The sequence below is a fragment of the Nonomuraea sp. NPDC047897 genome (assembly GCF_043204415.1).
Lineage (GTDB): Bacteria > Actinomycetota > Actinomycetes > Streptosporangiales > Streptosporangiaceae > Nonomuraea.
Genome location: NZ_JBIDCC010000017.1, coordinates 1 through 56,892 on the forward strand (window position 1 = coordinate 1; position 56,892 = coordinate 56,892).

Annotated in this window: 50 protein-coding genes and 1 riboswitch (1 of these 51 only partly in view); of the genes, 25 read left to right on the plus strand and 25 right to left on the minus strand. The window is 71.5% G+C overall.

The annotated features are described in order from the left end of the window. The first annotated feature begins 484 nt into the window (after positions 1 to 484). From bioB to ACGF0J_RS31755, 3 genes are all read left to right on the plus strand, one after another. Positions 485 to 1,609 (plus strand): biotin synthase BioB, encoded by a 1,125-nt coding sequence (gene bioB, locus ACGF0J_RS31745; RefSeq protein WP_393151756.1) that lies wholly within the window; start codon positions 485 to 487, stop codon positions 1,607 to 1,609. Further along, positions 1,602 to 2,906, plus strand: a complete 1,305-nt coding sequence (locus ACGF0J_RS31750; protein ID WP_393151758.1) for an adenosylmethionine--8-amino-7-oxononanoate transaminase — start codon at positions 1,602 to 1,604, stop codon at positions 2,904 to 2,906. The genes bioB and ACGF0J_RS31750 overlap by 8 nt, the downstream gene beginning before the upstream one ends. A gap of 550 nt (positions 2,907 to 3,456) precedes the next feature. Further along, positions 3,457 to 3,762: a hypothetical protein gene (locus ACGF0J_RS31755; protein ID WP_393151760.1), complete on the plus strand. Its 306-nt coding sequence runs from the start codon at positions 3,457 to 3,459 to the stop codon at positions 3,760 to 3,762. 62 nt (positions 3,763 to 3,824) lie between these two features. Here the strand turns inward: ACGF0J_RS31755 and ACGF0J_RS31760 are convergent, their stop codons facing one another. Next, a complete protein-coding gene (locus ACGF0J_RS31760) occupies positions 3,825 to 4,595 on the minus strand; it encodes a PhzF family phenazine biosynthesis protein (protein ID WP_393151762.1) in 771 nt (256 codons plus the stop codon). 168 nt (positions 4,596 to 4,763) lie between these two features. Here ACGF0J_RS31760 and ACGF0J_RS31765 point away from each other — a divergent pair, with 168 nt between their 5' ends. After that, positions 4,764 to 5,144: a cell division protein SepF gene (locus ACGF0J_RS31765; protein WP_393151764.1), complete on the plus strand. Its 381-nt coding sequence runs from the start codon at positions 4,764 to 4,766 to the stop codon at positions 5,142 to 5,144. Positions 5,145 to 5,668: 524 nt separating this feature from the next. Here ACGF0J_RS31765 and ACGF0J_RS31770 read toward each other — a convergent pair. From ACGF0J_RS31770 to ACGF0J_RS31790, 5 genes are all read right to left on the minus strand, one after another. Then, positions 5,669 to 7,000, minus strand: a complete 1,332-nt coding sequence (locus ACGF0J_RS31770) for a hypothetical protein (RefSeq protein ID WP_393151766.1) — start codon at positions 6,998 to 7,000, stop codon at positions 5,669 to 5,671. 133 nt (positions 7,001 to 7,133) lie between these two features. Next, entirely contained in the window at positions 7,134 to 8,861 is a 1,728-nt protein-coding gene (argS, locus tag ACGF0J_RS31775; protein ID WP_393151767.1) for an arginine--tRNA ligase, read from the minus strand. After that, positions 8,858 to 11,200, minus strand: a complete 2,343-nt coding sequence (locus tag ACGF0J_RS31780; protein WP_393151769.1) for an HAD-IC family P-type ATPase — start codon at positions 11,198 to 11,200, stop codon at positions 8,858 to 8,860. The genes argS and ACGF0J_RS31780 overlap by 4 nt, the downstream gene beginning before the upstream one ends. A gap of 48 nt (positions 11,201 to 11,248) precedes the next feature. Continuing rightward, the gene (gene plsX, locus ACGF0J_RS31785) at positions 11,249 to 12,268 is read right to left on the minus strand and encodes a phosphate acyltransferase PlsX (protein WP_393151771.1); all 1,020 of its coding nucleotides are present in this window, start codon (positions 12,266 to 12,268) and stop codon (positions 11,249 to 11,251) included. A gap of 127 nt (positions 12,269 to 12,395) precedes the next feature. Then, entirely contained in the window at positions 12,396 to 12,953 is a 558-nt protein-coding gene (locus tag ACGF0J_RS31790) for a DUF1707 domain-containing protein (protein WP_393151773.1), read from the minus strand. A gap of 177 nt (positions 12,954 to 13,130) precedes the next feature. Here ACGF0J_RS31790 and ACGF0J_RS31795 point away from each other — a divergent pair, with 177 nt between their 5' ends. Beyond that, positions 13,131 to 14,447 (plus strand): KamA family radical SAM protein, encoded by a 1,317-nt coding sequence (locus ACGF0J_RS31795; RefSeq protein WP_393151775.1) that lies wholly within the window; start codon positions 13,131 to 13,133, stop codon positions 14,445 to 14,447. Positions 14,448 to 17,127: 2,680 nt separating this feature from the next. Here ACGF0J_RS31795 and ACGF0J_RS31800 read toward each other — a convergent pair. The 3 genes from ACGF0J_RS31800 to ACGF0J_RS31810 form a co-directional block, all read right to left on the minus strand. After that, positions 17,128 to 17,283 carry a hypothetical protein gene (locus ACGF0J_RS31800; protein WP_393151777.1) on the minus strand — a complete coding sequence of 52 codons (156 nt, stop codon included), beginning with the start codon at positions 17,281 to 17,283 and terminating at the stop codon, positions 17,128 to 17,130. Positions 17,284 to 17,405: 122 nt separating this feature from the next. Further along, positions 17,406 to 18,302: an ABC transporter ATP-binding protein gene (locus ACGF0J_RS31805; protein ID WP_393151779.1), complete on the minus strand. Its 897-nt coding sequence runs from the start codon at positions 18,300 to 18,302 to the stop codon at positions 17,406 to 17,408. After that, positions 18,295 to 19,221 (minus strand): ABC transporter permease, encoded by a 927-nt coding sequence (locus ACGF0J_RS31810; RefSeq protein WP_393151781.1) that lies wholly within the window; start codon positions 19,219 to 19,221, stop codon positions 18,295 to 18,297. Before ACGF0J_RS31810 ends, ACGF0J_RS31805 begins: the two co-directional genes overlap by 8 nt. Positions 19,222 to 19,691: 470 nt before the next feature. Between ACGF0J_RS31810 and ACGF0J_RS31815 the strand changes: the two genes are divergently transcribed. The 5 genes from ACGF0J_RS31815 to ACGF0J_RS31835 all read left to right on the plus strand — a co-directional run bounded on the left by ACGF0J_RS31815 (position 19,692) and on the right by ACGF0J_RS31835 (position 25,394). Then, positions 19,692 to 21,329 (plus strand): ABC transporter substrate-binding protein, encoded by a 1,638-nt coding sequence (locus ACGF0J_RS31815; protein ID WP_393151783.1) that lies wholly within the window; start codon positions 19,692 to 19,694, stop codon positions 21,327 to 21,329. A gap of 127 nt (positions 21,330 to 21,456) precedes the next feature. After that, entirely contained in the window at positions 21,457 to 22,401 is a 945-nt protein-coding gene (locus ACGF0J_RS31820) for an ABC transporter permease (protein ID WP_393151785.1), read from the plus strand. Beyond that, positions 22,394 to 23,344, plus strand: coding sequence for an ABC transporter permease (locus tag ACGF0J_RS31825; protein ID WP_393151787.1), 951 nt, complete (start codon positions 22,394 to 22,396; stop codon positions 23,342 to 23,344). The genes ACGF0J_RS31820 and ACGF0J_RS31825 overlap by 8 nt, the downstream gene beginning before the upstream one ends. A 12-nt stretch (positions 23,345 to 23,356) precedes the next feature. Beyond that, the gene (locus ACGF0J_RS31830) at positions 23,357 to 24,394 is read left to right on the plus strand and encodes an ABC transporter ATP-binding protein (RefSeq protein ID WP_393151789.1); all 1,038 of its coding nucleotides are present in this window, start codon (positions 23,357 to 23,359) and stop codon (positions 24,392 to 24,394) included. Beyond that, positions 24,378 to 25,394, plus strand: a complete 1,017-nt coding sequence (locus ACGF0J_RS31835) for an ABC transporter ATP-binding protein (RefSeq protein WP_393151791.1) — start codon at positions 24,378 to 24,380, stop codon at positions 25,392 to 25,394. Before ACGF0J_RS31830 ends, ACGF0J_RS31835 begins: the two co-directional genes overlap by 17 nt. Before the next feature lie 137 nt (positions 25,395 to 25,531). On the opposite strand, the gene ACGF0J_RS31840 is transcribed toward ACGF0J_RS31835, so the two are convergent. The 5 genes from ACGF0J_RS31840 to ACGF0J_RS31860 form a co-directional block, all read right to left on the minus strand. Beyond that, positions 25,532 to 26,716: a lipid-transfer protein gene (locus ACGF0J_RS31840; protein WP_393151793.1), complete on the minus strand. Its 1,185-nt coding sequence runs from the start codon at positions 26,714 to 26,716 to the stop codon at positions 25,532 to 25,534. Further along, complete coding sequence (locus tag ACGF0J_RS31845) at positions 26,713 to 27,117, minus strand: Zn-ribbon domain-containing OB-fold protein (protein WP_393151795.1); 405 nt, start codon at positions 27,115 to 27,117, stop codon at positions 26,713 to 26,715. Before ACGF0J_RS31845 ends, ACGF0J_RS31840 begins: the two co-directional genes overlap by 4 nt. 26 nt (positions 27,118 to 27,143) lie before the next feature. Further along, entirely contained in the window at positions 27,144 to 28,505 is a 1,362-nt protein-coding gene (locus ACGF0J_RS31850) for a S8 family serine peptidase (protein ID WP_393151797.1), read from the minus strand. Beyond that, positions 28,502 to 29,107 carry a hypothetical protein gene (locus ACGF0J_RS31855; protein WP_393151799.1) on the minus strand — a complete coding sequence of 202 codons (606 nt, stop codon included), beginning with the start codon at positions 29,105 to 29,107 and terminating at the stop codon, positions 28,502 to 28,504. Before ACGF0J_RS31855 ends, ACGF0J_RS31850 begins: the two co-directional genes overlap by 4 nt. Positions 29,108 to 29,241: 134 nt before the next feature. Continuing rightward, positions 29,242 to 30,048: an S-adenosyl-l-methionine hydroxide adenosyltransferase family protein gene (locus ACGF0J_RS31860; RefSeq protein ID WP_393151801.1), complete on the minus strand. Its 807-nt coding sequence runs from the start codon at positions 30,046 to 30,048 to the stop codon at positions 29,242 to 29,244. A 117-nt stretch (positions 30,049 to 30,165) separates the two neighbouring features. Between ACGF0J_RS31860 and ACGF0J_RS31865 the strand changes: the two genes are divergently transcribed. Both ACGF0J_RS31865 and otsB read left to right on the plus strand, forming a co-directional pair. Further along, a complete protein-coding gene (locus ACGF0J_RS31865) occupies positions 30,166 to 30,468 on the plus strand; it encodes a DUF3263 domain-containing protein (protein WP_393151803.1) in 303 nt (100 codons plus the stop codon). A gap of 39 nt (positions 30,469 to 30,507) precedes the next feature. Beyond that, complete coding sequence (gene otsB / locus ACGF0J_RS31870; protein WP_393151805.1) at positions 30,508 to 31,278, plus strand: trehalose-phosphatase; 771 nt, start codon at positions 30,508 to 30,510, stop codon at positions 31,276 to 31,278. A gap of 102 nt (positions 31,279 to 31,380) precedes the next feature. Here the strand turns inward: otsB and ACGF0J_RS31875 are convergent, their stop codons facing one another. Further along, positions 31,381 to 32,520, minus strand: a complete 1,140-nt coding sequence (locus ACGF0J_RS31875) for a hypothetical protein (protein ID WP_393151807.1) — start codon at positions 32,518 to 32,520, stop codon at positions 31,381 to 31,383. Between the two features lie 157 nt (positions 32,521 to 32,677). Next, positions 32,678 to 34,114: a trehalose-6-phosphate synthase gene (locus tag ACGF0J_RS31880; RefSeq protein WP_393151809.1), complete on the minus strand. Its 1,437-nt coding sequence runs from the start codon at positions 34,112 to 34,114 to the stop codon at positions 32,678 to 32,680. Positions 34,115 to 34,145: 31 nt separating this feature from the next. Between ACGF0J_RS31880 and ACGF0J_RS31885 the strand changes: the two genes are divergently transcribed. The 5 genes from ACGF0J_RS31885 (at position 34,146) to groL (ending at position 39,007) form a co-directional block, all read left to right on the plus strand. Continuing rightward, complete coding sequence (locus tag ACGF0J_RS31885) at positions 34,146 to 34,700, plus strand: RNA polymerase sigma factor (RefSeq protein WP_393151811.1); 555 nt, start codon at positions 34,146 to 34,148, stop codon at positions 34,698 to 34,700. A 90-nt stretch (positions 34,701 to 34,790) separates the two neighbouring features. After that, positions 34,791 to 34,932, plus strand: a riboswitch (SAM riboswitch). 13 nt (positions 34,933 to 34,945) lie between these two features. Further along, complete coding sequence (thrC, locus tag ACGF0J_RS31890; protein WP_393151813.1) at positions 34,946 to 36,178, plus strand: threonine synthase; 1,233 nt, start codon at positions 34,946 to 34,948, stop codon at positions 36,176 to 36,178. A gap of 23 nt (positions 36,179 to 36,201) precedes the next feature. Next, entirely contained in the window at positions 36,202 to 36,477 is a 276-nt protein-coding gene (locus ACGF0J_RS31895; RefSeq protein WP_393151815.1) for a MoaD/ThiS family protein, read from the plus strand. A 348-nt stretch (positions 36,478 to 36,825) separates the two neighbouring features. Beyond that, entirely contained in the window at positions 36,826 to 37,026 is a 201-nt protein-coding gene (locus ACGF0J_RS31900; protein WP_106250594.1) for a cold-shock protein, read from the plus strand. A gap of 355 nt (positions 37,027 to 37,381) precedes the next feature. Continuing rightward, the gene (gene groL / locus ACGF0J_RS31905) at positions 37,382 to 39,007 is read left to right on the plus strand and encodes a chaperonin GroEL (protein ID WP_393151817.1); all 1,626 of its coding nucleotides are present in this window, start codon (positions 37,382 to 37,384) and stop codon (positions 39,005 to 39,007) included. A 221-nt stretch (positions 39,008 to 39,228) separates the two neighbouring features. Here the strand turns inward: groL and ACGF0J_RS31910 are convergent, their stop codons facing one another. Continuing rightward, complete coding sequence (locus tag ACGF0J_RS31910; protein WP_393151819.1) at positions 39,229 to 39,759, minus strand: YbhB/YbcL family Raf kinase inhibitor-like protein; 531 nt, start codon at positions 39,757 to 39,759, stop codon at positions 39,229 to 39,231. 71 nt (positions 39,760 to 39,830) lie between these two features. Further along, complete coding sequence (locus ACGF0J_RS31915) at positions 39,831 to 41,039, minus strand: ROK family protein (protein WP_393151821.1); 1,209 nt, start codon at positions 41,037 to 41,039, stop codon at positions 39,831 to 39,833. A gap of 131 nt (positions 41,040 to 41,170) precedes the next feature. On the opposite strand from ACGF0J_RS31915, the gene ACGF0J_RS31920 reads away from it, so the two are divergent. From ACGF0J_RS31920 to ACGF0J_RS31940, 5 genes are read left to right on the plus strand one after another with little or no spacing between them, the layout of a single operon-like run. Continuing rightward, positions 41,171 to 42,232, plus strand: a complete 1,062-nt coding sequence (locus ACGF0J_RS31920; protein WP_393151823.1) for a substrate-binding domain-containing protein — start codon at positions 41,171 to 41,173, stop codon at positions 42,230 to 42,232. Positions 42,233 to 42,285: 53 nt separating this feature from the next. After that, positions 42,286 to 43,260 carry an ABC transporter permease gene (locus ACGF0J_RS31925; RefSeq protein WP_393151825.1) on the plus strand — a complete coding sequence of 325 codons (975 nt, stop codon included), beginning with the start codon at positions 42,286 to 42,288 and terminating at the stop codon, positions 43,258 to 43,260. Further along, entirely contained in the window at positions 43,257 to 44,018 is a 762-nt protein-coding gene (locus tag ACGF0J_RS31930) for an ATP-binding cassette domain-containing protein (RefSeq protein ID WP_393151827.1), read from the plus strand. The genes ACGF0J_RS31925 and ACGF0J_RS31930 overlap by 4 nt, the downstream gene beginning before the upstream one ends. A gap of 36 nt (positions 44,019 to 44,054) precedes the next feature. Then, positions 44,055 to 44,936 carry a sugar phosphate isomerase/epimerase family protein gene (locus ACGF0J_RS31935; protein WP_393151829.1) on the plus strand — a complete coding sequence of 294 codons (882 nt, stop codon included), beginning with the start codon at positions 44,055 to 44,057 and terminating at the stop codon, positions 44,934 to 44,936. Beyond that, positions 44,933 to 45,598, plus strand: coding sequence for a nucleoside/nucleotide kinase family protein (locus tag ACGF0J_RS31940; RefSeq protein ID WP_393151831.1), 666 nt, complete (start codon positions 44,933 to 44,935; stop codon positions 45,596 to 45,598). Before ACGF0J_RS31935 ends, ACGF0J_RS31940 begins: the two co-directional genes overlap by 4 nt. Before the next feature lie 2 nt (positions 45,599 to 45,600). Here ACGF0J_RS31940 and ACGF0J_RS31945 read toward each other — a convergent pair whose 3' ends face one another. Next, positions 45,601 to 47,598, minus strand: a complete 1,998-nt coding sequence (locus ACGF0J_RS31945; protein ID WP_393151833.1) for a HelD family protein — start codon at positions 47,596 to 47,598, stop codon at positions 45,601 to 45,603. 111 nt (positions 47,599 to 47,709) lie between these two features. Between ACGF0J_RS31945 and ACGF0J_RS31950 the strand changes: the two genes are divergently transcribed. Next, positions 47,710 to 48,045, plus strand: coding sequence for a hypothetical protein (locus ACGF0J_RS31950; RefSeq protein ID WP_393151835.1), 336 nt, complete (start codon positions 47,710 to 47,712; stop codon positions 48,043 to 48,045). Between the two features lie 259 nt (positions 48,046 to 48,304). On the opposite strand, the gene ACGF0J_RS31955 is transcribed toward ACGF0J_RS31950, so the two are convergent. The 5 genes from ACGF0J_RS31955 to ACGF0J_RS31975 form a co-directional block, all read right to left on the minus strand. Continuing rightward, entirely contained in the window at positions 48,305 to 49,951 is a 1,647-nt protein-coding gene (locus ACGF0J_RS31955; RefSeq protein ID WP_393151837.1) for a DNA repair helicase XPB, read from the minus strand. Between the two features lie 79 nt (positions 49,952 to 50,030). Further along, positions 50,031 to 50,414, minus strand: a complete 384-nt coding sequence (locus ACGF0J_RS31960; RefSeq protein ID WP_393151839.1) for a hypothetical protein — start codon at positions 50,412 to 50,414, stop codon at positions 50,031 to 50,033. A 47-nt stretch (positions 50,415 to 50,461) separates the two neighbouring features. Continuing rightward, entirely contained in the window at positions 50,462 to 51,940 is a 1,479-nt protein-coding gene (locus ACGF0J_RS31965) for an AMP-binding protein (RefSeq protein ID WP_393151841.1), read from the minus strand. A 31-nt stretch (positions 51,941 to 51,971) separates the two neighbouring features. Further along, positions 51,972 to 54,302, minus strand: a complete 2,331-nt coding sequence (locus ACGF0J_RS31970; protein ID WP_393151843.1) for a helicase-associated domain-containing protein — start codon at positions 54,300 to 54,302, stop codon at positions 51,972 to 51,974. Between the two features lie 75 nt (positions 54,303 to 54,377). Next, on the minus strand, positions 54,378 to 55,037 hold the full coding sequence (locus ACGF0J_RS31975; RefSeq protein ID WP_393151845.1) for a TetR/AcrR family transcriptional regulator: 660 nt from the start codon (positions 55,035 to 55,037) through the stop codon (positions 54,378 to 54,380). A gap of 84 nt (positions 55,038 to 55,121) precedes the next feature. Here ACGF0J_RS31975 and ACGF0J_RS31980 point away from each other — a divergent pair, with 84 nt between their 5' ends. Then, positions 55,122 to 55,754, plus strand: a complete 633-nt coding sequence (locus tag ACGF0J_RS31980; RefSeq protein ID WP_393151847.1) for an HAD family hydrolase — start codon at positions 55,122 to 55,124, stop codon at positions 55,752 to 55,754. 95 nt (positions 55,755 to 55,849) lie between these two features. Further along, on the plus strand, positions 55,850 to 56,245 hold the full coding sequence (locus tag ACGF0J_RS31985; RefSeq protein ID WP_393151849.1) for a cold-shock protein: 396 nt from the start codon (positions 55,850 to 55,852) through the stop codon (positions 56,243 to 56,245). Positions 56,246 to 56,275: 30 nt separating this feature from the next. Here ACGF0J_RS31985 and ACGF0J_RS31990 read toward each other — a convergent pair whose 3' ends face one another. Beyond that, positions 56,276 to 56,892 carry the 3' end of an MFS transporter gene (locus ACGF0J_RS31990; RefSeq protein ID WP_393151851.1) on the minus strand. Its footprint extends 934 nt past the window's final position, so only the last 617 of its 1,551 coding nucleotides appear in the window; the start codon falls outside the window, past its right edge — the gene reads right to left on this strand; the stop codon is at positions 56,276 to 56,278.

The following is a 56,892-nucleotide window of genomic DNA, read 5'->3' on the forward strand; positions in this document are numbered from 1 at the left end:
ATGGTACTGCACTCGGGAGGGTGTGGGAGAGTAGGTCACCGCCGGACAATTTTTGTTGAGGGAATTGGGGCTTCACCTTCGGGTGGGGCCCCTTTCTCGTATGCCCGGAGTTGGGTTCGACGTCGGAGCCCACCAGCGGCGCCGCGCCACTGCGACCCGCACACCGACCGCTCGCCGACCCGTAGCCGGCGGGCCACGACCGCGTCCTTCGTCCACGCGCGAACATCTCCCCGGCCTGAAGACGCGCCTGCTCGCGTCGCTGTTTCTCCTCGGCGGTGAGCGTCGTCCACGATTATGGCCGCTCCGACGTCACGTCCGTCCTCGGCCAGCGTTGGAGACAAGATCAATCGGCGGGTCGTGACGGCCAGGGAATCCAGCCCGGTTATGTGCGTGGCCGTGATGAGGCCGTTCTACAACGTTCCCTGGACGATCTTGTCAGGATCGCCCATCGGGTGTCGCCGATGGTCCGGCGGAGGATCGAGGCATGGAACTGTTGACTACGCTGGTGGACAAGGGGCTGCGCGGACAGGCGCCGACGCGCGAGGAGGCCCTGGCCGTGCTGGCTACTTCCGACGACGAACTGCTCGATGTGGTGGCTGCGGCCGGGAAGGTGCGGCGGAGGTGGTTCGGCCGTCGGGTCAAGCTCAACTACCTCGTCAACCTGAAGTCGGGCCTGTGTCCTGAGGACTGCTCGTACTGCTCGCAGCGGCTGGGCTCGAAAGCCGAGATCCTCACCTACAGCTGGCTCAAGCCGCACGAGGCCGCCGCCGCGGCAGAGGCTGGGACGAAGGGCGGCGCCAAGCGTGTGTGTCTGGTGGCCAGCGGGCGTGGCCCCACCGACGGGGACGTCGAGCGGGTCGTCGGCACCATCGAGGCGATCAAGGAGCACAGTCCCGACGTGGAGATCTGCGCCTGCCTGGGCCTGCTGTCGCAGCGGCAGGCCGCGCGGTTGCGCGAGGCGGGCGTCCACGCCTACAACCACAACCTCAACACCTCTGAGGACCAGTACGGCAAAATCTGCACCACGCACGGATTCGCCGATCGGGTGGACACCGTCCGGCGTTCGCGTGAGGCAGGCATGTCGGCCTGCTCCGGTCTGATCGCCGGGATGGGTGAGAGCGACGCAGACCTGGTGGACGTGGCCTTCGCGCTGCGAGAACTCGACGTGGACTCGGTGCCGGTGAACTTCCTCATCCCCTTCCAGGGGACCCCGCTGTCACAGACGTGGGAGCTCACCCCGCAGCGGTGCCTGCGGATTCTGGCGATGGTCCGCTTCGTCTGCCCGGACGTGGAGGTCCGCCTCGCCGGTGGCAGGGAGATCCACCTGCGCAGCCTGCAGCCTCTGGCCCTGCACATCGTCAACTCGATCTTCCTCGGCGACTACCTGACCAGCGAGGGACAGCCCGGCAAGGCCGACCATGAAATGATCAAGGACTTGGGCTTCGTGGTCGAGGAACCGGGGTCCGCCACGCTACCCGAGCGCCGCGGCGCGGCCGCGCCCGACCAGCAGAGGAAGCACGGCGACGCGCCGGCCGCCGAATCCCCACGCACCGACCTGGTGGCGTTGCGCCGCCGCGGCGCCGGTACCGACCTGGCGCCCAATGCGTGACCCCCGGCACGTCCCGGAGCTGCTGGAGCTGGACCGGGCCCACGTGTGGCATCCATACGCGCCGATGCCGGGCCGCGAAACCCCGCTGCTGGTGGAAGCGGCCTCCGGGGTACGGTTGCGGCTGGCCGAGCCGGTCGAGGGCCACATCGAGCTGGTCGACGCGATGTCCTCCTGGTGGGCCGCCATCCACGGCTACGGACACCCCGTCCTGGACGCCGCAGTACGCGACCAGCTGGGCCGGATGAGCCACGTCATGTTCGGCGGGCTCACCCACGAGCCCGCCATCCACCTCGCCACCCGCCTGGCGGAGATGACCCCAGATCCGCTGGAGCACGTCTTCCTGGTCGACTCAGGTTCGGTCGCGGTCGAGGTGGCGGTCAAGATGTGCCTGCAGTACTGGCGGTCGCTCGGCCATCCGGACAAACAACGCCTGCTGACCTGGCGCGGCGGGTACCACGGCGACACCTTCCAGCCGATGTCCGTGTGCGACCCCGAGGGCGGCATGCACGCCCTGTGGACCGGCGTGCTGCCGCGACAGGTCTTCGCCTCGGCCCCGCCCGCGGGCTTCGACGCCGAGCTCGACCCCGCCTACATCGCGCACCTGGCCGAGCTCATCGAACGGCACGCGCACGAGGTCGCGGCCGTCATCGTCGAACCGGTGGTGCAGAACGCGGGCGGCATGCGCTTCCTGTCGCCCGGCTACCTGCGGGTACTGCGCGAGTTGTGCGACACGCATGCGGTCCTTCTCGTGTTCGACGAGATCGCCACCGGCTTCGGCCGAACCGGTGCGCTCTTCGCCGCTGACCACGCGGGCGTCGCCCCGGACGTGATGTGCGTGGGCAAAGCCCTCACCGGCGGCTACCTCAGCATGGCGGCCACTGTGTGCACGCCCGAGGTGGCGCACGGCATCGGCCGTGGTGACTTCCCTGTGCTCGCCCACGGCCCCACGTTCATGGGCAATCCGCTCGCCGCCGCCGTCGCGGGGGCCTCGCTCGACCTCCTGACGGACTGCGCGTGGGAGGGCCAGGTCAAGCGGATCGAGACGGGACTGCGGTCCGGGCTCGCCCCCGCGCGCGGGCTGGGCGAGGTGCGCGACGTCCGCGTGCTCGGGGCCATCGGCGTCGTCCAGCTCGACCATGACGTGGACAGGGCCGCCGCCACCCGCGCCGCCGCGCGTCACGGTGTGTGGATACGTCCCTTCAGGGATCTTGTCTACACCATGCCGCCCTACGTCATCGACGACGCCGACCTCGGTCGCGTCACCACCGCGATGGTCGCGGCTGCCGAGGCAGGCTGACACCTTAGGAGGGGAACGTCCTCATACGTCTTCAGGTCATCACCGGGACCGGCCCGAGATCGGCACCGGGACCGGCCCGAGATCGGCACCGGGACCGGCACCGAGATCGGCGAGACCGTGATCATCGCGGCCAGTGCGGCGCGGGCGGTCGCGGCGGGCCGCCGCGATGCCGGGCCGAGACCGGCTCGGGCCGGTCCAGCCCGGCCCGGCGGCGGATGTGCGACGTGGACGAGGGCCCGTCTGGCCGGTCCCGCCACCCGCAGCGAGATTTGTCGCGGGCCGGGCATCGTGGGTGCGTGACGCAGGACCCGTGCACGAAGACGGGTGCGCTCGTGTCGCGGGCCGGGCATCCTGGGCGCGTGACGCAGCACCCGTGAGAAATGGCCGGTGACGCTCCCCGGTGGGTGCGGTGTTCGGGCTGTCTCTCGTGCCTCTGGTCGTAAACCCGCACGGGGTGCCCGACCATGTGGTCACTGATTCTCCGGTAGCGGGCCTGAGCGGGCGGTGTGAATGACATGCTGGGCGGACGGCGATCACAAGGAGATCCACGATGAGCCATCCCATAGGTACTGAGCCCGCGGCCCGGCGCACCCCGCTCAGCACAGAGGAGAGGGTCCGGGCCGAGGCGAACTTCGTCCCGTTCGTCGCCGAGCAGCTCCTCACGAACGGACGGTTCCGGGTGACCGCCGACACCTCTGAGATGGTGGAGCTGTTCCAGGGCGTCGCTCGCCGGGTGGGTGACAGGCTGCAGCGGCCCGTGGTCAGCTACGCCAACGGCAGGGACATCGTGATCACCTTCGGCCAGGCGGGGGCTGCCCATCTCAGCAGTCAAGGAGCCCATTCCACGCTGGAGTGACCGAGAGGCGTCGTCCGGGTGCCCGAGCCGGTGATCGGCTCGGGTCAGTCGCCGACGGGGCGTCAGATGTGCAGGTCGCCCGAGAGGACCGTGACCGCCTGGCCCGCCAGGAGGACCCGGTCGCCCGCCGTTGTGACGCGGACCAGCCCTCCACGGGCGGACAGTTGCGCGCCCACCAGGTCGGCGCGGCCGAGGCGCCCGGACCAGTAGGGGGCCAGGGCGCAGTGGGCGGAGCCGGTCACCGGGTCCTCCGGGACGCCGACGTTCGGGGCGAAGAAGCGGGAGACGAAATCGTAGCCCTCAGACGTCGCCGCGGCCGTCACGATGACGCCACGCGCGTCCACCGCGCGCAGCGCCTCGATGTCCGGGGCGAGCGAGCGTACCTCGTCCTCGGACCGGAGCTCGACCAGCAGGTCGAGGCTGCTTCGGCCCACGCTCACCGGGATGGCGCCGAGCGCTTTTTCCAGTCCCGGGGGAACTGTGGTGGGTGTCACTTCCTTGGCCGGAAAATCCATGGTGATCATGCCCTGGGCGGCTCGATTCACCCTGAGCGTTCCGCTCGCCGTCAGGAAATCGAGCTGACCGGTCGCGGCTCCGGTCGAATAGAGAACGTGGGCCGTGGCCAGCGTCGCGTGGCCGCAGAGGGAGACCTCGACCGTCGGAGTGAACCAGCGCAGCCTTTCGCCGAGCAGGAACGCGGTCTCCGACAGGCCCATCTCGGCGGCCACCGCCTGCATCCACGAGTCGGGTGCCGGAGCCTCCAGGAGGCAGACCCCGGCCGGATTACCCTTGAACGGACTGTCGGTGAAGGCGTCTACAGTGAACACGCGCATGACTCGATGCTATCTGGGGAGACAGTTATCCAGATGAAAGCAGACTGCAAGCCGTACAAAATGGAATTAGTCGTGGGCGTGTCGCATGGCGAACACGGAATCGTCGGTTACCGTCCAATGTGTAGGGACGTGCCGATTACGGTGAGTTCCTGAGGAAAGGACAAGCCGATGGGGGCAGTGCGCAAGGTGGCCGGCTACCTTGGCCTGGGCGCGATAGATCATTATGACGACCACTACGACGACGAGCAGTACGAAGAGGAGTACATGCCGGCGTCGGAGCGGGCCGCGAGGAGGTGGCGGGCAACCGTCGACTCGTCACGGATCGTGATGGTCCAGCCGCTCAAGTACAACGACGCGCCGATGATCGGGCAGCACTTCCGTGACGGTCAGACGGTGATCATGGATGTGACGGGCATGCCGATGCCGGAGGCGACCAGGATGGTCGACTTCGCGGCCGGTCTGGCGTATGGCTGCGAAGGGCGGATCGAGCGCATCGCCGACCGCGTCTTCCTGCTCGCGCCGGCGCACGTGGAGATCGAGACCACCTAGGCCGCACCGAGGGCCGAGCAGCCGGTCGGGGCCTCTGGTCCGTCGCATGGTCGCGACGGGCCGGTCGAGGCGAGCCGCATACGTCGCGGCCGACCGGTGCATTTCGGTCGGCCGGGCCTCGGCGGGCGCCAGGGGGTGCCGGCGGGCGCCGACGGGAGCCGAAGCGTGCTGGCGCGTGCCGGCGGGTGCCGGCGGGTGCCGAAGGGTGCCGGCGGGTGCCGGCGAGTCTCGGCGGTTGACCGGCGAGCGAGTCAGGGCTGTGCAGGTCGTGCCCTCCCAGGGGGAGAGGGTGCGGCCTTTCCGGCCGTGGAGCGCGGGGTGGGTGGGGCGGATTCGGCTCGCCGGGTGACGATCACCTCAGGGCCGGCCGCGGCGCCCGGCCCTCCAAGGCAGAGCCATCCGGGTGGCCGGTCCATCAAGGCACTTGAAGGTCGCTGCGCTGGTGGTGCTGGTCGTGCGAGGCAGATCTCCCGCTGCCTGGGATCACCGGTCGTGGGATGCGTACGGCTGCGGGGGCCGGTTGGTCAGGCCGCGCGGGGGCCGCGGCGGATGAGGCGGGTGAGTTCGGCCGCGTCGTCGGCGGCCTGCTTGGCGCGGCCGTCCGATTCGCGGGCGTAGGCGTGCAGGGCCCAGACGGCACCGTCAGCGAGTTCGCGGAGCTCGGCCACTCGCGCGGCCACGAACCGCGCGTCTGAGGCGATCGCCTCGCGGCGGCGCCAGAGCTGCCAGCCTGCGGCTCCGAGCAGGACCACCCCCACCGCGGCGAGCAGCCACCCGGCCACCGTTGCTCCGGCCAGGCAGCCGACGCCGGCCACGGCCAGGACGATGACGGCCCACGGGGTGCCGCGCGGCAGCGTGCCCTCGGCCACGATGGCGGCTTCGGCCTTGGCGAGCGAGGCGTCGTCGGGGCCTTCGGGGTGAAGCTGGACGGGGTGGCCGAGCAGCGACACGGTCAGCGTGGCGGGCGGCTCCAGGCGGCTGTCGGCCTCCAGCTCCTCTGCCACCCCGCGGAGGATCGGCGCGGCCACGTGCAACGCGATGGCCGCCAGGTGCGGGTCGGCGGCGGGGCGCAGGTCGTCGAGCAGGTACGAGGTGAGCGAGGCCATCGGGCCGGCGGGGCCGCCGAGGCCGGCCAGCGAACGCAGCACGGCGATCGGCTCGTCCTCCTGCCAGGCCGTGGCGGGGCTCGCGGTGCTGTTGGTGAGCGGGGCGGAGGAGGCCTGACCGGCCTGCCCGGCAGAGGTGATCTCCAGGCAGCGGGCGCGCAGCCGCGCCAGCCGCGCCGCGGCCTGGGCCGGCCTGGCCAGCTCGGGCAGCTCGGCCATCTCCGGGAAGTCGGCCAGCGACGTCGGAACGACCACGGCCGGCTCGCCGGGCGCGAGTGCCTGCACCCATTCCTCGTGGTCGGCGTGGTCGGGGATGGCGAGGGTGTCGAGCTTGCGCAGGACGAAGATCTTGCCGGCCGGGCCGTACGCGCCACGGGCGGCGGCCAGCCAGAGCGCGCGCTGGCCGTGGGTGACGGGCTGGTCGAGGGAGAGGTCGCCGAAGGCCGTGCCGAGCCAGGAGGCGTGGATGCGGCTGCCGTGGCCGGCGACGGCCAGGGACAGGCAGAGGAAGAGCGCGGTCCGCTGCTGGTCGCGGCCGGCGGCGCGGCTCAGGGGTTCGAGCGGATCGTCGCCGGCCAGGATCGCCACGAGCGCGTGCACGGCCGGAGGGAGCCAGTGGCCGGGGATGTCCTGGAAGCCGGGCGTGGACGGAGGGGCGGCGCCGTTGGCGGCCAGGTGCGCCAGCAGGGCCTCGGCATAGCGGTGCAGCTCTGCCGCTGCCTGGGGGTCCGCAGTCAGATCCGTGCTCAAGGCAGAGAACTCCCCCATTTTCGGCCTCGGTTCATGACCGCGTAAAGCCTAACCGGGGGGCGCGCCAACCAGGTGGAGGCGCGCCCACGACAAGAGGTACGGCGCGGCGACCGATCCGGATCACCGCAGAGGGTCACATGCGCTCGGGAACGGGCACCCCGAGCAGATCGAGGCCGGCCTCCAGCACGCGCAGGGTCAACGCGCACAGCGCCAGCCGCTGCCGCTTCGTCTCGGCGTCGACGCCGTCCTTGGCGACCGGGCACTCCTCGTAGAAGGTGCTGAACAGGCTCGCGGTCTCGAACAGGAAGGCGCACAGGGCGTGCGGCTCGGAGGCGGTCGCGACCTGCTCCACGAGCGCGCCGAAACGCAGCAGGTGCAGGGCCAGCGCCCGCTCGGCCGGCTCGGCCGGCACGATGGCGCCGTCGGCGTCGGCGGGCATGACCCCGGCCTTACGGAAGATCGACCGGATCCGGGCGGTGGCGTACTGCATGTACGGCCCGGTGTTGCCGGTGAACTTCAGCATGCGGTCGAAGTCGAAGACGTACTCGCTGTCGTGGCTGACCGACAGGTCGGCGTACTTGACCGCGCCCATGCCCACGGCCTGCGCGATCTCGGCCCGGGTCGCCTCGTCGTAGCCGCGCTCGGCGATGGCGGCCGAGGCCCGCTCGACGGCCTCCTGCAGCAGCTCCATCAGCTTGATCGACTCGCCGGACCGGGTCTTGAAGCGGCGGCCGTCCTTGCCGAGCATCATGCCGATCTGGACGTGCTCGGCCGAGACGGTGTCGGGCAGCCAGCCGGCCTGCTGGGCGGCGGCGAACACCATGCGGAAGTGGAGTGCCTGGTCGGCGCCGACGACGTAGAGGATGCGGTCGGCCTTGAGGTCGTGCACGCGGTAGCGGATGGCCGCCATGTCGGTGGAGGCGTAGCCGTAGCCGCCGTCGCTCTTGCGGATGATGAGCGGCAGCGGCTTGTCGTCGGAGCCGGTGAACCCGGGCGGGAAGAGGCACAGGGCCCCCTCGCTCAGCACCGCGACCCCGGCCGCCTCCAGGTCGTCGCAGGCCTTGGCGAGCATCGGGTTGTACATGCTCTCGCCGGCGATGTCGGCGTCGGTGAGGGTGACGCCGAGCATGCCGTAGACCTTGTTGAAGTAGCGGACCGTCGCGTCCATGAAGACGTGCCAGAGCCGCAGCGTGTCGGCGTCGCCCGACTGGAGCGTGGTCACCCGGGTGCGGGAGCGCGCCTTGAAACCGTCGTCGCCGTCGAACTTGGCCCGTGCGGCCTGGTAGAACTCGGTGCCCATGCCGGCCTCGAGCTGCGCGACCGCGGTCTCCTCGCCGATGTCGAGCAGGTGCTCGATGAGCATGCCGAAGGGCGTGCCCCAGTCGCCGAGGTGGTTCTGCCGGATGACGGTGTTGCCGACGTGCTCGTGGACGCGGGCCAGCGCGTCGCCGACGATCGTGGTGCGCAGGTGGCCGACGTGCATCTCCTTGGCCGCGTTGGGCGCGGAGTAGTCGATCACGACGGTCTGCGCCGGGGTGACCGTGCCGACGCCGGCGCGCGGGTCGCGCAGCATGCCGGTGGCCTCGCCGGCGATCCACGAGTCGTCGAGCGTGATGTTGAGGAAGCCGGGGCCGCTGACCTCGACCGTGCCGGGGAAGTCGGACAGCTCGGCGGCGAGCGCCTGGGCGACCTCCCGCGGCGACCGTCGCAGACGCTTGGCCAGGCTCATCGCGACGTTCGCCTGGAAGTCGGCGAACTGGGAGGGCCGGATCAGCGGGTCTGCGTCGGCGTGCTCGGCCCCGAACGCGGCGGCGAGAGCCTGCTGCACGCGCTGGGCGAGCACAATCTGCGGGTCGGTCATGCTCTAAGGGTACCGGCGAGCCTGACCGCGACGCTGATCGTCAGCGCGGCGACCGCGGAGATGCCGACGGCGGCCAGATCGGTGCCGGCGCCGCTGGGTTCCAGGGCGAACAGCTCTCGTACGGTCGGCAGCGCGAGCGCCGCCGCGAACAGCACGGCCATCGATCCGACCAGCACGACCCGCCACCAGGTGAGCGGTCTGGCGACGAGCACGAGGACCCACCACGTGGTGAGGAACAGCGCGATCACCGCGGCGGTCCGGTCCTCGTTCAGGGTGGAGGTGTCGCTGTGCGCGACCCAGAACGACAGCATCACCGCGGCCGCGCACACCACTCCGGCCGGTACGGCCAAGCGGAGCACCCGCGGCACGAACCCGGGCCGTGCTCGCTCCAGGGTCGGCGCGAGCGCCAGGAAGAACGCGGGCACCCCGATCGTCAGCGCGTTGACCAGCGTCGAGTGCCGCGGCGCGAACGGGAACATCATCCCGAGCACTCCGGTGAGCAGGGACAGCACGATCGCGTAGAACGTCTTGGTGAGGAAGAGGCCGGAGACCCGTTCGATGTTGGCCAGGACGCGGCGGCCCTCGCCCACCACGTGCGGCAGCGTCGCGAACCGGTTGTCGAGCAGCACCACCTGGGCCACGGCCTTGGTGGCGGGGCTGCCCGCGCCCATCGCGATGCCGAGGTCGGCGTCCTTGAGCGCGAGCACGTCGTTGACGCCGTCGCCGGTCATCGCCACGGTGTGGCCGCGGGACTGCAGGGCGGTGACGAACTGGCGCTTCTGGCGGGGGGTGACCCGGCCGAAGACGGCGTTGTTGTCGAGGATCTCGGCGAGCTTGTCCGGGTCGTCGTCCGGCAGGCTCCTGGCGTCGACGGCCCGGTGGCCGTCGGGGATGCCGAGGCCGGTGGCGATGGCGGCGACCGCCTCGGGGTTGTCGCCGGAGATGACCTTGACGGTGACGCCCTGCCGGGCGAAGTACGCCAGCGTCTCGTGGGCGTCGGGCCGGATGCGCTGTCTGAGCGTGACGAGCGCCACGCACTCCGTCTCCGAGGTCTCCGGGGTCTCCGGGGCCGCCGACGCGCCGGAACCACCGGGCGCGTCGGACGTGACCGTGGACAGGTCGCCGGTACGGCAGAGCGCGAGCACCCGCGCGCCGGTGGCCGCCAGCGTCGCGGCCTGCCGGTAACCGTCGTGGTCCTCGCCGAGCAGCACGTCGGGAGCGCCGAGCACCCAGGCTCCGTGCGGCCCGAAGTCGGCGCCGCTCCACTTGCGGGCCGAGGAGAACGGCACGGTCTCGGTGGCTCGCCACCCGTCGGGCGACGACGGGTGGCGCGCCTGGATGGCCTGGGCGGTGGCGTTGGGCCGGTGGTCGGCGTTGGCCAGTGCGGCGAGCGCCTCGTGCACCGGCCGGTCGGCCCGTAACGGCAGCACCCGGTCGAGGTCCATGCCGCCGGCCGTCAGCGTGCCCGTCTTGTCCAGGCAGAGGACGTCCACCCTGGCCAGGCCCTCGATCGCGGGCAGCTCCTGGACCAGGCACTTGCGCCGGCCCAGCCGTACGACGCCGACGGCGAAGGCGATCGAGGTCATCAGCACCAGGCCCTCGGGGATCATGGTGACGATGCCGGCGACCGCGCCGGTGATGGCGGTGCTGAAGTCGGCCGAGTTGCTGAGCTGGCTGTAGGTCAGCAGGGCGCCGATCGGCAGCACCAGCCAGGTGATGTACTTGATGAAGTTGCGCACGCCGTCGCGCAGCTCGGAGTGGGCGAGGTGGAACGCGCTGGCCTCTTCGGCGAGCCGGACGGCGTAGGCGTCGGTGCCGACCTTGGTGGCGACGAACGCGCCGGAGCCTGCCACGGCGAAGCTGCCCGAGAGCACCTGGTCGCCGGGTTGCTTGTGCACGGGGTCGGCCTCGCCGGTGAGCAGCGACTCGTCGATCTCCAGCCCGTCGCTGTGCACGACCTCGCCGTCCACCAGCAGCCGGTCGCCGGGGCCGAGCAGGACGAGGTCGCCGAGGACCACCTCGTGCGGCGGGAGCTCCCGGTCGCGGCCGTCACGGCGTACCGTGACCGGCGCCTCGTTGATCACGGCCAGCTGGTCGAGCGTGCGCTTGGCGCGCCACTCCTGGACGATGCCGATCAGCGCGTTGGCCACCATCACCAGGCCGAACATGCTGTCCTGCCAGTGCCCGAAGACCAGGATGAGCACCCACAGCGCGCCGATGACCAGGTTGAACAGTGTGAAGACGTTGGCCCTGATGATCGCGCCGAACGATCTGCTGGAGCGGCGCGGAACGATGTTCCGCTTCGCCTGGGCAACTTGTGCCGAGGTGAGCCCTTCCACCCATCCCCCCGTTTGTGTGGACCGCCCAAGACTGCCACACGGTGGGGGTTATCGCCGTTTGTTTGAGCGTTGGGTCGCGGCGACCCGTTCGCCGATCCTGGCCACGATGCCGCCGGCGGCCAGGTCGGCGGCGAGCCGGCAGGCGGCGCTGACGCCCTGGGCGCGAGAGGAGCCGTGGGCGATCACCACGGTGCCGTTGAGGCCGAGCAGCACCGCGCCGCCGTGGGCTTCGGCGTCGAGCCGGCGGTGCAGGTCGCGGATGCGCGAGCGCTGCAGGAACGCTCCCAGCCGGGCCGCCGGGTGGTCGTGGATCGTCTCCTTGAGCTGCTGGAAGGCGTAGCGGACGGCGCCTTCCATGGTCTTCAGGGCGACGTTGCCGGTGAAGCCGTCGGTGACGATCACGTCCACGACCCCGTTGAGCAGGTCGTAGCCCTCGATGTTGCCGGTGAAGTGGATGCCGGTGGAGGCGTGCAGCAGTTCGTGCGCCCGCTTGACGAGTTTGGTGCCCTTCTCGGGCTCGCTGCCGATCGTGAGCAGGCCGACCCTGGGTCTGGAGATGTCGAAGGCCAGCTCGGCGTAGGCGGAGCCCAGGTGCGCGAACTGCACCAGCATCTCCGGCTTGATCTCGGCGTTCGCGCCCGCGTCGAGCAGCAGCGTCGGCTGCGGCTGGGTGGGCAGGGCGACGGCGATGGCCGGGCGGAGCACGCCCTGCTGCGCCTTGAGCCGGAGCCGGCCGGTGGCCACGATCCCGGCCGTCGAGCCGGCCGACACCACGGCACAGGCGTCGCCCCGCCGGACGAGGTGGCTGGCGATCGCGATGCTGGAGCGGGGGCGGCGCAGGCTGGCCAGCGCGCCCTCGTCCATCGACAGGGCCTCCTCGGCCCGGACGATCGGGATCTCGCTGGTGGCGTCGTGGTCGGCGAGCGCCTCGTACAGCACGCGGGGCGAGCCGACGAGCACGACCGGCAGCCCGCGCTCGCGGACGGCGTGCACCGCGCCTGCCACGATCTCGTGGGGTGCGTGGTCGCCGCCCATGGCGTCGAGCGCGATCGGCTTGCTGTCGGACACTGGTCACCTCGTACGGCATGCGAGCCCGCTGCCACCCCGCCATCACTGGGTGGCCGGAACGCGGGCCCGGGTGTGTCCGCATCGCAGGCGGGATGCATGCCAAGGCTAACCGGTGCCCGGAGCGGCCCTACCTCAGGTTCCAGTCGGAGACGCCCCGGGAGACGATCACCTTGGCGAACATGGACCTGCCGACGATGCGGATGAGGGGCCCGTCGCCGTCGGAGCCGCCCGTCACGTCGCGCTTGCCGAACATGGAGCCGCCCTCGTCGATCACCCTGGCGTCGTCGGGGACGCGCACGATCAGCTTGGCGAACCGGGCGTCGGCCTCGATGGTGATCTCACGGCCGGGCAGCACGGCCTGCGACAGGTCGACGATCAGTGCGCCGAACCTGGCCGACAGCCTGGTGTGCCGGGAGGCGACCCAGCGGCCCTTCCTGATCACCTTGCTGAACGTCGAGTCGATCGTCTGCCGCTCGACGGCGGCGGGGGCGCGGGAGGCGGCCACGTCGGGAAGGTCGTGGGTGAGGGGGACGAGCTCACCGACCGTCCTGGCCGTGTAGGCGGCGTCGAGGCGGTCGGCGTGCTCGACGCTGGTGAGTCGTCCCGAGGCGAGGGCCTCGCCGAGCACGGCGGCCACGCGGTCACGGTCGGCGTCGGAGGCGCGCAGGCCGGTGTCGTCGGTCACGTTCGTCAGTGTACGCGCCAACGCGATATGTCGCGAGAGTCGAGAATCCTGAGCAAATTCTTCGACCTCGGCGGGAACCGTAGCCCCCGCGGGCCGCGTCCCGATATAAGAACCCTAGACGCGCGACACGGCCATGAGGTTTACCGGCGATCGAACAAAAAAGATAGGAAAGGCCTAGTGATCTTGAACCAGGCAGGCACGCGACGCTTCCGGGCATACACGTCCAAGCACCTCGACGAGCTCCTGCAGCGGGCGGGCCTGGGCGACGACGAGCGGCTGAGGGTCCGCGCCGTCGCCACAGTGCTGCCCTTTCGGACCAACGCCTACGTGGTCGACGAACTCATAGACTGGTCGGCGGCGCCCGACGACCCCATGTACCGCCTCGTCTTCCCCCAGGCGGACATGCTGCCCGAGGCCGACGTCGCTCGGCTGGCCGACCTGCTGAAGGCGGAGGCTCCCAACGCGGAGATCCAGGCCGAGGCCAACCGCGTGCGCGCGCAGCTCAACCCGCACCCCGCGGGCCAGATGGAGCTCAACGTGCCCCGCATCGGCAACGAGCCGGTGCCCGGCCTGCAGCATAAATATCCGGAGACGGTCCTCATCTTCCCCAAACAGGGGCAGACGTGCCACGCCTACTGCACCTACTGCTTCCGCTGGGCGCAGTTCGTCGGCGACGCCGACCTGAAGTTCGCCTCCGACGACATCGGCCAGATGGTCGACTACATCCAGCGGCACCCCGAGGTCACCAGCGTCCTGATCACCGGCGGCGACGCCATGATCATGGGTGAGCCGGTGATCAGGCGGTACATCGAACCGCTCCTGGCGCTGGAACAGCTCGAATCGATCCGCATCGGCACCAAGGCGCTCGCCTACTGGCCGCAGCGCTTCACCACCGACCCCGACGCCGACTCCACACTGGAGCTGTTCTCACAGGTCGTGGCGGCGGGCAAGAACCTCGCCTTCATGGCCCACTTCACCCACCCGCGCGAACTGGAGTCCCCGCTGGTGGAGTCGGCGGTCCGGCGGATCCTCGACAGCGGGGCCACGATCCGGACCCAGGCGCCGCTGATCAGATCCATCAACGACGACGCCGGCGTGTGGTCGGGCATGTGGCGCCGGCAGCACCACATGGGGATGATCCCCTACTACATGTTCGTCGAGCGCGACACCGGGCCGCAGGACTACTTCGCGGTCCCGCTCGCGCGGGCGTACGAGATCTTCAGGGACGCCTACGCCTCGGTGTCCGGGCTCTGCCGCACGGTCCGGGGGCCGTCCATGTCGGCCACGCCCGGCAAGGTCTGCGTCGACGGCGTCACCGAGATCGCCGGGGAGCGCGTGTTCATGCTCCACCTCATCCAGGCGCGTGACCCCTCGCTGGTGGGCCGCCCGTTCTTCGCCAAGTACGACCCGGCGGCGGTGTGGCTGACCGATCTGCGCCCGGCCTTCGCCGACCGTTTCCCCTTCGAGGCCGAGGAGTCGCTGCTGCTCGTCTGAGCGGTTCAAGCGCGTATCCCGCGACCGGAAAATCTGTGCCCCCGGCCCGTGGCATTCGCTTTTCCCGTCCGCTGTGCGCGGGCCGTCCGGGTGCCGGGCGGCCATGCGGGAACGCCACCGGAATATCCGAAATAGCCTCCGGCTATTTCCCGAATTGTCGTCCGGCCGCGACTTCTGCTCCGCCCCTCGCCGGGCCGTCAAACTCTCGTCACGCTGGATCGGCGTGGCCTGCGGGCGGCCCGGACGAGGTGATAGAACTTCGCCGGTAGCTCAGCCGGGCCGGCGCGTCACGTGTGGTGTCCATAACGCGTCCGGCTTGGTATTCGGGGGTCATCCGACGCGCTTTTCCCGCGTTTTCCGGGAGCGGTCGGATCACGAGCCGGGAAGGCAATCATGGATCGTGTAGTCAAGGCGGCCGTGGCCGCTGCGTCATTCGGGTTGGCGATGGCCCTCGCGGCCACGCCGGCCCAGGCGCTGGAGCAACGCTTCACCGCCGTTCCCGGTGACGAGCCGGGCGGCGGCGGGCTCCTCGGCCGTCCGTCCCCCGGGACGCCGCCGGCGGCCGTCCCCGGGGACCACCCGAACGGCCCGGCCTCAGGGGCGGCGGGGGGCACAGCGGGGGGCACAGCGGGGAACACCGCGGGGAACACCGCGGGAAACATGGGGGGCACGGCGGGTGGTGTCACGGGAGACGCCGCCGGCGCGGCCCTGCCCCCTGCGTCTCCGGTCGGCGCGCAGGCCTTGCCTGGCGCGCCCGCGCCCGGCCTGCCCGTCGCTCCCGTGCCCGCGCCCGGTCCGGGTAGCGCGCCCGTGCCCGCGCCCGGCCTGCCCGTCGCTCCCGTGCCCGCGCCCGGTCCGGGTAGCGCGCCCGTGCCCGCGCCCGGCCTGCCCGTCGCTCCCGCTCCTGTGCCCGGTCCGGGTGGTGCTCCCGTGTCCGCGCCCGGCCTGCCCGTCGCTCCCGCGCTCGCCGGGGCGGACGCGGCGGCTCGGCCCGGCGCAGATGGTGCCATCGCTCGCCCGGTTCGACGGCCTCGTCGCCCGGCTGTCGCGGACGGGGTCCGCGCCGCCGTGCCTCCCGTGGCCTCGGGCGCTGTGCGGGGCCGTACCGACCGCGCGCCCGTCCGCTCGGTCACCGGCACCCGGACCCTCGGCGCCCAGATCACCAAGGCCCGGAGCCCGATCATCAGGGAGCGGGATACCAAGCTCCGTACCTGGACCCCCGGTGTGCGGCCCGCCAAGGGGGGCAACCCGGCTACCAGGGCGACGACCGGCAAGGTGGCGAACCCGGCCGGCGGGGCGACGACCGCCAAGGTGGCGAACCCGGCCGCCGGGTCGAGGACCACCGAACCGGCGAGTCCTGTCCAGCCGGGAAGGGCCGCCGTCAGCGGGAAGGCCGCCACGTCGCAGGCCGCCAGGCCGCAGGGCGCGGCCGCGGTGAAGGGCGGCCAGGGGCTTCCCGTCACGGGAGAGTCGGGTCGTGCGGTACCTGCCGTGAGGGCCACTCGTGGCGTGCTGCCCGGTGCTTCACGGCCGCCGCAGGTGGCCGGCGTGCTGCACTCGGTCAATGCTCCGAGAGAGGACGGCCGGGCCGTCCTGCGCAGGACCGATGAGCTGCGCCGCGTCCACCGGCATCTCGCGTCGGGCGCGGACCGCCCTGGAGCCGGCGTCTCCCGGGTCGTCGTCCCGGGGACCGGCCTGCCCGGCACCGGGGTGCCGAGCGTCGGGGTCTCCCGCGCGGTCCTGCCGGGTAACGGTCTGCCGGGTGGGAGCGTGCCGGGTGCTAGCGCGCCGAGCGCGAGTCTGCCAGGCACGGGCCTGCCGGGCGGGCGCCTGCCCAACGTGGCTCTGCCGCGCCCGGGCCTGCCCAAGCCGAGCCTTCCGAGCGCAGGTCTCCCGAGTACAGGACTTCCGAACGCGGGCCTTGCGAACCCGGGTGTGCCCCGTGGGGGCCTGCAGAACGCCGGTCTTCCCGCCGCCGGCCTGCCCGGTGCCGGCCTGCCCGGCGGTCTGCCGGGTGCGAGGCTGCCCGCCGCCGGTCTGCCCGGTGCGGGGTCGGCGCTCGCCGGCCCGCGTGGTGCCGGCCTGCCCGGAGCCGGTCTCCAGACGTGACCGTGGCGCCCGGTGCGGGCCGCCGATCCGTGGTGACGGCAAAAGTGGGGCGTCAGAAGGTGCCGACGCTCCGGCTGCCCGTCGTACGGTCGGGAGGCGGCACGCGGCGGGCTCTGGGTCGCAGCCGGCGGTGCCGGCACCGCAGCCTGCGGAGCACCGCAGCCTGCGGAGCACCGCAGCCCGTGGAGCACCGCAGCCTGCGGTGCTCCGCGCCATCGCGGCACCGCTGAACGGACAGACGTGACCGGTTCGCCGGCGCCCATGGTGCCCGGGTGCCGGCGGGCGGGTCACGTGGGTGAGAGGCCCTCGCGGACGCGAGCGGTCTGGTGAGCGGTGCGGGTGGACGCGCCCGAACCGCTCACCGGCACCCGGGCCCGGGCCGCCACCCGGGTCGCGCTCGCGCGCCGCGCCGCCACTGCAGGGCGGCGGCGCGGCGCGGGGTGCAGCCTGCCGCCGGTCCCCATGGGGGATCGGCGGCATTCGCGTGTCAGCGGGACGGCCGCCCGCCACGCGCGTGGTCGGTGGCGGCAGGCGGCGGCGACGTGGTCGCGGGGGAGCGGCGACCGGTCGGTCAGGGGAGGCGGACGCCGGTGCGGCGGGCGATCTGGGCCTGCAGCCTGGCCATCTGCCAGTGGAGGTCGATGAGCTGAGCCGTCAGCTCGGTCCGGGGAATCTCTGACACGTCTTCGACGGCCAGGTGGTCGATCGCGGCCGAAAGCTCTCCCATCGCGCCTCCACTCCATCAGTCCCGTCGTATCGAAACAACGTTCGAATCATATCCGAACACGCGTCACCCTGTCAGGCGCTTGTCACTCGTGTCGCGCCGGGCTTGCGGGGAGAAGGGGGAGGTCAGCCCTTGTTGTAGGCGGCGAGGACCTCTTTGGGGTCGCCGTCCATCTTGATCTTGCCCTTGTGCAGCCAGATGACCCGGTTGCAGGTCTCCTCGATGACCCGGAGGTCGTGGGCGACGAGGAAGACCGTGCCGGCCTCCTCGCGGATCTGGCGAATGCGCTTCTCGCTCTTCTTGCGGAACTCGCGGTCGCCGGTGGCCAGGGCCTCGTCGATGAGCAGCACGTCGTGGGTCTTGGCGGAGGAGATGGCGAAGCGCAGCCGGGCGCCCATGCCGGAGGAGTAGGTGGACATCGGGAGCTGGACGAACTCGTCGATGCCGGAGAAGTCGACGATCTCCTGGAACTTCTCCCTGACCTCGGCGGGGCTCATGCCCATGGCGTAGCAGCCGAGCACGATGTTGCGCTCGCCGGTCAGGTCGCGCATGAGCGCGGCGTTGACGCCCAGCAGCGACGGCTGGCCGTCGGTGTAGACGGCGCCGGCGTGCGGCGGCAGCAGGCCGGCGATGGCGCGCAGCAGCGTGGACTTGCCCGAGCCGTTGCGGCCCACGATGCCGATGGCGTCGCCGTGGTAGGCCACGAAGGAGACGCCCTTGACGGCGTGGACCTCCTTCATCTGCGGCCGGCCCTGGCGCTTCAGGATGCGCGTGAGGGCGTTGACCGCGTTGCCCTTCTCGGTGTCGGTGGCCGCGCCGTAGACGCGGTAGACGATGTGGAGGTCGTCGACGATGACGGTCGGGGTGCCGGTGGGAACGTCGAGCGGGGACTTGCCGCCGGTCGCGGCCGGCTTGGGGTCTGCCTTGCCACCCGTACCGGCCTTGCCGTTAGTGCCGGCCTTGGCGGGGACGGCGGGCTCCTCGCCCTTCACCAGTGACAGCTCCTCGGTCAGTTCAGCCACGCCCGTACCTCTCCTCGGCACGCCAGAAGTACCAGAAGCCGAAGCCGAGTGTGAACACTGCCCAGAATACGCAAGATATCCACACGGACTGCGGCGGGACGTGATCGGTCTTGGTGATGAGGATGTCGCGCATGACCTCGATGTAGGAGGCCGCGGGGTTGGCGTAGTACATCACGTCGGCGACCCACTGGGGCAGCTCGGCGCTGCCCACGACCTTCTCCTGGATCGAGAAGAAGACGCCCGAGGCGTAGAGCCAGGTGCGGGTGATGAAGGGCAGGAGCTGGTTGAGGTCGCGCATGGAGGAGCCGAGGCGGGCGATGATGAGCCCGGCGCCGACGTTGAACATCGTCTGCAGCAGCAGCACGACCGGGATGAGCAACCACAGCCAGGTGGGGAACTCGCCGGTGGCGACCACGATCAGCAGCAGCACGCCCATGGAGATGGCGAGCTGCTGCAGCTCCTGGATCGTGTAGGCGAGCGGGAGGGAGGCGCGCGGGAAGTGCAGGGCGCGGATCAGCGACAGGTTGCCGGAGATCGACTTGGCCCCAGCGGTGACGGTCCGCTGCGTGTAGGTGAAGACGAACATCCCGGTGAGCAGGAACGCGGTGTAGTTCGCGATGTTGCCCCTGCCCCCGAGGATGAGGCCGAACATCACGTAGTAGATGGCGGCGTTGAGCAGGGGGGTGAGGACCTGCCAGAGCTGGCCGAGGGCGGAGTTGGAGTACTTCGAGACGTTCCGCGAGGTCGCGTAGGTCAGGATGAAGTGCCGTCGCTCCCAGAGCTGGCGCACGTAGACGGTGAACCTCGGCCGTGCCATGGCACGGCGAAGCCCGTATCTCGCGGCGAGCTTGGCCAGCGGCTCCTGCCCGCTCCGGCCGCCCGCCTGGGCGTCCGCCACAGCGGATTCCGGCTGACTCATGGCATGGACTCTATTGGATTCGGGTCGTCGGGGTGCCGGTCACGGGGTCGTGCGGCAGTCTGTTGGACGGTGTCCCGGAGCGCCTGGTTCCAAGGCGTCGCCAAGACTCGCACAACCGTAGCCCAGAGCCTCGGTGCGCGGCGGGCAAGGGCGCGAGCACGGTTCGGTAAGAGGTATTTTTGCTCGACTGTCCACGTCCACTGGTGTGCCGTCTGACGGTTATATGCGGTATTGGGCCTTCTTTGGCATATGTCGGTGAAGCTGGATAGTCGCTTGTGTGACCGAACTGCAACGCGCCAGAGACTCGCTGGTGGCACGTAGTGAGGGATAGTCGCGATCGACTGGCAGGGCGTCGGCTGGTTTGACCATGTCAGCCAAACCCGGGGGATTACCTAACCCCCCGTCAGGCTGCTCACGTTCATCGCAGCTCAGCGCTAACGCCCACTTGTAGAGGGAGGAACACTCTTACCATGCGTGTTACTAAGGGCGCACAGATCGTCGCCGGTACCGCGCTGCTGGCCGTCGCGGTTGCCGCGTGTGGCGGCGGCAGCGGCACTGAGACCGGCAACTCCGGAACAAGTGCCGACACGCCGGTCCGCATGGAGCTCGGTGAGCCCCAAAAGATGCTGGTCCCCTCCAGCACCACCGAATCCGAGGGTGCCGAGGCGCTGGCCGCCATCTTCGAGCCGCTGGTCAACTACAACGAGAACAAGGAGGCGGTCGAGGCCGCCGCCGAGTCGATCACCAGTGACGACAACAAGGTCTGGACGATCAAGCTCAAGTCGGGCTACACCTGGCACAACGGCGAGCCGCTGATCGCCCAGAACTACGTCGACGCCTGGAACTACGCCGCCAACCAGGAGAACGCCCAGGACGCCGGCTACTTCTTCGGCCGCGTCGACGGCTACGAGGACCTCAACCCGGGTGAGGGCAAGACGCCCTCCACCAAGGAGATGAAGGGCCTCAAGGCGGTCGACGACACGACCCTGCAGGTCACCCTGGCCGCGCCGTTCTCGCAGTTCAAGACGATGCTGGGCTACACCGCCTTCTACCCCCTGCCCAAGGCGGCCTTCGGCGCCGACGGCAAGGTGACGGCCGAGTTCGGCGAGAAGCCGATCGGGCAGGGTCTGTTCAAGCTGGACAAGCCCTACAAGAAGGGCACCGACCAGACCATCGACCTGTCGGTGTACGACAAGTACCCCGGCAAGAAGCCGAACGGCTGGACCAAGCTCCAGTTCAAGCTCTACAACAGCTCGGAGACCGCCTACAACGATCTCCAGGGCGACAACATCGACATCCACGACTCGCTGCCCGCGTCGGCGATCGCCAGCGCCAAGACCGCGCTCGGTGACCGCTACCAGGACCAGCCGGACGCCGGCATCGGCTACATCGGCTTCCCGCTGCAGTACAACGACGAGTACAAGGACGTCAAGATGCGGGAGGCCATCTCGATGGCCATCGACCGCAAGACGATCGCCGAGACCGTCTTCTCCGGCACCCGCGCCCCGGCCGACGACTTCATCAACCCGGCCATCGCGGGCTACCGCCAGGGCGCCTGCGCCGCCTGCTCCTACAACCCCGGCAAGGCCAAGGAGCAGTACGCCGCGGCCAACGGCCCCAAGAAGCTGGAGCTGGGCTACAACGCCGACGGTGGCCACAAGGAGTGGATCGAGGCCGTCGCCAACAACCTCCGCGCCAACCTCGGCGTCGAGGTGACGGTCAAGCCGTTCGAGAAGTTCGCCAGCATCCTGGACGACCTGGACGCCAAGAAGTACAAGGGCATGTTCCGGATGGGCTGGGCGATCGACTACCCGTCGGCCGAGAACTACCTGACGCCGATCTTCTCGACCGGCGCCATCAAGACGGGCTCCAACTACGCGGGTTACACCAACCCCGAGTTCGACGAGACCGTCGCCAAGGGTGACCAGGCGCCGACCGCCGAAGAGGGCCTGAAGCTCTACCAGCAGGCCGACGACATCCTGATCAAGGACCTCCCGTACGTCCCGGTGTACTTCTACCGGAACAACTCCGGATACTCCACCAAGGTCAAGAACGTCAAGATCAACCTGCTCAACCAGGTCGAGTGGGCTGACGTCGAGAAGGCCTGACGTTGTTCCCGGGGGCGGGCGTGCCCAGGCCCGCCCGCCCCTCGTGAGCCGCCAGGAAGGCAGTCGCGCAGGCCGCACAACCCCTTCGGTCCGCGTCACTGCCTTCTGGCATGTACGGGAGACTTGAATGGGCCGTTACATCATCCGGCGCCTGATCCAGGCGCTGCCAGTGCTGTTGGGCGCAACCTTCTTCATCTTCGCCATCGTCTTCGCGCTACCCGGCGACCCCGTCGCGGCGCTGGCCGGTGAGAAGAGACAGGATCCCAACATCGTCGCGATCATTCGCGAGCAATATCACCTGAACGACCCCTTGCTGATCCAGTACTGGCACTACATCAAGGGCATCGTTCTCGAAGGCAACTTCGGCAAGACCTTCGCCGGAGTCCCCGTCACCCAGTTGCTGGCCGGCAAGCTGCAGGTGACGCTCAACCTCGCCCTCGTCGCCCTCACCCTGGAGGCGATCATCGGGGTGCTGCTCGGCCTGTGGGCCGCGCTGCGCCGCGGACGGGCGACCGACACGGCGATCCTCGCCTCGACGCTGCTGCTCATCTCCATTCCCACGCTCGTCAGCGGCTTCGTGCTGCAGCTGTGGCTGGGTGTGTGGCTCAAGCAGGTCACCGGCACCGAGTTCTTCCCGATCTCGGGCGCCACGCAGGGGCTCAAATCGTACCTGCTGCCAGGGTTCGTGCTGGCGGGCGTGTCGATCGCGTACCTCACCCGGCTCACGCGGACGAGCCTGGTGGAGACGCTGAGATCCGACTACATCCGCACGGCGACCGCCAAGGGCCTGTCGCGGCGCCGGGTCATCGGCCGGCACGGGCTGCGCAACGCGCTGATCCCCATGGTCACCTATCTGGGCGCCGACCTCGGCAACCTGATGGGCGGCGCGGTGATCACCGAGACGATCTTCAACCTGCCGGGGATCGGCCTGCAGCTCTACAACGGCGTCTACCTGCGCGAGCAACCCATCGTCGTAGGCATCGTGACAGTCCTGGTGTTGGTGTACATCCTGGCCAACCTGGTCGTCGACCTGATGTACGCAGTGCTCGACCCGAGGATCCGCTATGAGTAGAGACACCCCACAGCAGACGGTCACCACCGACCAGGCGACGACGGCCCCCTCGCCCGGCAAGCGCCGCAGGCCGAAGGAGGGCAAGCCGGCGAGCCTGTGGAGCGACGCCTGGCACGACCTGCGGCGGCGGCCGATGTTCATCATGTCGCTGGTGCTCATCGCGATCTTGATGATCATGGCGTTCTGGCCGTCGCTGTTCACGTCCATCAACCCGCTGGACGCCCGGACCTGCGAACTCGCCACCGCCCGCCAGGGACCGAGCACGGGGCACATCTTCGGGCGTGACAACCAGGGCTGCGACGTGTACGCCCGGACCATCTACGGCGCGAAGAACTCGATCCTGATCGGCGTCACCACCACCGTCATCACGGCGATCGTGGGCGGCCTGCTCGGCCTCATCGCGGGCACCCGCGGCGGCGTGGTGGACACGGTGTCCTCCCGGGTCACCGAGGTGTTCTTCGCCATCCCCATGATCCTGGGCGCACTGCTCATCACGGCCACCTTCCGCGGCGAGGACATGGGCATCTGGATCGTCGTGATGGCGCTGGCGGTGCTGTCGTGGCCGATGACGTTCCGGATCATGAGAGCGGCGGTGATCACGGCGCGAAGTCAGGACTTCGTCGTCGCGGCGCGGGCGCTCGGCGCGGGACAGGGCCGGATCATGTTCCGGCACCTGCTGCCGAACGCGCTGGCTCCGGTCATCGTGGTCGCCACCATCAACCTGGGCGGGTTCATCGCGGCCGAGGCCGCGCTGTCCTTCCTGGGGGTCGGCGTGCAGCCCCCGGACATCTCGTGGGGTCTGATGATCGCCGACGCCCGGAGCAGGTTCCTGGAGGCTCCGCTGCCGCTGGTGTTCCCGGCGGTGTTCCTGAGCATCACCGTGCTGGCGTTCATCATGCTGGGCGACGCCGTGCGCGACGCGCTCGACCCGAAGCTCAGGTAGGAGGGGGGATCCATGAAGAAGACATCGCTGCACACGTTGCCCGCCGAGGGAGGGCTGGGCGACGAGCCGTTGCTGGCGGTGGACAACCTGCACGTCGAGTTCGCCACGCGGGCCGGCACCGTCCGGGCCGTCAACGGGGTGAGCTACTCGCTCGGCCCGGGGGAGACCCTCGCGGTGCTGGGCGAGTCGGGTTCCGGCAAGTCCGTGACCGCCCAGGCGATCATGGGCATTCTCGACATGCCGCCGGCGCGCATCCCCCAGGGGGAGATCCGCTTCCGCGGCACCGATCTGCTCAGGCTGTCGGACGAGGCCCGCACGCAGGTGCGCGGCCAGCGCATCGCCATGATCTTCCAGGACGCGCTGTCCGCCCTGAACCCGGTGTTCACTGTCGGCTGGCAGATCAGCGAGATGTTCCGGGTGCACCGGGGCATGTCGAAGCGCGACGCGATGGCCAAGGCCGTCGAGCTGATGGACCGGGTGCGCATCCCGGCCGCCAGGCAGCGCGTCAACGACTATCCGCACCAGTTCTCCGGGGGCATGCGGCAGCGCATCATGATCGCCATGTCGATCGCGCTGGACCCCGAGGTGCTGATCGCGGACGAGCCGACGACCGCGCTCGACGTGACGGTGCAGGCCCAGATCATGGAGCTGCTCGCGGAGCTGCAGCGCGAGAGCAACATGGGCATGATCCTGATCACGCACGACCTCGGCGTGGTCGCCGACGTCGCCGACAAGATCGCGGTCATGTACGCCGGGCGCATCGTCGAGAACGCGCCCGTGCACGACATCTACCGCAACCCGGCCCACCCGTACACGAAGGGCCTGCTGGAGTCGATCCCCCGGGTCGACCTCAAGGGCCAGGAGCTGTACGCCATCAAGGGCCTGCCGCCCAACCTGCTCGACATGCCGACCGGCTGCGCCTTCCACCCGCGCTGCCCGTACCGGCAGGACAACTGCGTGACCGACAACCCCCCGCTCTACGAGATCAACGGCAGGCGCAACAGCGCGTGTCACTACTGGAGGGAGGTCCTCGATGGCGACCAAGGGTGAGCGCATCCTCGAGGTCCGCGATCTGGTCAAGCACTTCCCCCTGACCCAGGGCATCCTGTTCAAGAAGCAGATCGGCGCCATCAAGGCCGTCGACGGAGTCTCGTTCACCCTCGACAAGGGCGAGACGCTGGGCATCGTGGGCGAGTCGGGGTGCGGCAAATCGACGCTGGCCAAGCTGCTCATGGCGCTGGAGCGGCCCACGTCCGGCTCGGTGATGATCAACGGCCGCGACATGGCCCGCGCCAGGGGCGGCGAGCTCAAGAGGATGCGCCGCAACATCCAGATGGTGATGCAGGACCCCTACACCTCGCTGAACCCCCGGATGACCGTCGGCGACATCGTGGGCGAGCCGTACGACATCCACACCGAGGTGGCGCCCAAGGGCGACCGCAGCCGGCGGGTGCAGGAGTTGCTGGAGGTCGTGGGCCTCAACCCCGACCACATCAACCGCTACCCGCACCAGTTCTCCGGCGGCCAGCGGCAGCGCATCGGCATCGCCCGCGGCCTGGCGCTCCAGCCGGAGATCATCGTCTGCGACGAGCCGGTGTCCGCGCTGGACGTGTCGATCCAGGCGCAGGTCATCAACCTGCTGGAGCGGCTGCAGAACGAGTTCAACCTGGCGTACATCTTCATCGCCCACGACCTGTCGGTGGTGCGCCACATCTCCGACCGGGTCGGCGTGATGTACCTGGGCAAGTTCGTCGAGCTCGGCAAGGACGTGGAGATCTACGACAAGCCGGCTCATCCGTACACGCAGGCGCTGCTGTCGGCCGTGCCGGTCCCCGACCCCGACGGCCGCGAGCAGCGCGAGCGGATCATCCTGCAGGGCGACCCGCCCTCGCCGGCCAACCCGCCGTCGGGCTGCCGCTTCCGCACCCGCTGCTGGAAGGCGCAGGAGATCTGCGCGGAGGAGGAGCCGCTGCTGCAGATCCGGCCCGGCACGCAGCACGAGAGCGCGTGCCACTTCGCCGAGACGCACGACGTCGTGCACGTCGGCTAGCAGGCAGGCAGGGGCCCCCGCGGGTGGACCGCGGGGGCCCCGCCGTGTCTGCGGGCGGCGATGACGGTCGAGCCGTGTCAGCGGGCGGCGATGACGGTCGAGCCGTGTCAGCGGGTGGCGATGACGGCCGAGCCGTGTCAGCGGGTGGCGATGACGGCCGAGCCGTGGCCGAACAGGCCCTGGTTGACGGCCAGGCCCACCCGGGCCCCCGCCACCTGGCGGGGGCCCGCCAGGTGGCGGAGCTGCCGGGTCAGCTCGCACACCTGGGCGATGGCCTGGGCGGGAATGGCCTCGCCGAACGAGGCGAGCCCGCCGGAGGGGTTGACCGGCACCCGCCCGCCCAGCGCCGTGTCGCCCGCGCGCAGCAGCTTGTCGGCCTCGCCCGCCGGGCAGAGCCCGACGTCCTCCACCCAGTCGAGCTCCAGGGCGGTGGACAGGTCGTAGACCTCGGCGAACGACACCTCCCGTGGCCCGAGCCCCGCCTCCTCGTAGGCGGCGTGCGCGAGGGACTGCCGGAAGGACCGCTCCGGCGGCGGTACGGCCGCGCACGAGTCGGTGGCGAACTCCGGCAGCTCCAGCACGGTGCTCGGGAACGCCGGGGTCACGGTGGACACGGCGGCCAGGCGTACCGCGCCGGTGACGCCGTGCCGGCGGGCGTAGGCGGAGGAGGCCAGCACGAGCGCGGCCCCGCCGTCGGAGGTGGCACAGATGTCCATGAGGCGCAGCGGGTCGGCCACCATGGGGGAGGCCAGCACCTCCTCGGCGGTGACGGTCCTGCGGTAGCGGGCCAGCGGGTTCAGCGAGCCGGCCAGGGCGTTCTTGACCTTGACGGCGGCGAAGTCCTCCGGTGTCGAGCCGTACCGGGCCATCCGGCGGCGCGCGTACAGGCCGAAGTAGGCCGGGTTGGTCGCGCCCAGCAGCCGGAAGCGCAGCCAGTCGGGATCGTCGGGCCGGTCGCCGCCGACCGGCTTGAAGAAGCCCTTGGGGGTGGCGTCGGCGCCGACCACCAACGCGACGTCGCACAGGCCGGCGAGGATCCGGGTGCGCGCGATGTCGATCGCCTGGGCGCCGGAGGCGCAGGCGGCGTAGCAGGACGCGATCCGCGCGCCCGACCAGCCCAGCGCCCGGGCGTAGGTGGCGCCGGCCACGAAGCCGGGATAGCCGTTCCTGATCGTGGCGGCGCCTACGGCGTACCCGACGTCGCGCCAGGCCACGCCGGCGTCGCGGAGCGCCTCGCGGGCCGCCGCCACGCCGTACTCGGCGAACGGCCTGCCCCACTTGCCCCACGGGTGCATGCCGGTGCCCAGCACCACGACGCTCACGAGGCCCGGCCCCACATCCACACCAGCGGGCCGTCGGCGAGCGGCCCGCAGGTGAGCTCGACCTCCATGCCGACCGCCAGCTCGTCGGGCGCGAGGTCCTTGACCTGGCCGAGAACCACGATGCCCTCGCGGGCCAGCTCCACGGCGGCCAGCGTGACCGGCGTGTACGGCTCGGCGGCCACGAACGGCTCGGGCGGCGGGTAGCGGGCGACCGTGTAGGACCAGATCCGGCCCCGTCTCGACAGGCGGGTCTCCGTCATGGACTCGCCCGGGCAGTCCGGGGCGGGGCAGCCGCCGGTCCGTGGCGGGAACGCGACCGTGCCGCAGGAGGCGCACCGGGTGCCGATCAGATGGGTGCCGTCCGGCTCGACGGTGAACCAGCCCTCGATCGCCAGTGTCATAGCCAGCAGTATTACACAAGCGCTTGCTAGGGTACATGCCCTCTGCGGAACACCCGGGCCGCCATCACGGCCGAGAGCACCAGCAGGGCCACGATCACCGGCAGCCGGGACAGCGGGCGCCCCGCCTGCCGCGGGTCGGAACGGGCGGATGGCGGGCCGGACGCGGGCGCCCGGCCCGCCATCCGCCGCGCCTCGTGCAGCGCCCGCACCGCGTCGGCGACCCCGTGCCCGTAGGCGCGGCTGTGGCCGGCGGGCCGCCCGCGGGCGCCCCGCTCGATCGCCGTGCGCACCTGGTACGGCGACAGGTCCGGCCGCAGCCCCTTGACCAGCGCGGCGATGCCCGCCACCAGGGCCGCGGCCGAACTGGTGCCGTCGCCCACCACGTAGGAGCCGCGGCCGTCGGCCGTGACGATCCCGGTGCCCGGCGCGACCACCGAGACGTAGTCCTGCCGGTTGGAGAACCCGGCCACCCGCAGCCGCCGGTCCACCGCCCCCACCGCGATCACACCGGGATAGGCGGCGGGGAAGTTGCGGCGGTTCGTCGTCTCCCCGTCGTTGCCCGAGGAGGCCACGAGCACGGCGCCACGGGAGATCGCGTACTGCACGGCCTCCTCCTCGGCCGCCGAGCCCTCCCAGGAGCCGTCGCCGCCGCCCAGCGACATGCTGATGACGTCCGCGCCGCGGTCGGCGGCGTAGCGGATGCCGGCTGCCAGCGCGCCGGGGTTGCCCGGCCGGCCCTTTGCGCGCAGCGGGTCGCCGTTCTCCAGCGTGACCCGTACCGACAGGATGCGCGCCGACGGGGCCGCGCCGACCACGCCCACCGGCCCGGCCACGGCGGCACGCGGATCGCCCGCGCTCGTGCGCTCGACCCGGCCGCGCTGCCAGGCGCGCTCGGGGGCGGGATGGCCGTGGCCGGCGATGAGGCTGGCCATCGCGGTGCCGTGGTGGCCCCACCGGCCGGGGGAGCGGGCCACGCCGGTCAGGTCGGGGCCGGGGACGACGGCGCCGGCGAGGTCCGGGTGGCGCCCGTTCACCCCGGTGTCGAGGACGGCGACCAGCACGCCCTCGCCGGTGCTCCACCGCCAGGCCTCGGGCAGCCGCAGCGCGGAGAGCTGCCACTGCGCGTCGGGCGTCCCTGGCCGCGCGGCGGGACCGTACAGCCGGGCGTCCGCCGCCCGGACCGTGGACGTGCCGGCGTGCGAGGCGGCGCGTGCGCCGACTTGCGCGGGCGCGGGCGTGCCGGGGTGCGGGGCGCCGCGTGCGCCCGCGGGCGGGGGCGCGGGCGTGTCGGCGTGCGGGGCGGTGCGTGCGCCGGCGGGCGGGGGTGCGGGCGCGAGCAGGGGGACGGTGAGGCAGAGGGCGAGCAGGCCCGCCCTGGGGCCGATCATCGCGTCAGGTTCCGGTGCAGGGCCTGGGCGAGCTGCCGCGCCCCGTCCACCAGGCGGGGCGCGACCTGCGCCCCCCGCCGGTACGGCCGGCCGTCGGCGTAGCCGGCCGCGCTCGCCACGACGCGCCCGTCACCGGAGGCCAGGGCGAAGCCGGTGAGGCACTGCCGCCTGCCGAATCGTTCGGCGGGGCCGCCGGCGACGGCCAGCGGCCGCACGAGCGACCGCAGCCGTTTCGCGCGCACCTCGACGGTCGCGCCGGGCGGTATGCCGGCGGTCGCCCGTGCCGAGCCGGGCCGGGCCAGCACCGTGATCCCGGCCGTGATGACGTAGGTCTGCGTGCTGTCGGTGTACGTGGCCCGCAGCGCGGTCACGCAGCCGCGCAGCATGCGCAGGGCGGCGGGCCGGAACACCCGCCGGCAGGACGCCTCGCGGGCGATCCCGGCCAGCAGGTAGGTGACCCGGGCGCCGGACGGGCTGGTGCCGGGCACGGACGCGGGGAAGTGCTTCGTCGGCGGCCAGGCGTGCCATCGCTCGGCGGAGGCGGGCACGGTCGGCACGGACGGTGCGATCGCGGACATGAGCGCGAGCAGCACGACGGACATCTGACACATGTCGACCTCTGGGGCAGGAGGGGACCACCCGATGCCGGAGATTGTGACAGTCGTCCACGCGCCCAGTCCGACGCTTCAGTAAACAGTCCGATACGAGCTGTAATTGGCTTATGCGGGATTTCGCCTCACCGTGACGGACAAATCCGGATATGTGCGCCGGGGGGCAGGCCCAGCCGCTGGGCCGCGTCCCCCGAGTTCACCGCGAACGCCACCAGCCCCACCGAGTCGGCGAACGCGACCAGCTCGCCCGGCGGCACCGCCGCGTACGTCTCCCGGTACGGCATCGACAGCTGCCGCCGGCCCAGCCACACGGCCAGCGTGTCGCCGACCCGCACCCCCAGCGACTCCAGGTCGCCCGCCGTGATGGAGGTCTGGGTGTTGCCGTGCCGGTCCACCGAGACGACCTCCCCCTCCACCGCGTCCTCCCGCATCAGGGAGGTGGGCTCCGGCAGCGAGATCAGCCGCGACGGCGGCCGCTCGGGACCCAGCTCGGCCGGGGTCAGCCCGACGCACAGCCGCCCGGCGACGGGAGCGTAGACGTCGCGCCCGTGGAAGGTGGGCGAGACGGGTCTCAGGAAATACTCCTCGTTGCTGATCTCGTACGCCGCCTCGGCGCCGCCGGCCGCGTGCACCGCCCACGAGAGCAGCCCGTTGTCGGGGCCGACGAACACCCGGCCGCCCGCCTCGATCGCGACCGCGCGCCTGGCCCCGCCCGTGCCGGGGTCCACCGCGCCCACGTGCACGCCCTTGGGCAGGTACGGGATGGTCTGCGCGAGGATCGCCGCGCCCCGCCGTACGTCGCCCGACGGGACGGCGTGGCACACGTCGATCACCCGGACGTCGGGCGCGATCCCGGCGATCACCCCGTGGCAGGCCGCCACGTAGCCGTCCTCAAGCCCGTAGTCGGTGAGAAGCGTGATGACTGAGGTCACACTTAGTGACTGTACGTCTCCCAATCCGCCGTGAACAGCCGCACTCCGCACATTACGATGGCGACGGGCCACACGCGCGTGTCGTGATCGTCGCGCGCAGCCTTCGAGGAGGACACCATGGACACTGCACCGGTCAGCGGTGACAGTGCTGCCGACGAACCATCGCACCAGCCCCTCACGGAACGCGACCTCGAACTCCTCGCCTTCGAACGCCACTGGTGGCGGCACGCGGGCGCCAAGGAGCACGCCATCAAGGAGACCTTCGGGTTCTCCGCCACCCGCTACTACCAGCTTCTCGGCGAACTCATCGACAGGCCCGAAGCCCTGGAGCAGGACCCCATGCTGGTCAAGCGGCTGCGCAGGCTGCGCGCAACCCGCCAGCGCGAACGGGCCGCGCGGCGGCTGGGCATGCGCCCCTGACCCTTGGGGTAGTGCAGCCGCGTGAGGAACATCCCTGGAATGGAAGCCATCCTGAAAGATCCCGGCGGCGCCGTGATCGGGCTCGACTTCGACGGCACGCTGGCGCCGATCGTGCCCGATCCCGCCTCAGCCAGGATCCATCCCGAAGCGGCCGGCGTGCTGGCCGAGCTGGGCGCGCACGTGGCGGCGGTGGCCATCGTGACCGGCCGGCCGGTCGCCACCGTGCTTGAGCTGGGCCCTGGCCTCGCCGACGTGCCCGGCCTGGTGGTGCTGGGCCACTACGGGTTCGAGCGGTGGGAGGACGGCCGGATCTCCGCCCCGCCGCCCCCGGCCGGCGTGCCGCGGGCCGAGGCGGAGCTGCCGCTGCTGCTCGCCTCGCTCGGGCATTCCGACGTCACGATCGAGGACAAGGGCCGGGCGGTCGCCGTGCACACCCGGCGGGTGGCCGATCCCGAAGCCGCCCTGGCCGCACTGCGCGAGCCGCTGGCCCGGCTCGCCGCCAAGCACGACCTGGTGCTGGAGCCGGGCCGGATGGTGCTGGAGCTGCGTCCGCCCGGCATGGACAAGGGGCACGCCCTCGGCCTGTTCCTGGCCGAACGCGCCGCCCGGTCCGTGATGTTCGTCGGCGACGACCTCGGCGACCTGGCGGCGTTCGACGCGGTCGCGAACTCCGGGCTGCCGGGTGTCACCGTGTGCAGCGGCTCGGCGGAGGTGACGCTGCTCGCCGAACGCGCCGACATCGTCGTGGACGGCCCGCAGGGCGTCGTCGCCCTGCTCTCGGAGCTGGCCTCGGCCGTCAGCCGTTCCTGAACGCCGCCAACCTGGCGCTCCAGCCCCCCGCCGATGGCCGCTCCCGCGCGGGCGGGGGCGGCCGTCGAGGCCCGGGCCCCGCCGCCGCGGAGCCGGGTGGGATCACGCCCCGGGGGAGTGCTGCGGCCGCCTGAACCCGGGCACCACGCGACCGTCGATCACCAGCGGGTCCGTGGCGCCCTCCCGCGCCCCCTCCATCAACTCCCGGGCGATGAGGATCGGGACCAGGTTGGCACAGACGGTCAGGGCCGCGGCGAGCTTGGTGCCCATGGCCTCGGCGACGAGCCGCGCCGCGGGATGGACGCGGGACAGCGCGCCCGCGGCGATGATGGCACCGCCGAGGAGCACCGACAGCGTCAGCGCGCTCTTGTGGACGACGTTGAGCCGTTGCGCCATCCTGTCCAGCGCGTCCGCCATGCGCCCGGCCCGGAAGCCGGCCTGCAGCCCGGCGGCCATGAAGTCGACGATCCGCGCGTCGGCCGCCCGCATCGTCTCGCCTGCCCATGCCCGCGTGATCGCCTCGCGGACCTGCGGGGTGTCGCGTCCGAAGGCCTTGCCGGCTTCGGTGCTGGCGCGGTCCAGCCACGCCACCGCCGAGTTCAGGTCCTCGTCGGTCGGGATGACCGTCACCCACCAGGTCGCCGCCGCGGCGACGAGCGCCAGCGAGAACGTCCTGCACCGCATCAGGTTGGCCATCACCGCCTTGCTGGCCTCGGCGGACCTGAGGCCGGTGCGCACCAGGTGCCGCTCGTGGCGGATCCCCCACTGCGCTGCCGGCGCGGTGACGGCCGCCACCGCGGCCGCGGAGCCGGCGACCATGTGGCCGGGGGAGGAGGCGGAGGCCGCCGAGAGCATGTTGTTGTCGCGCCACGCCTGCTCGTAGTAGGGGTTGCCGCCTGGCCTGTCGGCGCTCTCGGGCAGCGAGGAGCGCTCGACCGCCGCCAGCACGGCCTGCGCGGCACCGTCCTCGGCCTGGAGATACCTGCTGCCCGACTTGAAGACCTTCTCGCCGATCGCCTCGGCCTCGACCTCGCCGTTCTGCAGATCCTGGGTCAGCGCGCCCCGCCAGCGCTCGTAGTCGGGCAGGAAGGAGTTGCCGACGATGCCGAGCGATGCTTCGCCCAGCTTCGCGGACCAGACACCGCTGTAGACGCTCTTGATCTTCCAGAGGATGTCGTTGAAGTCGATGCCACGGCCGGCGAGCTCGGCCGCCTTCACCTGGTACTGGGGGGAGTCTTCCACTGCCGATCTTCTCCGTCGGGTCGGGTCGTACGCGCCGGGTACACGAGTCTGGTGAGCAACCGATCATGTGTCGCCGAGAATAGCCCTGCAAGCCGTTGTTACGGATCAATAGGCAGTAACGCGGACAACCTGCGTGCTCAGGCGCGCGGCCTGGCCGTCACCCCGGGTCGTGGTCGAGCGCGTCGAGCTGGTCGGCGAGCCAGCGCCGCGGCGGCAGGGCCGTGGCCGCGGCGACCAGCAGCTCCCGGCGGCGCGCCCGCTCGTCCTCCGGCATCACCAGCGCCCGGTGCAGCGCGTCGGCGGTGCCGCGGACGTCGTAGGGGTTGACCAGCAGCGCGTGCTCGCCCAGCTCGGCCGCCGCCCCCGCCTCGCGGGAGAGCACCAGCGCGGCCCGGGGCGACAGGATCGGCCCCTCCTTGGCCACGAGGTTCATGCCGTCGCGGATCGGGTTGACCAGCAGCACGTCGGCCAGCCGGTAGGCGGCCAGCGAGCGCGGGTAGTCGTCGTCGACGTTGAGGATCAGCGGGTCCCAGTCCTCGGTCGCGTACTCGTGCTCGATCTCCTGGGCGCAGCGCTGCACCGACGCGGTGTACTCGCGGTATTCGGGCAGGTCGTGCCGGCTCGGGTAGGCGAAGGCCAGGTGCACCACCCGCCCGTGCCACTCGGGATGCGCCGCCAGGAACTCCCGGTAGGCGAGCAGGCCGCGCACGATGTTCTTGGACAGCTCGGTCCGGTCGATGCGGACGATCAGCCGCCGGTCGCCGACCTGCTCGCGCAGCGCCGCCATGTGCGACTCGACGTCGGGCTCGCCGGCCCGCCGGCGCAGCGCCGCGCCGTCCACGCCCAGGGCGTGCACGCCGACGCGGGTGGTGCGGCCCTCGTGCGTGACCGTGCCGGCGGCGGGGTCGACGTCGGCGCCGAGCAACGACCGGCAGCAGTCCATGAACGCCCGCGCCCAGCGCGCGGTGAGGAAACCGGCGTGGTCGGCGCCCAGGATGCCCTCCAGCACCTCGTGGGCCACCTCGTCGGGCAGCAGCGAGAAGTATTCGGGCGGCGCCCAGGGCGTGTGGCTGAAGTGGGCGATGCGCAGGTCGGGCCGCTCGGCCCGGAGCATCGCCGGGGTCAGCGTCAGGTGGTAGTCCTGCACCATCACCCGCGCCTCGTGGGCGGCCTCCTCGGCCAGCGCCAGGGCGAACGCGCCGTTGTAGTCGCGGTAGGACTCCCACTCGCGGTGGAAGCGCGAGCCGAAGCTCGGCGTGTTGGGGATGTCGTAGAGCAGGTGGTTGACGAACCACAGGGTCGAGTTGGCGACGGCGTTGTAGGCGCGGTGGAACGTGGCCGCGGGGATGTCGAGCATCCGCAGCGCGCCGGTGTCGTAGCCGGCGTGGTCGAGCCGGCCGCCGGGAGCCTGCCGGACCGCGCTGCGGTCGCCGTCGGACAGCGCCGCGCACACCCACAGCACGCCGAGGTCCTTGCTCACCCCGGACAGCCCGGAGACCAGCCCGCCGCCGCCACGCCGCATGGTGAGAACACCGTCGTCGGAGACGGTGAACGAGACGGGGCCTCTGTTCGACGCAACCAGGACGCTGTTCATTTACGCTCCCTCCAACCATAGGATCCCAGCTATGGCGCTTGATGAGCTAACCGAGGAACTCGCCCGTTCCGCCGCAGCCGGAGATCATCGCGCGCTCGGCGAGCTGTTGCGGCGGATCGAGCCCGACGTCATGCGGCACTGCGCCCGGATCCTGCCCTACCGGCAGGACGCCGAGGAGGCATCCCAGGACACCCTGCTCGCCGTGGCCCGCAACATCGGCCGCTTCGAGGGGCGCGCCAGGTTCAGCACGTGGCTGCACATCGTGACCGCCAACTGCGCGCGCACCACCTACCGGTCGCTGAAGCGCCGGGCGGCCGAGCAGAGCTCCGACGAGCTGCCCATGCAGAAGCCCGACGTACGCCGGGTCAGCGTCATCGCCGGCTCGCGGCTCGACCTGCTCGACGCCATGGAGGCGCTGGAGGCCGACAAGCCCGACCTGGCCCAGGCGCTGGTGCTGCGCGACATCGTGCAGCTCGACTACAACGAGGTGGCCGAGCAGCTCGGCATCCCTCTCGGCACCGCCAAGTCGCGCATCCACCAGGCGCGCAAGTACGTCCAGGCGGCGCTCGGGGACGACTACAGGTGAGACCGTCCGTCTCGGATGGTGAGACGGTTGGTCAGGCGGGCGGCCTGGCCGGGTAGAGTTCGATCCGACAACCGCATGACAACTGAATATTGCTCATCCAGAGGGGTGGAGGGACCGGCCCTGCGAAGCCCCGGCAACCCTCCCGGCTTGTGACTCGCGACCTGGCGAGGCCGACCGGGACAAGGTGCCAATTCCGGTCTGCGGTCAAGGTGGCCGCAGGCGAAGATGAGGGAAGGCCTCGCTTCATGTCGCTTGACTTCGGTCCTGCCACCGCCCTGTCCTGCCGCGAGTGCGGCGCCCGCTACGACCTCGGGCCCAGCTTCGCGTGCCTGGAGTGTTTCGGGCCGCTGGAGGCGGCCTACTCCTTCGGCGACGTCACCCGCGCGGACATCGAGTCGGGCCCGGCCAACATCTGGCGCTACCGCTCCCTGCTCCCCGTCCCCGCCGACGTCGCGACCAAGCCGAACATGAACCCCGGCTGGACCAAGCTCGTCAAGGCGGGCAACCTCGGCAAGGCGCTGGGCATCAGGTCCCTGTACGTCAAGGACGACTCGGGCAACCCCACCCACTCCTTCAAGGACCGGGTCGTCGCCATCGCCGTCGAGGCGGCGCGCAACTTCGGCTTCCACACGCTCTCCTGCTCCTCCACCGGCAACCTCGCCGGCGCGGTGACGGCCGCCGCGGCGCGGGCCGGGCTGGACGCCTGTGTGTTCATCCCCGCCGACCTGGAGCAGGCCAAGATCGCGATGGCGCGGGTGTTCGGCGGCAAGCTGATCGGGATCGAGGGCACCTACGACGAGGTCAACCGCTTCTGCTCCGAGCTGATCGGCGACCCGCTGGGCGACAAGTGGGGCTTCGTCAACGTCAACCTGCGGCCCTACTACGCCGAGGGCTCCAAGACCCTCGCCTACGAGATCGCCGAACAGCTCGGCTGGCGGCTGCCCGAGCAGATCGTCATCCCGATCGCCTCCGGCTCCCAGCTCACCAAGATCGACAAGGGTTTCAAGGAGCTCATCGCGCTGGGCCTGGTCGAGGACCGGCCGTACAAGGTCTTCGGCGCGCAGGCACAGGGCTGCTCGCCGGTCTCCACCGCCTTCAAGGCGGGCCACGAGGTGGTCCAGCCGGTCAAGCCCGACACCATCGCCAAGTCCCTGGCCATCGGCAACCCCGCCGACGGGCCGTACGTGCTCGACATCGCCCGCCGCACCGGCGGCGCGGTGGAGGACGTCACCGACGCCGAGATCGTCGCCGCGATCAGGCTGCTCGCCTCGACCGAGGGCATCTTCGCCGAGACGGCCGGCGGGGTCACCGTCGGCGTGCTGAAGAAGCTCGTCGAGACCGGGCGGCTCGACCCCGAGGCGGAGACCGTGGTGCTCAACACCGGCGACGGGCTCAAGACGCTCGACGCGGTCTCCGACGGCGCGGCGCCCACGGCCGTGATCCGGCCCTCTCTCGACGCGTTCCGCGCGGCTGTCTGACAACCAGGAAAGGCGAGATAAAGATGAGTGTTTCGGTACGGATTCCGACCATCCTGCGCACCTACACCGGCGGAAACGCGGAAGTGAGTGGCGAGGGCGCGACTCTTCGTGACGTTCTCGCGAAGCTCGACTCGGACTACCCGGGGATCGGTGCGCGCATTCTGGATGAATCGGGCAAGATTCGCCGTTTTGTCAACGTTTACGTGGGCGAAGAGGATGTCCGTTTCGTCGAGGGCCTGGACACGCCGACGCCCGACGGCGTCCAGATCTCCATCATCCCGGCCGTCGCCGGCGGCTGACGGCCATCCCGCGCGATCCGGGCCGGCGGGCCGGCGGCGGCCCTGGCGGGCGGCCGGCCTGGGAGGCGCGGCCCCGGTCGCGGGAGGGCCCGGCCGTCCCTCGGACCCGTTGTCGCAGCGCAGCACCTCGAAGGCGCCCCTTGTGGGCGCCTTCCGCTTTTTGTGGAATTTCAAACTTGAACGAGCCCACTGGGATGAATTGCGCAGTTCGTTCTTTGACACTGTTGCCAAACGGCGTCCCACAGGTATGGTCGAGGCGATCGTCTGCCTGATTTCAGCATTAGTCAGACGATTGCGGGTCTCGCGGACGAATGGGCGGACCCGCGAGACCAGTAAGAGGAGTCGGAAGTGGCGCAGGGCACCGTCAAATGGTTCAACGCGGACAAGGGCTACGGCTTCATCGCGGTAGACGGTGGTAAGGATGTGTTCGTTCATTACTCGGCCATCATGATGGACGGCTATCGCTCTCTGGAGCAGGGCCAGCGCGTCGAGTTCGAGATCACACAGGGCCAGAAGGGACCGCAGGCGGAATCCGTCCGCACGGTCTGATCCACGTCACTGGCGCGCATCGGCAGGCCGTACGGCAGCGCAGTCCGGCGCGGCCTGCCGTTCCCCCCTTCCCCGGAGATACGGCGGGCCTCTCGTAGGCCCGCCGTACGGGACCATCCGGGTAATCCACTCGTTCTTCCCGGGGCAACCCTTGTCCTGAGCTGGGCCGGGGTGGCGTCGGCTTGCACTCGGCGGGGTAGAGTGCTAAACAGTTCGTTGGCACTCTCTGTTCGTGAGTGCCAGCAACGGGGATCGAGACGATGGGGCCCGCCAACGGAGACGCGGGCCCACATGCCGTCGCGGGCGTCGGCTCGGTCCACTACCAAGCCACCCTGCATCTGGGAGGTCCAGCCTTATGGCAGCCAAGATGATCGCGTTTGACGAGGACGCCCGGCGCGGTCTCGAGCGCGGTATGAACCAGCTCGCCGACGCCGTCAAGGTGACCCTCGGCCCCAAGGGCCGCAACGTCGTGCTGGAGAAGAAGTGGGGCGCCCCCACGATCACCAACGACGGTGTGTCCATCGCCAAGGAGATCGAGCTCGAGGACCCGTGGGAGAAGATCGGGGCCGAGCTGGTCAAGGAAGTCGCCAAGAAGACGGACGACGTCGCGGGTGACGGCACCACCACCGCCACCGTGCTCGCCCAGGCGCTGGTGCGCGAGGGTCTGCGCAACGTTGCCGCCGGCGCCAACCCGATGGCGCTGAAGAAGGGCATCGAGTCCGCGGTCGAGCGGGTCAGCGAGGAGCTGTCCAAGCTGGCCAAGGACGTCGAGACCAAGGAGCAGATCGCCTCCACGGCCTCCATCTCCGCCGCCGACCCCGAGATCGGCTCGCTCATCGCCGAGGCGATGGACAAGGTCGGCAAGGAAGGCGTCATCACCGTCGAGGAGAGCAACACCTTCGGTCTGGAGCTTGAGCTCACCGAGGGCATGCGCTTCGACAAGGGCATGACCTCGATGTACTTCGTCACCGACTCGGACCGCATGGAGGCCGTGCTCGAGGACCCGTACATCCTGGTCGTCAACTCCAAGGTCTCGGCCAACAAGGACCTGCTGCCGCTGCTCGACAAGGTCGTGCAGTCCGGCAAGCCGCTGCTGATCATCGCCGAGGACGTCGAGGGCGAGGCCCTGGCGACCCTGGTGGTCAACAAGATCCGCGGCCTGTTCCGCTCCGTGGCCGTCAAGGCCCCGGGCTTCGGTGACCGCCGCAAGGCCATGCTCGGCGACATCGCCATCCTCACCGGTGGCCAGGTCATCGCCGAGGAGGTCGGCCTCAAGCTGGAGAGCACCACGCTCGACCAGCTCGGCCGCGCCCGCAAGGTCGTCGTCACCAAGGACGAGACCACGATCGTCGACGGCGCGGGCGACCCCGACGCCATCGCCGGCCGGGTCAACGAGATCCGCGCCGAGATCGAGCGCACCGACTCCGACTACGACCGCGAGAAGCTCCAGGAGCGCCTGGCCAAGCTCGCCGGTGGTGTCGCCGTCATCAAGGCCGGCGCCGCGACCGAGGTCGAGCTCAAGGAGCGCAAGCACCGCATCGAGGACGCCGTGCGCAACGCGAAGGCGGCCGTCGAGGAGGGCATCGTCCCCGGCGGTGGCGTGGCGCTGCTGCAGGCCGGCGCCAAGGCGTTCGACAAGCTGGAGCTGTCGGGCGACGAGGCCACCGGTGCCGCGATCGTGCGCAAGGCTCTGGAGGAGCCGCTGAAGCAGATCGCCGTCAACGCCGGCCTTGAGGGCGGCGTCGTGGTGGAGAAGGTCCGCAACCTCACTCCGGGCGAGGGCCTCAACGCCGCCACGGGCGAGTACGTCGACATGTTCGCCTCGGGCATCATCGACCCGGCCAAGGTGACGCGCTCCGCGCTGCAGAACGCCGCCTCCATCGCGGCGCTCTTCCTCACCACCGAGGCCGTCATCGCCGAGAAGCCGGAGAAGAACCCTGCCGCTCCCGCCATGCCCGGCGGCGGCGACATGGACTTCTGACGCCTTCCAGGCACCCAGCAGCACCCCGATCGGGCGATCCGGCACCAGCCGGGTCGCCCGATTTCCTTGTGCCTTCCCCGAGATGCCGCCGCGGGTGGAGTACTTGCTGACTCCGCTCGGCACGCCCGCCTGCGGCCCCTCGCCCCCTGCGCTCCTCGCCCGCCTGCGCTCCTGGCGGGCCCGGGCGGGGGGAGGGGCCGGAGCGGGCCTCCTGGTGGCGGTCAGACGCCGAAGTGCGGGGTGAGGTGGCCCCGGGCCAGGGTGTTGGCGGTGATGTTGAAGCCGACCACCGCCGGGCTCGCGTCGGAGTCGACGCCCAGCTTGTCGACGCTCAGGGCGTGCACCGTGAACACGTAGCGGTGCGCGTCGCCGGGCGGGGGAGCGGCGCCGCCGTAGGCCTTGACGCCGTAGTCGTTGCGGGCGTGCGTCGCACCCTCCGGCAGCCCCTTGAACTCCGGCGCGGTGCCGGCGCCCGTGGGCAGCTCGGTGACCGAGGCCGGGATGTCGAACAGCACCCAGTGCCAGAATCCGCTGCCCGTGGGCGCGTCGGGGTCGAAGCAGGTGACGGCGTAGCCGCGGGTGCCCTCCGGGGCGCCGGACCAGCGCAGGGCGGGCGAGAGGTTCTGGCCGGTCATGCCCCAGTCGTTGAAGACGTGCAGGTCTCCGAGCCTGTCCCCGTCCATGACGTCGCCGCTCTCGACGGAGAGGGCGGGGACCGGCGGCAGGTGTTCGTGCGGAAGCGGTGCGGGCACGACGTCCTCCTTCGTTGGCGGCCTTGCGTGGTCTTCTCCGCCATCCTAGAAGCGCCTCCGCCGGCCGGTGGCTAGGCCGTGGCGCGGTCGACGAGTTCCTGGACCCGGGCGGGCGAGTAGATGTCGTCCACCAGGAGCTGGGCGAGGCCGAGGACGCCCGCGTGCGGGTCGAGGTCGCTGCGCACGATCTGGAGGTTGCGGGTGGCCAGGGGCAGGGAGCGCCGGTAGACGATCTCGCGGATGCCGGCGAAGAGCTGTTCGTCGGTGTGGGCGAGCTGGCCGCAGATCGCGATGACGCGCGGGTTGAACAGGTTGACCGTGTCGGCGAGGGCGCCGCCGAGGATGCGGGCGGCGCGCCGGGCGAGCCGGACGCCGGCGGGGTCGCCGGCGCGGATGAGGCGGACGGCGTCGTCGACGGTGGTGACGTCGCGTCCTTCGGCCCGCAGGTCGCGCACCAGGGCCCAGCCGCCCGCGTAGGCCTCGACGCAGCCGGAGTTGCCGCACCGGCAGAGCGGCGGCTCGGCCACGCCGTCTACGGTGACCTGGGTGTGGCCGACGTCGCCGGCCGCGCCGTCGGCGCCCCGGTGCACCTGGCCGCCGGCGATCAGGCCGGTGCCCACCCCGGTGCCGATCTTGACCATGAGCAGGTGGGGCACGTCCGGGTGGCGCAGGCGCTGCTCGCCGTACGCCATGGCGTTGACGTCCTTGTCGACCAGCACCGGGCAGTCGTACTGGGCGCTGAACCAGCCGGGGATGTCGAAGCGGTCCCAGCCGGTCATGATCGGCGGGCTGACCACCCGGCCCGTCGCGAAGTCGACCGGGCCGGGGACGTCGAGGCCGACCCCGAGGACCCGGCCGGGGGCGTTGCCGGAGTCGTGCAGGATCTCCGCGAACAGCTTCTCGACGATGGTGAGGATCGTCTCCGGACCCGTGGTGACGTCGGCCCTGACCTCCCGCTCGATCCGCACCCTGCCGCCCAGGTCGCACAGCGCGGCGCGCAGGGCGGTGGCGCCGATGTCGGCGACGAGCAGGACCCCGCGGTCGCGGTTGACGACGAACTGGCCGGCGGGGCGGCCCCGCGTGCGGGCCTCCTCCGGGCCGGGGACGAGCAGCCCCGCGGCCAGGAGCCCGTCGAGCCGCTGGTTGACCGTGGTCCGCGACAGGCCGGTGCGGCGGGCCACATCGGCCTTGGTCAGGCCGTCGGCGACCGCGCGGAACAGGCCGAGGATCTCACCGCTGCTCACTCCCATCCGCGGCGTGACCGGGGTCATGGTGCTCATACGACCACTGTAGCTATGTCGCTTGGTATGCGTAAGTCAAGGATGTTTCGACGTAATAAGTCGAAAGAAGGGTTGTCAGGCGCTAGAAGACGGGTTTACGGTTCGGACATCTACGCCGAAAGGGGCATCCGATGTACGCCAACGCCAGAGGCCGTCGCGCAGCGGCATTCGGAGCGGTCGCAGCGGCCGGCGCGCTCGTCCTGGGCGCGTGCGGTGCCGGCGAGCCCGCGGGCTCGGCCACCGGCACGACCGTGCGGCAGGCCGCCGCCGCCCAGCCCAAGATAGCCGCGGTGATCAAGGGCCTGGACAACCCGTTCTTCCAGACGATGAAGCAGGGCATCGACGAGCAGGCGAAGACCTCCGGCGCGACCGTCACGGTCCAGGCCGCGAACGCGATCACCGACACCACCGGTCAGGCCGACAAGCTGAACGGCCTCGCCGGCCAGGACTTCTCCTGCTACGTGGTCAATCCGATCTCCGGCACCAACCTCGTCCAGGGGCTCGCCCGGCTCTCGGCGATGAACAAGACCATCGTCAACATCGACAGCCCGGTCGACCCGCAGGCGGCCAGGAGCGCCAACGTGAAGCTGGCCACCTACATCGGCACCGACAACACCGAGGCCGGCAAGATGGCCGGGCAGCGGATGGTCGAGCTGGTGCCGGAGGGCGGCAAGGTCGCGGCCATCGGCGGCATCGCCGGCGACGTCACCAGCGGCGCCCGCGTGGAGGGCTTCGGGCAGGGCATCGGCGGCTCCAAGCTCACCCTGGCGCAGACCGTCGCCGCCAACTGGGAGCGCCAGACCGCGCTCACGGCCGCGACGGACGTGATGCGGGCGAACCCCGACCTGAAAGGCTTCTTCGTCGCCAACGACGACATGGGGCTCGGCGTGGCCCGCGCCATCGCCAACGCCGGTCAGACCGGCAAGGTGAAGGTCATCAGCGTCGACGGCATCAAGGACGCCCTGGAGGCGGTCAAGGCCGGCACGCTCGACGGCACCGTCGCCCAGTACCCCTACGCCATCGGCCTGATGGGCGTCGAGGCGTGCCAGGCGGCGGCGAGCGGCAAGACGTTGCCCGCCAACGTCGAGGCCCCGGTCGAGCTGGTCACCAAGGACAACGCCGAGCAGGCCCTCGCGGCCACGCCCAAGCCGTTCCAGGCGTACGACGACCCGTTCAAGTCCCTCATCCAGTAGCGGCGAGCGCGTCCGGCGGGCCATCGGCGCCCGGCAGGACGAGGAGTGACACCATGGCAAACACCACGCTCACGGCCGGCGAGGGGCCGGCCTGGCCCGCCCGGCTGAAGGACGCCGGCTTCTGGGCGGAATGGGCGGCCCTGGTCGGCCTGATCGTGCTGGTGATCGTCTTCCAGGCGTTGAACCCCACGTTCCTCAGCATGGGCAACATCGCCTCGATGCTCGTCGCCGCGGCGATCCTCATCATCCTGGCGGTGGGGCAGACGTTCGTGATCGCCACCGCCGGCATCGACCTGTCGATCGCCTCGGTGATGACGCTCGGCGCGGTCGTGTTCGGCCAGGCGTACGCGGCCGGGCTGAGCCTGGCGCCGGCCTGCCTGCTGGCGCTGGCCGCCTCGGCCGCCGCCGGCGCCGTCAACGGGCTGGTCGTCGCCTGGGGGAGGATCGCCGACTTCATCGTGACCCTCGGCATGCTGTCCGCCGCCTCGGGCCTCGCCCTGATCCTGGCCGACGGCAAACCGGTGACGATCATCGACCCGGCCCTGCTGAGCCTGTCCACGGGCGGCATCGGCATCTTCGGCTGGTCGTTCGTCATCGCGGTGGCGGTGGCCGCGGTGGCGCACGTCGTGCTGTTCCACACCCGTTTCGGCACCCACACGCTGGCCACCGGCGGCGCCCCGGAGTCGGCCACGGCGATGGGCATCAGCACCAGGCGCATCAAGGTCGCCGTCTACCTGATCAGCGGCGCGCTCGCCGGGCTCGGCGCGATCCTGCTGGTCGCCCGGATCGGCGCGGCCGAGCCCGCCGCCAACACCTCGTTCCTGCTCAACTCGGTGGCCGCGGTCGTGCTCGGCGGCGTCAGCCTCTTCGGCGGGCGGGGCACCATCGTCGGACCGTTCATCGGCGCGCTCCTGCTGGTCGCGCTGGTCAACGGGCTCACCCTGCTCGGCGTCTCGCAGTTCTACCAGCCCCTGGCCGTCGGCATCGTCGTGGTGCTGGCCGCCCTCCTGATGAGGTTCCAGAAATGACCAGTCAGCAGCAGGCCGGCGTGCTGCTCGAATGCCGGGACGTGTCCCTGGCCTTCGGCAGCGTCCAGGCCCTCATCGACGTGTCGATCACGCTGCGCCCCGGCGAGATCACCGCGCTCGTCGGCGACAACGGGGCGGGCAAGTCCACCCTCGTGCGCTGCGTCTCCGGCATCCACCGGCCCGACCGGGGGCAGATCTTCTTCGACGGCGCCGAGCGGGCGTTCCACTCGCCCGAGGACGCCCGCGAGGCCGGAATCGAGACCGTCCACCAGAACCTCGCGCTCGTCGAGGACCTCACCGTGTGGCAGAACCTCTTCCTCAACCGCGAGCTCGTCCGCAGGCTCGGCCCCGTCGCCCTCCTCGACCGGCGCGCCATGCGGGCCCGCGCCCGCGAGATGGTCTCCACGCTCGCCGTCAACGTGCCCGCCGTGGGCTCGCGCGTCCGGCGGCTGTCCGGCGGCCAGCGCCAGGCGGTCGCCATCTGCCGGGCCGCCGGCTTTAGCTCCAAGCTCGTCATCATGGACGAGCCCACCGCCGCGCTCGGCGTGCAGGAGACCGCCCGCGTCGAGGAGCTCATCTTCAGACTGCGCGACGAGGGACACGCCGTGCTGCTCATCAGCCACAACTTCGCGCAGGTCATGCGGCTCAGCCACCAGGTGTGGGTGATGCGCGCCGGTCGCTGCGTGGGCGGGCGCCGCACCGCCGAGACCTCCGGCGAGGAGATCGTCGGACTCGTCACCGGCGCGCTCGCCGCCTGACACACCCGTACGGACACGAAAGAAGGCACCTCACCGATGGCCACCGACACTCCGGCCAACCCCATCGGCGTCCACGCCCTGGTGTGGGTCGGCGACACAAGCCCCGACTCGATGGCGCTGGCCGTCGAGAAGACGAAGGCGGCGGGCTTCGACCTGCTGGAGATCTCCCTGCACGACTCGGGGAACCTCGACGTGGCCGCCGCCCGCGACGCCCTCCGGTCGGCCGGCCTCGGCGTGGCCTGCTCGCGCGGGCTGGCGTTCGACGCCGACGTCTCCAGCGACGACCTCGCCGTGGTCGAACGCGGCGAGAAGCTGCTGCACGACTCGCTGGCCGTCACCCGCGCGCTCGGCGGCACCCACTTCACCGGCGCGCTCTACAGCGCTCTCGGCAAGTACGACCGGCCGCTCACCGAGGCCGGGCGGCGCAACGTCGTGACGGTGCTGCGCCGGCTGGCCCAGGAGGCCGGCGGCCAGGGCATGACGCTCGGTCTGGAGATCTGCAACCGCTACGAGACCAACGTCATCAACACCGCGCGCGACGCCCTCCGCCTCGCCGACGACATCGGCGAGGACAACGTGCTCATCCACCTCGACACGTACCACATGAACATCGAGGAGGACGATCTCGTCCGGCCGGTGCACGAGGTCGGCGACCGGCTAGGGTACGTCCATGTCGGCGAGAACCACCGCGGCTACCTGGGATCGGGTCACCTCGACTTCACCGCGTTCTTCCACGCCCTGGGCGACGTCGGCTACCGGGGGCCGATCACGTTCGAGTCGTTCTCCTCGGCGGTCGTGATGCGCGGTCTGTCCAACGATCTGGCCATCTGGCGCAACCTGTGGTCCGACGGGGAGGACCTGGCCCGCCACGCCCGCGCCTTCATCGACGGCCACCTGCGGGCGGGTCGCGCCCGATGACCCTGGACGACCTGGCGGCCCGTGCCCGCGACCTGGTCACCGGCCGCGAGCGGGCGCTGCTCGGCATCACCGGCGGCCCGGGCGCCGGCAAGTCGACGCTGGCCGAGCACCTGGTAGCGGCGCTGCGGCAGGCGCCGCCGCCCGGCCACGCGGCCGACTGGGTGGCGTACGTGCCGATGGACGGTTTCCACCTCGCCGACGTCGAGCTCGACCGGCTCGGCCGGCGGGGCAGCAAGGGGGCGCCCGACACGTTCGACGCGGCGGGGTACGCGGCCCTGCTGCGCCGGCTGCGCGACGACGAGGACGAGGTGGTCTACGCGCCCGCGTTCGAGCGGGACCTGGAGCAGCCGATCGCGGGCAGCATCCCGGTGTTCCGGGCCGCCCGGCTCGTCGTCACCGAGGGCAACTACCTGCTGCTGGACGACGGCGACTGGAAGCGGGTGCGCGACTGCCTGGACGAGGTCTGGTACTGCGCCCTCGACGCGGGCGAGCGGCTGCGCCGGCTCATCACCCGGCACGAGAGGTTCGGCAAGGACCACGACGCGGCCGTGGCCTGGGTGATGGGGACCGACCAGCGCAACGCCGATCTGGTCGCCACCACCCGGGACCGGGCGGACCTCGTGGTGCCCGACGAGGTCCTCCGCTCGATCGGCGGCCCCTGAGGTCAGGAAGCGAGCTGGGGCGGCAGGGGCTTGGCGTGCAGCACCGTGAGGGTGCTGACGGCCCGGGTCAGCACCACGTAGAGGCGGGCCGGCCCGCGCGGCTCGGCCTCGACGATGTCGGCCGGCTCCACCACGATGACGTGGTCGTACTCCAGGCCCTTGACCAGGGTCGCGGGGACGACGAGCAGCCGGTGGTCCTCGGTCGAGTCGGGGCCGAGGACGGCGTGGGCGATGCCGTCGAGCGAGCGTGACACCTCGGCGACCATGGCGTCCGGCACGATCAGGCCGATCGACCCCTCGCGGGCCAGCGCCTCGCGCACGGCCGCGGTCACCTCGCCGCCCGGCCGTACGGACAGGGAGCCGGCGCCGGGACGCAGCGAGCGGGGCGCGGCCAGGTCGGGGGCGATCGACGGCAACAGCCGGGCGGCGTAGTCGAGCACCTCGCGCGGCACCCGGAAGCCCAGCGTCAGCTCGGTGACCTCGCCGTCCTGGCCCAGGTGCGTCAGCACGGCCCGCCACGAGCGGGCCGACCAGGGCGTGGTGCCCTGGGCGAGGTCGCCGAGGACGGTGGCCGAGCCGTTGCGGCAGCGCCGGCCGAGCGCGCGGAGCTGCATCTCCGACAGGTCCTGCGCCTCGTCCACGACGAGGTGGCCGAGCGACGGCGTGCGCTCGATGAGGTCGGCCAGCTCGTCGAGGAGCGCCGCGTCGGCCGCCGACCACTTCGCCGACTTCCACCCCCGGTACGGTTTGGGCCACAGCAGGAGCCGCTGCTCGTCGGGCGTCAGGTCGGTGCGGGCCGCGCGGGCGAGGAAGCCGGCGTCGGACAGCAGCCGGAAGAGCACCTGCTCGGGCACGAGTTTCGGCCAGACCGCGTCGACGAGCTGCTTGACCGGCTTGGACCGGGCCACGGCGTCCTGCACCCGGTCGTCGGGCGAGTCGCCGCGCTGCTCCATCCGGACCAGGACCTGGTGCGCCAGCCGCTGCGCCAGGGCCGCCCGGCCGGGGCCGTAGCGGGTGGTGCCGCGCAGGGAGGCGACGATCTCGCGCACCTCGTGGTCGGCGACCCGGAAGCGGTGGGCGCCCTTGGAGTAGACCAGTCCCTCCTCGGGCTTGACGATGTGCAGCCACAGCGCCCGCTCCAGGACCTTGGCCATCCGGGCGTCGCCCTTGACCGCCGACACCGCCAGGTCCTCGGGCGCGGCGTGCTCGCCGAGCAGGCCGGCGACCGTGGTCTGGTCGACCTTCACCTCGCCGAGCGCGGGGAGCACGGAGGAGATGTACGACAGGAACGCCCGGTTGGGGCCGACGATCATCACGCCGGAGCGGGCCAGCCGCTCGCGGTGCGTGAACAGCAGGTAGGCGGCCCGGTGCAGGCCGACGGCGGTCTTGCCGGTGCCGGGCGCCCCCTGGACGCAGACGGTCTGGCCGAGCGCCGAGCGGACGATCTCGTCCTGGTCGGGCTGGATCGTGGCCACGATGTCGCGCATCGGGCCGGTGCGGGGGCGTTCGATCTCCTCGGTGAGGATGCGGGACGGCCCCAGCTCACCGCCCTCGGCGAGCGGCTCGTCCTCGAACGCGGTCAGCGCGCCGCCGTGGTAGCCGAAGCGGCGCCGCCGTACGACGCCCATCGGCTCGGCCGGGCTGGCCTGGTAGAACGCCCGCGAGACGGGGGCCCGCCAGTCGACGACGAGCGGGCGGCTGTTGCCGTCGTGCACGTGGCGGCGGCCGACGTGGATGACGGCGGGCAGGTCGTCGCCGGCCTCGCGGTCGAGGCGGCCGAAGAACAGCGGCGTGTCGGGGTGGTCGGCGAGCGCGGCCACCCGCTGGTCGAGCAGTGACTGGAGGATCTGCTGCGAGACCCAGTCGCCGGCGGCGTCGGCGGACAGCGACTGGGCGTGGGCGCGCATGGCCGTGAGCGCGGCGCGCGCCTCGGCCAGGTGGGCCTGTTCGGCGGCGAGGACGTCGGTGGGTATGTCGGGTGCCAACTGGTGTGCGGGCATGCGAAAGCGCCTCCCTGGGGAGTGAACGACGTGGTAACCGGTAGCGAACCGGTCAGTTTAGTGCGGCCGGCCGGAGGCTTCCACCGGATTTACCCGGGGTAGGTGAAGGCCGTGGGACGTGTCCGCCTGGGCTTCTCGCCGATCATCCCGACGGTCGCCGGCTTCCTGCTGGCCGCGCTGTGGGGGCTGTCGGTGTTCGCCGGGTGGGGGTTGGAGGCGTTCTGCGCGGGTGGGGAGTCGCCGGCCGGCTGCTCGCGGCGGCTCGGCACGGTCTCGGCCGTCTCGGGGCTGTTCGCGGTGCTGGCGGCCTGCTGCACGGCCGCCGCGTGGCTCGTGCCGCGGTCGCGGCGGGATCCGGCGGTGTTCGCCAAGGTCATGGGGGCGGCCGTGGTCGTCTGGGTGGTGGCCGTGGCGGTGCTGTTCGTCGGCGGCCTGCTCGCAAAATGACCAACCTTGGAGATCCCTGGCAAATACCCGAAATTTGGGCATAGCAGGTGGGAATGCCGGATCATGGGGGTATGTCGCTGGCGGTTCGGTCGCGGCGGCGGAATCACTGATGTGAGGGGGGTGGTTCGATTGTCGACGGCCCGCGGAGTCTCCTGGACGTGACAGACGTCATGGCCCGGCCGCTCGGAGCGCGGCCGGGCCCGGAGACGGGACACACCCGGGGACGCACCCCGGGACGCACCCCGGGACGCACCTCGCCTCACACCCCGTCGAGCACGTCGTCCGCGTCGATGATCTGGTAGGCGTACCCCTGCTCGGCGAGGAACCGCTGCCGGTGCGCCGCGAACTCCTGGTCCACCGTGTCACGGCTGACGACCGTGTAGAAACGCGCGCCCCCGCCGCCCGACTTCGGGCGCAGCACCCGGCCCAGCCGCTGCGCCTCCTCCTGGCGCGAGCCGAACGTGCCCGACACCTGGATGGCCACCGACGCCTCCGGCAGGTCGATGGAGAAGTTGGCCACCTTGGACACCACCAGCACCTGGATCTCCTTGTCACGGAAGGCCTGGTAGAGCCGTTCGCGCTCCTTGATCCGCGTCTCGCCCTTGATGACCGGCGCGTTGAGGTGCTCGCCCAGCTCGTCGAGCTGGTCGATGTACTGGCCGATGACCAGCACCTGCTCACCCAGATGGCGACGGACCAGCGCCTCGGTGACGCGCGTCTTGGACGGCGTGGTCGAACAGAACCGGTAGCGCTCCTCCGACTCCGCCATCGCGTACGCGAGCCGCTCCTCGTCGGTGAGCGTCACCCGCACCTCGACGCAGTCGGCCGGCGCGATCCAGCCCTGGTGCTCCATCTCCTTCCACGGCGCGTCGTAGCGCTTGGGACCGATCAGCGAGAACACGTCGCCCTCGCGGCCGTCCTCACGCACCAGCGTCGCCGTCAGCCCGACGCGCCTGCGCGCCTGCAGGTCGGCCGTCATCCGGAAGATCGGCGCGGGCAGCAGGTGCACCTCGTCGTAGACGACGAGCCCCCAGTCGCGCGCGTCGAACAGCTCCAGATGGCTGTATACGCCCTTCCGCCTGGTCGTCATCACCTGGTAGGTGGCGATGGTGACGGGCCGGATCTCCTTCCTGGCGCCGGAGTACTCGCCGATCTCGTCCTCGGTCAGCGACGTCCGCCTGATCAGCTCCTGCTTCCACTGGTGGGCGCTGACCGTGTTGGTCACCAGGATCAGCGTGGTCGCCTGGGCGTGGGCCATCGCCGCCGCCCCGACGATCGTCTTGCCGGCGCCGCAGGGCAGCACGACCACGCCGGAGCCGCCGTGCCAGAACGCGTCGGCCGCCGCCTGCTGGTAGGGCCGCAGCGACCAGCCCTCCTGCGCCAGCTTGATCGGGTGGTGCTCGCCGTCCACGTAGCCGGCCAGGTCCTCGGCCGGCCAGCCCAGCTTGAGCAGCGCCTGCTTGACGTTGCCCCGGTCGCTCGGGTGCACGATCACCGAGTCGGCGCCCAGCCGCTCGCCCAGCATCGGCTGGATCTTCTTGGAGCGCAGCACCTCCTCCAGCACGGCCCGGTCGGTGGAGGTCAGGACCAGACCGCTGACCGGATGCTTCTCCAGCCTGAGCCGCCCGTACCGGGCCATGGTCTCGGCGATGTCGACGAGCAGCGCGTGCGGCACCGGGTAGCGGCTGAAGCCGATCAGCGCGTCCACGACCTGCTCGGCGTCGTGGCCCGCCGCGCGGGCGTTCCACAGCGCGAGCGGCGTGACCCGGTAGGTGTGCACGTGCTCGGGGGCACGTTCGAGCTCCGCGAACGGCGCGATCGCCTTACGGCACTCGTCGGCCTTGGCATGGTCGACTTCGAGAAGCAGGGTCTTGTCCGACTGGACGATGAGCGGGCCGTCGTTCACGGACTTTCCTTCCTACGGCTGACCCCTATCCAACACATCCGGCGCCAGGAACAGTCCCCGAACAGGCAATCAGCTCACGTCAATCGTCGAAGGCGCCGATCAGGCCCAGGAAGACGAACAGCCCGATCGTCAGCACGAACCCCGCCCCGAACAGCACCCAGCTCCACACCAGCAGCCCACGGGCCTTGTCAGGCTCGGTGCCCGACCGGCCCATCGCCAGCCCGGCCAGGATGGAGCCGGGAATGGCCAGCAGATTGCAGCACGAGACGACCGCGAGCAGGTTGAGCACCAGGGCGATGATGGCCGAGGCCTGCGGGCCCTGCCCGGACGGGCGAGGCGGAGGCCCGTAACCCTGCCCGTGCCCCTGCCCGTAACCCTGCCCGTAGTGCGGGGGCGGCTGATCCCCGTAGGGCGCGCCGTAGGGCTGGTAGGGGTAGCCGCCGGGCGGGTCCTCGTGGCTCATGGTCCCCACATCTATCACGAATCGCCCACGGCACTCACCCGACCGAGTCAGCCGAGCATCGCCCGCAGCGCCTTGCGGTCGAGCTTGAGCACACTGGTCACCGGGATCGCGTCGACGACCGTCACCTCGCGCGGATAGCGCACCCGCCCGAGCCGCTCGCGCGCCCAGCCGACCAGCGCGTCGGCCGTCACCGTCGCCCCCGGCCGGAGCTGGACGAACGCCACGACCTCCTCGCCCACCCGCGGGTCCGGACGGCCCACGACGCCCGACATCACGACGTCGGGATGCCGGTCGAGCGCGTCCTCGACGTCCCGCGGGAACACGTTGAACCCGCCCCGGATGATCAGGTCCTTCTTGCGGTCCACCACGTAGAGGTAGCCGTCGTCGTCCACGCACCCGATGTCACCCGTGCGCAGCTCGCCGCCGGCCAGCGTGGTGCCCTCCGGGTCGGGCTCCTGCTCGCCCCAGTAGCCGAGCATCAACGCCTCGCCCCGCACACAGATCTCGCCCACGTCGCCGCACTCCACCTCCTCGCCGGAGGAGTCGCGGATCGTGATCTCGTAGCCGGGCAGCGGCAGCCCGACGCTGCCCACCCGGCGCCGGCCCGGCGGGTTGAACGAGGTGACCGCGCTCGTCTCGGTCAGGCCGTAACCCTCCAGGATCCGCGTGCCGGGCACCCGCCGCTCGAACTCCTCCAGCGTGTCCCGCCCGAGCGGCGCCGCCCCGCACGTCAGGAACGCCAGGTCCGGCAGCGGATGCTCCTCCAGCGGCTCGGCCAGCAGTATCCGCAGCATGGCGGGCACCACCGTGCCGTAGCCCACCCGCAGCCCCGCTGCCAGGGACAGGAACGCCTTCGGGTCGAACCAGCGCATCAGCACCGCCTGCTGCGGCTCCGTGGCGTGCATCCCGGCCACCGACACGATCAGCCCGTACGCGTGCGACAGCGGCACCGGCACGATGGCCCGGTTGAGCCCCTCCTGGTGGGACATCGCGAAGGACGCCCGGGCCACCTGCCAGAGCCCGCCATGGCTGAGCATGACGCCCTTGGCCCGGCCCGTGGTGCCGCCCGTGTACATGAGCGCCGCCAGGTCGGTGGGGTCGCGCGGCACCGGGCCGTGCTCGTCCGCCCGCTCCAGCTCGCCGGTGTCCACGAACGTGCGCACGTCCAGGCCGGCCGCCTCGACGGTGGGCAGCAACTCCGGCGAGGTCACGATCGCCACGGCGCCGCTGTCGGTCACGATGTGCCGCAGCTCCTCGGCCCCCACCAGGAACACCACGGGCGTCACCACGGCGCCGGCCGCCCAGAGCGCCTGGTAGACCATCGGCACCTCAGGAGAGGTGGCCATCATCACGACGACCCGGTCGCCGGGCCGGACGCCCGCCTCGACGAACCCGCCGCAGGCCCGCCGGGCCCGCTCGGCGAGCGCGTGGCTGCGGTGCCAGACCCCGTCGTAGAACATCGCGTCGTAGTCGCCGAACCTGTCCCACGACTCCTCGGCCAGCCGGCCCAGCGTCAGCTCGCTCACGGTCCCAACGTCGCGCGATCTTGACCGCGCGTCAAGACAGCCCGGCCACTCCCGTGATGCGGTGCAGGGCGAAGCGGTGCACGGCCGCCCGCGTCTCGTCGTAGGCGGTCAGGTAGCCGCCCTCCATCCGAGCCGGCTCCAGGATGCGCGAGGTGGCGTTGCCCTGGGAGTCGAGGTAGCCGATCCACACCCGCACCCCCTGCCGGATCGCGTCCTGCAGGGCGGAGATCGTCGCCGTGGCCGGGCCGCGCGGGACCGTGCCCGCCGGCGCCGCGACGGGTTCGCGCCGGGCGAGGTGTGCCGCGTCGCCGGCCCGCAGCGCCCGGACGGCCGCCGCGGCCACCTCGGAGTCGGGGCCGTTGACCGGCGGGACCGGGCGGGACGAGGGACCGCCCTCGGCGCGCCGGCCGTCGAGCTGCGAGATGATCACATCGCCGTCCAGCGACTCGGCCACCGGCGCGTACCCCATCGCCCGCAGCGAGTCGACCAGCGCCGCGCGTGACGTGCGCGAGGCGATCACCGTCGGGGCGAGTCTGCGCAGCCGCAGCGCCGCCGAACGGCGGTCGGCGGTGATCTGGTCGAGCAGGGCCGGGTCGTCGCAGCGGACGTAGGCGCTCGCCGTGCCCACCCGGATCCGCCCGTGCCGCCTGGCCACGTCGGCGACCAGGTAGGACAGCGCCTGCGGCACCGGCGTGGCCGAGTGGCGCGCGAGGGCGGCCAGCAGCTCCTCGGCTCCCTGCCCGGCGTCCAGCGCCCGCCGGACCGAGTCGTCGCTGAACCGGTAGACGGTCGCCCCGCCCTTCGACTCCACGTCGGCGGCCAGCGTCATCCACCGGTTGAGCTCGCTGGTCAGCGGCCCCGGCGCGACGGCGGTCAGATCGGCCTGGAGCAGCACGTGGTCGACCGGCTCGGGCAGCAGCGGCGCGAGGATCGCGGCCGCGTCGCCGGCCGGCAGCGCGCGCCCGTGCCCGGACAGCGCCCCGAGCCCCGTCACGCCGACCTGCTCCGCCTCCCGCAGCGCGAACTCGGTGAGCTGCTCGCGCAGCGGCCCGCGCCGCCGCGGCTGCTCCCAGGCCAGCCGGTCGAGCACCGAACCGAGGGCGGGCGCCATGCCGGGCGCGGCGGCGAGCACGCCGAGCGCGGCCGAGCGCACCGGCGCCGCCGACGACCTGCGCAGGTCGGGGTGGAGCGCGTTGAGCGGCCTGTCGCGGTCGTCGCGCTCGCCGACCAGGCCCGGCACCCGGTCCATGTGCAGCCAGCACTGCGCCAGCGTCACCCACCGGTCAGCCGTCGAGCGGACCCGCCACAGGTCGTAGCCGCTCGTCGGCAGCCACTCGCCGTCGACGCTGCCGCCCGCCGCGACCAGCCCCGCCGCGTGCGCCACCTCCACGACCAGCGCCGCGGCCCACTCGGGCAGGTCCAGCTCGGCCGCGGTGCGCTTCATGTCACGCACGCCGAGCCCGCCGGTGCGCAGCACCCCCGGCGGGTCGATGCTCCACCGCTCGCACAGCTCCTCGACCGACCTGACGAACGTGAACGCCTGCCCGGCCGCCGTCCGGTCGACCTGCTCACGGTCGCGCGGCGTGCCCTCCAGGGCGGGCGGCGCGGCCGGCAGGTCGCGGTGCACCCGGCCGCCGCGCAGGTGCAGCCCCACCTCGCGGGGCAGCGTCACGCTCTCCTCGCCCGTCGCCGCCAGCAGCCCGCGCGCCAGGAGCTGCTCGATGGGGGAACGGGCGGAGCCGATCCGCACCTCGCGCCGCGCGTTGGGCACCCGGCCCGTCGGCGGGCCCCAGGCGAGCTGGTCGAGCGCCGCCCTGGCCTCGTCGGAGACCTGGCCGACGAGGTCAGCCGGGTCGGCGAGCGCGGCCGCCAGGCGCTCCCTGCCGGTGCCCGTCGTGCCGGGGGCGACGTCCTCGGCCAGCTCGTCGAGCTGCTCGGGCGGGTGGTGGCGGAACGCGTCCACGGCGGCCGGCCCCAGCCCCGCCGGGTCGTCGAGCACCTTGCGCACGCCCGGGGCCAGGTCGAGCCCGTCGTCGGGGCCGTACACGAGGGCCAGGTCGCGCAGCCGGTCGAGGGCGGCCGACAGCGCCGGCTCCGGTTCGCCGGCCGCGAGCGCGCGGCCCACGACCTCGCGCAGCTCCTTCGCCGGCACCGGGCCGCCGAGCACCGCCAGCGTCTCGACGACCGCGAGGGTGAACCGGTCGAGCCGGTCGAGTGCCCGGCCGATCGCCGACGGGCTGCCCGCCCGGGAGGCGAGGCCCTCCAGATGGGCGGGCACCGGGGTGATCAGCTCGGGGCGCGCGGTGACGAGCGCCCGCAACTGGTCGTCGCTGCGCCCCCTGATCCACTCCGTGAACTCCATCGATGACATGGTATGTCCCGCCTGATCGGGGCAGCGGAGGCCGCGCGGGAACGCACGGCCCCGCCGGGCGGCCGGTCAGCTCACCGGCGCGGGGCTGGGCAGCAGGCCGGCGGCCAGGCGCACCCACGCGTCGACGAACCGGTCCTTGTCCACGTGCGCCGGGCACTCGCCCACGGTCTCCTGGAACAGCCGGTAGTGCACCACCGCCCCGGCGAGCACCGCCGCGACGCCGTGCCAGTCGACGTCGGCGTCGGCGTACTCGGGCTGCGTGCCGAACCACGTCGTCATGGCGTCGTACATGGGCTGCAGCAACCCCTCGCGCACCACCGCCACCAGCTCGGGGAACTGGCTGAGGTCGCGGAAGAACACCCGGGTGAGCTGCGACTCCTCGCGCAGCTTGGCCAGGCCGGCCCGGCACAGGCGCGACAGGCGTGCCTCCAGGCCGACGGAGTCCTCCATGTCGCCCAGCACGGCCAGGCTCTCGGCCACCTGCGTGCGGGTCCGGGCGGCGTGCTCGTTGATCGCCGCGGCCAGCAGCTCGTACTTCGACCGGAAGTGCCGGTAGAGCCCGCCCGCGCCGGGCGACAGGCCCGAGGCGGCCTCGATCTCGGCCACCGACGTGGCCGCGTAGCCCCGCTCGGCGAACAGCCGCAGCGCCTCGTAGATGATCCGCTCGCGGGTGCTCGCGGGCGCGCGCGTGGCCGACGGGCCGCGGGCCTCTGGCGATCTGCTCATGTCCTGATGACACCTCCCCGAGGAGCGTAGTCGTCGGGGCGCGGCGCTCCGAGGGCCGTTGGGCGGGCCCGGCACGCGTTTGGCATGCTGCATCCTGTGGGGATATCGGTGGGTTTCGATCTGGACTTGACGTTGGCCGACACGCGGACGGGCATCGCGGCCGTGTACGACGAGGTGTCGGGGCGTCTCGGCGTGCCGATCGACAGCGCCGTGGTCATCACCCGGCTCGGACCGCCGCTGGAGCAGGAGCTGGCCCACTGGCTGCCGCCGGAGGAGGTGCCGGCCGCCGCGGAGCTGTTCCGTGAGCTGTACCCGCGGCTGGCCTTACCGGCGACGACCGCGATGGCCGGGGCGGCGGAGGCCGTGCGGGCCGTGCGCGCCGCGGGCGGCCGGGTCATCGTCGTGACGGGCAAGAACGTCCGCGACGCGACCAGCACCGTCGAACTGCTCGGGTTCGAGGTGGACGAGGTGGTCGGCTCGCTCTTCGGGGCGGCCAAGGGATCGGCCCTCGCGCGCTTCGGCGCCTCGGCCTATGTTGGTGACCATGTCGCCGACATCGAGGCGGCACGGGCGGGCGGCGCCGTCAGCGTGACGGTCGCGACCGGCCCCTACACGGTGGAGGAGCTGCGTGATCACGGAGCCGATGTGGCGCTGGGCGATCTGACCGAGTTCGCCGCCTGGTATTCGGGCTGGCGGCTCCCCGAGGACCACGGGTGACCACGGGGTGTTTACCCGGTCGCCCCCGAGCGCTCGGGGGCATAACCTTACATCGCATTCATTCCCTGACGACTGTCCCGAACGAGGTCCCTCCTGTGCCGACTGGCAAGGTCAAGTGGTACGACGCCGACAAGGGTTTCGGCTTCCTCACCCGCGACGACGGCGGTGAGGTGTTCGTGCATTCCTCCGCGCTGCCCGCCGGCGCCGGGCCACTCAAGCCCGGCCTGAAGGTGGAGTTCGGCGTGGCGGAGGGGCGGCGCGGCCAGCAGGCCCTTTCCGTCCGCATCCTGGAGCAGCCCCCGACCCTGGCCAAGACCAAGCCCAAGGGCAAGCGGAAGAAGCCCGACGAGATGGTCGTCATCGTCGAGGACCTGATCAAGCTCCTCGACGGGGTGTCCACCTCCTACCAGCGGGGCAAGCACCCCGACGCGGCCCACGCCAAGAAGATCGCCCAGGTGCTGCGAGCCGTCGCCGACGACCTCGACGCCTGACGCCCCCACCCCCCGACGTCCGGCCCGCCGCTAGGCGTTCGGGTTGGTGAGGGGCTTGGTGGAGTCGAGGGTGTCGCGGGGTTCGGGGCGTTCCTCGGAGCGCGCCTGCCGTACGGTCGCGTCCAGCCGCTCGTCGACGGCCCGCAGGCGGGCGCGCCGGCGGATCACCAGCCAGCCCAGGGCGGCCGTCAGCGCCACGGCGAGCGTGACCAGCCCGGCGAGGCTGCTCTCGGTCAGCGACAGCACGAGCCCGACCAGCCCGCCGAACACCCACGCGAGCTGCAGCAGCGCCTCGACCACGCCGAACGTGGACGAGCGCACCTCCTCGCCGATCTCGCGCTGGACGATCGCGTCGAGCGCGAGCTTGCCGAGCTCCTGCGCGAACGCCGTGACGACGGAGATCGCGAAGGCCGTCCACAGCCCGAAGAAGACCGCGGTCACGATCGTCGTCACGCTGGTGACGGCCAGCGTGAGCAGCACGATCACCTGCGGCGAGTGGTTGCGCGCCCAGTTGGCGACGGCCGCGCCGGCCAGGCCGCCCAGCCCGGCGGCGGCGGCGAGCAGCGCGATCGTCCTGGGCACGTCGAACAGCGGGGCGGGCCCGGCCAGCCACGGCACCTGGCCGTCCTGCACCAGGAAGAGCAGGA

Coding starts and splice junctions, on each gene's coding strand:
- ACGF0J_RS31945 (WP_393151833.1), bottom strand. CDS start 47,598: ATGCCCGCACACCAGTTGGCACCCGACATACCCACCGACGTCCTCGCC.
- ACGF0J_RS31880 (WP_393151809.1), bottom strand. CDS start 34,114: ATGAACAGCGTCCTGGTTGCGTCGAACAGAGGCCCCGTCTCGTTCACC.
- ACGF0J_RS31765 (WP_393151764.1), top strand. CDS start 4,764: ATGGGGGCAGTGCGCAAGGTGGCCGGCTACCTTGGCCTGGGCGCGATA.
- ACGF0J_RS31935 (WP_393151829.1), top strand. CDS start 44,055: ATGGCCACCGACACTCCGGCCAACCCCATCGGCGTCCACGCCCTGGTG.
- ACGF0J_RS31960 (WP_393151839.1), bottom strand. CDS start 50,414: ATGAGCCACGAGGACCCGCCCGGCGGCTACCCCTACCAGCCCTACGGC.
- thrC (WP_393151813.1), top strand. CDS start 34,946: ATGTCGCTTGACTTCGGTCCTGCCACCGCCCTGTCCTGCCGCGAGTGC.
- ACGF0J_RS31820 (WP_393151785.1), top strand. CDS start 21,457: ATGGGCCGTTACATCATCCGGCGCCTGATCCAGGCGCTGCCAGTGCTG.
- ACGF0J_RS31825 (WP_393151787.1), top strand. CDS start 22,394: ATGAGTAGAGACACCCCACAGCAGACGGTCACCACCGACCAGGCGACG.
- ACGF0J_RS31940 (WP_393151831.1), top strand. CDS start 44,933: ATGACCCTGGACGACCTGGCGGCCCGTGCCCGCGACCTGGTCACCGGC.
- bioB (WP_393151756.1), top strand. CDS start 485: ATGGAACTGTTGACTACGCTGGTGGACAAGGGGCTGCGCGGACAGGCG.
- ACGF0J_RS31865 (WP_393151803.1), top strand. CDS start 30,166: ATGGACACTGCACCGGTCAGCGGTGACAGTGCTGCCGACGAACCATCG.
- ACGF0J_RS31970 (WP_393151843.1), bottom strand. CDS start 54,302: ATGGAGTTCACGGAGTGGATCAGGGGGCGCAGCGACGACCAGTTGCGG.
- ACGF0J_RS31975 (WP_393151845.1), bottom strand. CDS start 55,037: ATGAGCAGATCGCCAGAGGCCCGCGGCCCGTCGGCCACGCGCGCGCCC.
- ACGF0J_RS31915 (WP_393151821.1), bottom strand. CDS start 41,039: ATGAGCACCATGACCCCGGTCACGCCGCGGATGGGAGTGAGCAGCGGT.
- ACGF0J_RS31810 (WP_393151781.1), bottom strand. CDS start 19,221: ATGAGTCAGCCGGAATCCGCTGTGGCGGACGCCCAGGCGGGCGGCCGG.
- ACGF0J_RS31925 (WP_393151825.1), top strand. CDS start 42,286: ATGGCAAACACCACGCTCACGGCCGGCGAGGGGCCGGCCTGGCCCGCC.
- ACGF0J_RS31800 (WP_393151777.1), bottom strand. CDS start 17,283: ATGGGAGAGCTTTCGGCCGCGATCGACCACCTGGCCGTCGAAGACGTG.
- ACGF0J_RS31830 (WP_393151789.1), top strand. CDS start 23,357: ATGAAGAAGACATCGCTGCACACGTTGCCCGCCGAGGGAGGGCTGGGC.
- argS (WP_393151767.1), bottom strand. CDS start 8,861: ATGACCGACCCGCAGATTGTGCTCGCCCAGCGCGTGCAGCAGGCTCTC.
- groL (WP_393151817.1), top strand. CDS start 37,382: ATGGCAGCCAAGATGATCGCGTTTGACGAGGACGCCCGGCGCGGTCTC.
- ACGF0J_RS31850 (WP_393151797.1), bottom strand. CDS start 28,505: ATGATCGGCCCCAGGGCGGGCCTGCTCGCCCTCTGCCTCACCGTCCCC.
- ACGF0J_RS31895 (WP_393151815.1), top strand. CDS start 36,202: ATGAGTGTTTCGGTACGGATTCCGACCATCCTGCGCACCTACACCGGC.
- ACGF0J_RS31750 (WP_393151758.1), top strand. CDS start 1,602: ATGCGTGACCCCCGGCACGTCCCGGAGCTGCTGGAGCTGGACCGGGCC.
- ACGF0J_RS31885 (WP_393151811.1), top strand. CDS start 34,146: ATGGCGCTTGATGAGCTAACCGAGGAACTCGCCCGTTCCGCCGCAGCC.
- ACGF0J_RS31815 (WP_393151783.1), top strand. CDS start 19,692: ATGCGTGTTACTAAGGGCGCACAGATCGTCGCCGGTACCGCGCTGCTG.
- ACGF0J_RS31930 (WP_393151827.1), top strand. CDS start 43,257: ATGACCAGTCAGCAGCAGGCCGGCGTGCTGCTCGAATGCCGGGACGTG.
- ACGF0J_RS31755 (WP_393151760.1), top strand. CDS start 3,457: ATGAGCCATCCCATAGGTACTGAGCCCGCGGCCCGGCGCACCCCGCTC.
- ACGF0J_RS31980 (WP_393151847.1), top strand. CDS start 55,122: ATGCTGCATCCTGTGGGGATATCGGTGGGTTTCGATCTGGACTTGACG.
- ACGF0J_RS31855 (WP_393151799.1), bottom strand. CDS start 29,107: ATGTCCGTCGTGCTGCTCGCGCTCATGTCCGCGATCGCACCGTCCGTG.
- ACGF0J_RS31845 (WP_393151795.1), bottom strand. CDS start 27,117: ATGACACTGGCGATCGAGGGCTGGTTCACCGTCGAGCCGGACGGCACC.
- ACGF0J_RS31920 (WP_393151823.1), top strand. CDS start 41,171: ATGTACGCCAACGCCAGAGGCCGTCGCGCAGCGGCATTCGGAGCGGTC.
- ACGF0J_RS31835 (WP_393151791.1), top strand. CDS start 24,378: ATGGCGACCAAGGGTGAGCGCATCCTCGAGGTCCGCGATCTGGTCAAG.
- ACGF0J_RS31760 (WP_393151762.1), bottom strand. CDS start 4,595: ATGCGCGTGTTCACTGTAGACGCCTTCACCGACAGTCCGTTCAAGGGT.
- otsB (WP_393151805.1), top strand. CDS start 30,508: ATGGAAGCCATCCTGAAAGATCCCGGCGGCGCCGTGATCGGGCTCGAC.